A 45,765-nucleotide genomic window follows, 5' to 3' on the forward strand; every position below is an offset into this window, starting at 1 on the left:
TCGCTCGACTTGCATGTATTAGGCACGCCGCCAGCGTTCGTCCTGAGCCAGGATCAAACTCTCCATAAAAGAAAATTTGATAAAGCTCAAATTTTTAGCTGGCATCAATTTTGATGTCCAAAATTTTGTTTCTTACAATAGAAGAAACGTTTTCATTAACGTTTTGTTGTTCAGTTTTCAAGGTTCATTTCCACTATCGTTTTACAGACAGGAATTAAATTGTACAAAATAGTGAAATTCTTGTCAACAACTATTTTATAACAACCAACACCATATCTATGCGACAGGAATTTTATTATATCGCTATAACTTTTATATAGTCAAACATTTTTTGAAAATTTATCAAAATATATAAGTTGTTTGCGACAGCTATATAATAATAGCACTATGTATAGTAAGACGTCAACAATAAATATAAATTATTCTTTATTTTAGTTATTACCTCCTATCTACCGTTGAATAAGTGATTAAACCACTTTAAAAAGGTCTTCAATTTTTTCATATACTTAAAGATTTCCTCGAACAATAAGACAGGGTTTCTTCGCTGTCTTTTCTACCGACTAAAATATGCAATAACAATGATTGGAACCAAATCAATAACGCGCAACGGCACACTGTAATATGAACGAGATTTACATTGTTCACGTCCTTTTAAAAGTAAAAAAATGCACAGGTACTATAACCTGCGCACTTAAATACTTATCTTTTAACTATCTACTTACTATCTCTTGCTCGTTTAGTGGATTGTAAAAAACCAAGCTCTTCTCTATATTTAGCTACAGTTCTTCTTGCAATTTGGATTCCTTCTAATAATAATAGGTTTGAAATTTTTTGATCGGAATACGGCTTTTTCACATTTTCATTTTCAATAATTGCCTTAATTTTGTCTTTAATAGTTATGATCGATTCAACCGATCCAGATTCTGTTTTTACCCCGCGCATAAATAACGCTTTTAATGGAAAAACGCCTAGTGGGGTCTGTATATATTTATCACTAATCGCTCTACTAATGGTGGATTCATGTAATTCAACAATTTCTGCCACATCTTTTAACCGTAGTGGTTGCAACGCTTTTTTCCCTGATTGCAAAAATGGTTTCTGCTTTTCCAAAATAACTTTTGTTACTTTATAGAGGGTTTCATGTCGTTGTTCAATCCCTTTCATCAATAATAATGCGTCTGATAGTTTAGTCTTTAAATAGTCATTTGTTTCTGGATTAGCGTTAGCCCGTAACAATTCTTCATATTCCTTATTAATAGAGATCTTTGGTAAATACCGATCATTTATTTGAATAATATACTCTCCATTAAATTCTTCAACAATCAAATCTGGAACAATATACTCTGTCTTTTCATCCTCTGTTTGAATAAGAGGATGAGGATTAAGTGTTTGAATATAGCTAAGTACACTTAACACTTCCTCCTCTGAAGTGTTAAATAGTTGTGCTAGAAAATCAAACCGTTGATCTGCCAAATCTTCTAAATGATTTTGAACTAAAGAGATTGATAGTTTCGGGGCATCTTCTTTTCTTTTTAGTTGTAACACTAGACATTCTAGAAGACTGCGAGCACCAATTCCAGCAGGATCAAAGCTTTGAAAAATTTCTAGTAAATTTTCACATTGCGAAATGGGCAAATTAAAATAGTCCGCGACTTCCTCCACGTCACAATCTAAATACCCGTCACCATTTAGACTACGAATATAGTAAAGAATCACTTCTTTTTCTACTCGTTCTAAATGCTTTTGCATTGCCAGTTGCTCCATTAAGAAAAGTTCTATTGATTCTTCCTTACTCGCAACCTGCGTAAGTGGATCAAAGGATTCGTCCTCTGCGTTAGTGTATGAGTATAATTCCCCTTGATGTAAGCGTGCCATTTCAATCAAGATCTCTCTGTCATGCTGTTCATTAATTTCGATCAGAGAGTTTGCATTTGCTTCATCTCGAATATAGTTTTCTAGTTCTTGCATCGAGAATTTTAGAATACCCAACGCCTGTTTGAGTTGAGGTGCTAATGCCAGCTTAGTCTCCATTTTTTGTTGCAAATGCATCGATAAATCCACAAATACACCTCCTACCATTTAGAAAAATATATTGTTGCAAGTGTAAATTAGCAGCTTCAAAATTCACGCTTCGGTAGCTAAATTTTGATTCTAACAAAATCTATTTAACATAAATATCAAGACGTTTCATTCGATACTGCAAGCTTTGACGACTGATTCCTAAGGCAGCAGCTGTATTGGTAATATGATTTTTATGCAATTGCAAGTAATGTTCAATTAATTTCTTCTCAAAATGCGTTAACTGGTCAGATAAATTTGTCTGGTTGTCTATAGTTGAAACAACTGCAAAATCTGGCGTCACCACAGTCTGATTCACATCAATTTTTTTCCGATACTGATAGGGTAAATGGTAAAACTCAATAATTTGTTCGTAATTGATTAAGTTCATCGATGCTTCAATAACATGTTCTAGCTCACGAATATTTCCTGGCCAGCTCTGGGTTTCAAAAAATTCCTTCACTTCATCAGAAACGCCTTTTACATTTAATTTAAATAATTGGTTATACTTTTGAATAAATTCATCTACCAATAACGGAATATCCCCCACCCGTTCCCTTAATGGCGGAATAAACAAAGTAACAACTGCTAAACGGTAATATAAGTCTTTTCGTAAACGATTGTTTGCCACCGCATCGATTGGGTCTTCGTTCACTGTAGCAATAACACGAACATCAATGGCTATTTCTTGTGTCCCACCAATTCTACGTACTTTACGTTCTTGAAGAACCCGTAATAATTTTGCTTGAAGTGCAATATTTAAAGAGTTTAATTCATCTAATAATAACGTTCCACCTTGTGCCTGTTCAAATAATCCCGGGCTATCGATTGCACCAGTAAACGCACCTTTTGTTGTTCCAAACAATATCCCTTCAATTAATGAATCTGGTAATGCCGCGCAGTTTTGGGTAATGAATGGGGCATTTGCTCTCTCACTTTCGGCATGAATACTTTGTGCAAATAGCTCTTTACCTGTTCCGGTTTCACCAATAATTAACACACTCGAATTCGTTCGAGTTGCCCTTTTCGCCAAGCTTATGACCTCTCGAATTTCATTACTGTTACCAATAATATGTTCAAATGTGAAATCTGTTTTAGTTTGAGTTCTTTTTTGACGCATTAGGCGTTCCATCTTCGTAACGTCCGTTGACAACTCAACAGCAGCATAAATTTTATTATCTAGTACTAGCGGGAAGGTATGATTAACCGTTGTAATTTCTACACCTTTATTATTAAAGTATGTTTGTTTTACATTAACAATTTCTTCACCATGTTCTAGTGACTTTAATAAAGTACTACTTTGATTTTCTTGAAACTTAAATACTTCCCGAACATCTTTATGTAGGACATCTTCTTTATCCATCGCTTCCATGTCCCGCATTTTATTATTATAAATGATGGTTTTCCCTTCGCGATCAACTGCGTGAATACCAACGCCAACACGTTCTACGATTTCTTCATATAATTTCTTCATAATTGATTGCTGTTTGTGACTCAAATATCATCACCTCTATCGCTATCATACCGCAAAATTTTTTGGCGAAACAGTGGGAATTAAAAAATTTTTGCGCAAATTTATTTTGCGTTATATGTACAATCATTCATTTAACCACGTTTAAAAGTTGGCATATAAATTGCTTATATAATAGTGAGTAAGAAAGTTGCTCTACATTAGGTGAAGTGAAACTATATTGTGAGAAGACTTGCGTCATACACTGTAAAAGTAAGTCGCTTATGAATGGAATATTAAGGAGGAATTTACTATGACTAAGACTAATACAAAAACAGCTAAGGTAATTGAAAAAACAGAAACTTTTGGTGCACATAACTATCATCCACTACCAATCGTAGTTGAACGTGGTGAAGGTGTTTGGGTTTATGATCCAGAAGGTAACAAATATATGGATATGCTTTCTGCGTATTCTGCACTTAATCAAGGTCACCGTCATCCAAAAATTATTCAAGCTTTAAAAGATCAAGCAGATAAAGTTACTTTAACTTCTCGTGCATTCCACAATGACCAACTTGGTCCATGGTATGAAAAATTAACACAAATGACAGGCAAAAATATGGTACTACCTATGAATACTGGTGCCGAAGCTGTTGAATCTGCAATTAAAGTGGCACGTCGTTGGGCATACGAAGTAAAAGGCGTTGAGGATAATAAAGCCGAAATCATTGGCTGTAATGGAAATTTCCACGGACGTACAATGGGTGCTGTTTCTTTATCTTCTGAAAAAGAGTATCAACGTGGATTTGGACCAATTTTACCTGGTTTCAAACTAATTCCATACGGTGATGCACAAGCGTTAAGAGAAGCAATTACGCCTAATACTGCTGCGTTCATCGTAGAACCAATTCAAGGTGAAGCTGGAATTGTTATTCCGGAAGAAGGATTCTTAAAAGCAGCTGAACAAATTTGTAAAGAAAACAACGTTCTATTCATTACTGATGAAATTCAAACTGGTTTAGCACGTACTGGAAAAATGTTTGCTCATCAATGGGAGAATGTAACACCTGATGTGATCATCCTTGGTAAAGCACTTGGCGGTGGCGTATTCCCAATTTCTGCAGTAGTAGCTAACAACGATATCCTTGGTGTCTTAAACCCAGGTTCTCACGGTTCTACTTTCGGTGGTAACCCACTTGCTTGTGCTGTTTCATTAGCTTCACTTGAAGTGTTAGAAGATGAAAACCTAACTGAACGTTCACTTGAATTAGGTGAATACTTCCAAGAGCAATTACGTTCAATTAACCACCCATCCATTAAAGAAGTTCGTGGTAGAGGTCTATTCATCGGTGTTGAATTAAATGAACCAGCTCGTAAGTATTGTGAACAATTAATGGGATTAGGCCTATTATGTAAAGAAACACATGACTTTGTTATTCGTTTTGCTCCTCCATTAATTATCTCTAAGGAAGAGCTTGATTGGGCATTAGAAAAAATCAAATCTGTTTTTGAAGCTTAATTAATCTTAAGACACGTTGAATTTAAAGCTTATTTAAACCTATTTATATAATTTTGAGGTTATTCAGTTTGCCATTACTCCCTCTTGGCAAATTGAATAGCCCTTTTTTTACCTTTATAGCGTGGGCAGTGTGAGTGCTAGGGGTTACGAAGTAAGTTTATTTGCTTTATGAGCACTGTAATCTGTTTTTTGAATCCCTCCCCATTACGAGCATTTACTAAGGTAGTATCCTACTAGATAAGAATCACTTCTCTCCGTGGATTTTTCTGTTCTGAAAAAGTTATAGTTAACATATAATACTTGTCAAAGGAGTTAGACAATGATTCAAACTATTTTTGTAACAGGATATAAACCACATGAATTAGGTATTTTCAATAATAGTCACCCCGGAATCCCTATCATTAAAAAGGCATTAGAAAACGAATTCCGCACACTTTTAGATGATGGACTTGAGTGGATCGTTATAAGCGGGCAATTAGGGGTTGAAACATGGGCAGCTGAAGTGGTTATAGAGATGAAGCGTGAATATCCTAATTTAAAGTATTCAATTATTACCCCCTTCCTTGATCAAGAAAAAAATTGGAATGAACAAAAGCAACAGACCTATTATCTTATTAAATCTCAAGCAGACTTTGTGACAAGTGTTACTAAGCGCCCTTACGAAGCACCTTGGCAGTTTATCGAGAAAGATAAATTTATTATCCAAAATACCGACGCTATATTACTCGTATATGATGAAGAAAACGAGGGCTCCCCTAAATACGTACTACGCACAGCCGAAAAATACGCTGATCAACATAATTATGAAATTATGAAAATTAACGCTTATGATTTACAAGTTGTCGCAGAAGAGATGCAAAGAGACACTTGGGAATAATAAGCAAATACTCTTTGCAGTTACTGTACCTGTCGTAATTTCTTTGGTAAAAATAGCAAAGCTATAAAAAATTTTTAAAAAATATTTACAAAATATTTACTAAATTTTCTGACTTTTAACAATTCATTTGTTATAATATATCAAATGGTCATTGTACCTAACACTAACATAAGGAGATGATGTTTATGAGCAACTTGAAAATGGTAGTGGAGTCAACACCAATTAACGTTTCACACGATACGTACAGAAGAGAATGTCGCTATACACGAGGTCTTCATATTCCTCTACAGGACTTCCAAAGCATTCTAGAAAATATGTGTCCGGAAATAAAATTGTACTTTGATTTTCATAACCCCGGAAAACAAATTCAACAAGGAACATACCTAAATGGTCACTCAGGTTTAGCCAAATCAATTAAGAACTACTATGAACAACTTAAAAACGACTTAGACCGTTTTTATAATGGACAAGATTTTTACGTAAAAATCATTTAATAACTAGAGGTGAAACCTAAGGTGAATACCGTAAAAAAACACCGCTTGTTGGTAAGCAAAGTCTATTTTGCTTAACGCACAAGCGGTGTTTAATAATTCTCTTATTTTTTTTGAATTGTAATTGTCCACGCCGCTTCGTCTGTTTGTTCGAACTCTGTTACAGTATGACCAGCTTCTGCAGCCCAACGCGGAATTGATTCTGTCCCTTGTGTACAGTCAAATTCAACAACTAATTCGTCTCCTGAATTTAATTCTTCTATTGCCTGTTGCGCTTCAATTAACGGAAATGGACAAACCATTCCTAATACTTCTAATTTCTTTTGCATTTTAAAATCCTCCCAGATCTATTAAGCAGTTGTTACTTCTTGTTTTAGTTTCGCAGCTTTTGCCTTTTGTCGTGGTCGAACAAAAACAAAATAAGATGCTGTCCATGTACCTAAGATCATAAACACTAGCCCTATCCAACCTTGCCAAGTCATCATTGCAGTCATTACCAAGCCATTTCCGATTGAACAGCCTCCTGCAAGTGTCGCGCCAAATCCCATCAAATTACCACCAATAAAACTATTAATTCCAGTTTTCACATCCGGCATTCTGAAACGAAACTCTTTGCTTGCTTTTGCTGCGATCAATGAGCCACTAAAAATACCAACTACTAAAAATACACCCCAGTTTAAGAATCTTTGATCGCCTGTTGTTAAATACTGAAGGATATTAGCTGATGGCGTTGTAATTCCTAATCCAAAAACTCGACCAGTTGCAGCACTTAATGGCCATGCGATTAACGCAATTATTCCAATTAAAGTTGCCGTTACAAATGGATGCCAACGCTTTTCGAATAATAGATGTGATAAACCTGTACGCTTAGCTTTTAATTTAGGAATAGCTACTTTCGGTTTTGTTAATTGTTTATAAATGATAAATAGTACAACAGCAACAAAAGGAATTATAATAAACCAGTGATTAATTCCAAATGTTTCTGCTATTGAATTTGTTGGCAATACAGAACTTGTTTGCATTTGTTGGTTTAATGGTCCAAATACACCTGTACGCATCATTGTGCTCATTAACATATACCCAGCTAATGCAATCCAACTACCAATTAAACCCTCTCCTGCACGATACCAAGTGCCCGTTGCACAACCCCCTGCTAAAATGATTCCAATACCAAAAATAAAAGAACCAACAATTACTGACAGAATAGGTAATGCACCAGCAGAATACTCAAATACACCTAAGTCTATAAGTAAAAACACACCGACACTTTGAACTGCAATCGCTATTAGTAACGCATAAAACATACGGTTATCCTTCGCTAAATACATATCACGGAAGCCACCAGTTAAACAGAAACGACCTCTTTGCATGACAAAGCCTAATAACGCTCCACAAAGTAATCCCGTTATGATCATATATATCAAAATTTTCACTTCCTTTTTAAATTCTTATAAAAAACAGTAAGAACATAATACCTTGTATTCCACTAGGAATGCAATGGTTATTTTTTCATATTTTATTAATACGTTGATATATTGTAATAATCCATTTTCTTTACACTTTAAAAGATTGACTTTATTCAATTTTAATAATGACTAAAATCAGCTTTTACGAATAAACAAAGGCAATGGCATACTATAATTTTTACTGGTGGGTATAATTAGCCTATACAGACACAAAGGAGTTGTAGAGATGGACTACCGAATTGAAAAAGATACACTGGGAGAAGTTCGTGTTCCTTCCGATAAAATCTGGGGTGCGCAAACTCAGCGAAGTAAAGAAAATTTCAAAATAGGGCATGAAACAATGCCGATGGAAGTAATTCGTGGATTAACAATACTAAAAAAGGCTGCAGCAATTACGAATAAAAAACTCAATAAATTATCACCCGAAAAAGCAGATGTGATTGTGGCCGCAGCAGATGAAATTCTTGCTGGTAAGTGGGATGAACACTTCCCTCTAGTCGTGTGGCAAACAGGAAGTGGTACGCAAACAAATATGAACGTGAACGAAGTCATTGCTCATCGTGCCAACCAGCTTTTAGAACAACAAAATTCATCTGAACGAGTTCATCCAAATGATGATGTAAACAAGTCCCAAAGCTCAAATGACACATTCCCTACAGCCTTACATATTGCTGCAGTTGAAATGGTCGAGAATTATTTAATACCGAGACTTCACCAATTAAAAGCAACTTTAGAAGATAAGTCGAATCAGTTTAAAGATATTATTAAAATTGGCCGTACACATTTACAAGACGCCACGCCCCTAACACTTGGTCAAGAAATTAGCGGTTGGCACTACATGCTTGTAAAATCCGAAAAAATGATTGCAGTCACAACTCAGTTTCTAAAAGATCTTGCAATTGGAGGAACTGCAGTAGGTACCGGCATAAATGCACACCCTAAATTTGGAGACATGGTAGCTGAGGAAATTAGTACGATTACAGGAAAATCATTTGCTTCATCTGAAAATAAATTTCACGCTTTAACTAGTCATGATGAAATCGTTACAGCACACGGCTCTCTAAAAGCACTAGCAGCCGACTTAATGAAAATCGCTAATGACGTACGCTGGTTAGCAAGTGGTCCTCGAAGTGGAATTGGTGAAATTACGATTCCGGAAAATGAACCGGGAAGTTCAATCATGCCGGGAAAAGTGAACCCAACCCAAAGTGAAGCCATGACAATGGTAGTCACGCAGGTAGTTGGAAACGATGCGACAATTGCTTTTGCAGCAAGCCAAGGAAACTTCGAACTGAACGTCTTTAAACCAGTAATTATCTATAACTTCCTTCAATCAGCTCGTCTTCTTGGTGATGCAATGAAATCATTCAATGATCACTGTGCTATCGGTATTGAGCCAAATACTGAAGTACTTGAACAAAACTTAAAAAATTCATTGATGCTCGTAACCGCATTAAACCCACATATTGGTTATGAAAATGCTGCGAAGATAGCAAAAAAGGCCCATAAAGAAGGAACAACTTTGAAAGAGGCTGCTATCGCTACAGGATTACTTACAGAAGAACAGTTTGACCAATATGTTGATCCAAAAACAATGATTTATCCAAATGCAGAGTAGGTATCTTCAGGACTACATTAGAAACACTGAACTACACACTTAAAATGTCCGTTTCTAAAACGGGCATTTTTTTGTGAATTTTAAAGGCATTGTATAATGAATACAAATAAAGAAAGGAACGATTAGCTTGAATGTACCCATTTTAAGTATAGGTGAACTTTTAATTGATTTTTTCTGCAACGAAGTCAATACCAATTTGAAAGATGGTCAATCCTTTACGAAAAAAGCAGGGGGAGCACCTGCAAATGTCTGTGCTACCATCTCTCGACTTGGCGGATCTGCATATTTTAGCGGAAAAGTAGGAGCTGATCCATTTGGAGACTTTCTAGAAACTACATTAAAAGATGTAGGCGTAAATACAAAGTTTCTAGTGAAAGACCCAACTCATGCGACCACTCTTGCATTTGTTTCATTAACGGAAGATGGTCAAAGAGATTTTGTATTTAACCGAGGTGCTGATGCTTATTTAGCAATTGACGAATTCCCTCTAGAAACCCTAGATACTATAAAGATCGTTCACTTCGGTTCAGCTACCGCCTTATTACCAGGTGCTTTCCAACATACATATTTTGAAGTACTAAAAGTAGCAAAGCAAAAAAATTGTTTTATTTCCTTCGATCCAAATTTCCGTTCTGATTTATGGAAAGGAAAAGAAAGAGACTTCGTAGAGCTTACATTACAATGCATTGCTTATTGTGACTTTCTTAAAGTTAGTGAAGAGGAATTAATGTTATTAACAAACGAATCAGATTTGAATAAGGCAATTACACAGCTTCATTTAGTAGGTGCTAAGTTCATAGCGGTTACTTTAGGTAAAAACGGGACGTATTTCTCTAATAGAGAACATACATTTTTAATAGAAAGCATTTCAATTAAAGCTATTGATTCAACCGGTGCTGGGGATGCTTTTGTCGGTGCTGCCTTATTTCAATTAAGTTCACTGCCAGATCCACATATTGCAACCTTATCGCAATGGAAAGACATTATTCAATTCAGCAATAAAGTAGGTGCCATAGTTTGCGAAAAAATGGGCGCCATCGAATCTTTACCAACGTTGGACGAAGTGTTGAAGCGTTAAAGTGAAAAGACCCATATAGGCTTCGCAACGAACAAATTATTATGGCTTAACTAATATGAATTGGGGTTTTGAACAATGAACTCCATCCAAAATGCACTTAAGGAAATTAGCATGGAAAAGGAAAAAAGTGTTTCTAAACCCACGCCTTGAGTTTTAGAAACACTTTTTATGCTTTGAGTATTGTAAGTAAGAATTCACTGAATTTAATATATTAAAAGCGGGACGAGGTACCTGTCCCTCATGTCCCTAAGATTCTGCGCTAACTGCTTGTGTCTTGTGGACCGGTTCTTCTTGTTTCTTTCCAATCATATTAAATACGATGTTTAACACGATAGCTGTTACAGAACCACATACAATTCCATTGGACGTTAAAATTGATAGACTAGGTGGTAATACAGCAAAGATATTTGGCACAAATGCAACACCAGCACCAAGTCCAACTGAAATTGCTGCAATCATTGCGTTTTCTGGTGAAAGTGAAATTTGTGGTGCTAACATTGTAATTCCTTGCGTTACAACCATACCGAACATGGCTAACATCGCTCCACCAAGTACAGCAGTTGGGATGATTGTTGTTAGAGCCGCTACTTTTGGTAGGAACCCAAGCGCTACCAACATGCCACCAGTAATAAAGATTACTTTACGTTCCTTCACACCTGTCATTTTTAATAGTCCAACGTTTTGAGAGAACGTCGTATAAGGGAATGCATTGAAAATCCCACCGATAATCGAAGCTAGCCCCTCAGAACGATACCCACGGGCTAAATCCTTTGAATCTATTTTTTGTTTTGTAATATCACTTAATGCAAAGTAAACACCTGAAGACTCAACTAATGAAACCATAGCCACAAGAGTCATTGTAATAATTGCACCGAGGTCAAAGGTTGGTGTTCCGAAGTAGAACGGTTGCACCATATGGAACCAAGAGGCATCAGCAACTGGTTTGAAATCCACCTTACCAAGGAATGCAGCAACCACAGTGCTAATGACTAACCCTAATAAAATCGAAATTGAACGGGTAAATCCTGTTGTAAAACGATAGATTAATAGAATAATGATTAACGTAATCATGGCCAATGTTATGTTAGTAGATGAACCGAAATCGGGAGCACCTTGACCACCACCCATGTTGTTGATAGCAACAGGGATTAATGAAATACCGATAATCGTTACTACCGATCCGGTTACAACTGGTGGGAAGAACTTCACTAATTTCCCGAACACACCTGAGATTAAAATGACAATTATACCTGAAGCAATAACTGCTCCGTAAATGGCACCGATCCCTTTCTCAGAACCAATTGCGATAATTGGAAATACCGCTGTAAATGTACATCCTAATACTACTGGTAAACCGACCCCAAACATTTTTCCTCGCATTACTTGTAACAGTGTTGCAACACCACACATCATAATGTCAATGGCAACTAAATACGTCATTTCTGTAGAATTAAACCCAAGTTCTCCACCTATGATTAACGGTACTAGTATGGCACCTGCATACATAGCAAGTAAATGTTGAATTCCTAGCGTTGTCGCTTTTGCATTGTTCATTTGAACAAAATCCTCCTTAAAGTTAAAAGAAATGAACCAAATGCGCCTTGGCGTATTTGCTGCGCTGTGCTTTCTTCAAAACATTAAATAAAATTGTATTAGTCAAAAAATTCTACTTTCCCGTCAGCTAATGACTTAATATTTGCAAGTGACTCAATACGCAACCCTTGTTCACGTAATGCCTTACCGCCCATTTGGAAGCCTTTTTCAATCACAATTCCAACACCCACTACATGTGCTCCGGCTTGTTCAGCAATATCAAGTAACCCCTTTACTGCTTCACCATTTGCTAGGAAATCATCGATAATTAATACATTGTCATCTGCCTTAAGATAGTCTTTCGAAACTGAAATATCATTTGTTTCATTTTTCGTAAATGAATAAACTTGAGATGTATATAAGTTATCTGATAAAGTAAGTGACTTTTTCTTACGGGCAAATACTACCGGTGCACCAATTGTTAACCCTAAAAATGTTGCTGGGGCAATACCCGAAGACTCGATTGTTAATACTTTTGTAATGACTTGATCTGCAAAACGATTAGCGAATTCCTCCCCAACTTCTTTCATTAGAAGCGGATCAATTTGGTGGTTTAAAAACGAGTCTACTTTAAGTACGGTATCTGATAAAACTCTTCCTTCTTTTGTGATTTTATCTTTCAACAATTCCATGATGAAAGTCTCCTTTTCTATTGGTCTATAAAAGTTGTCAAATCAAAAAAACTCGGAAAACTTGTCTCTCTATGAGAGAGCAAGCCTTCCGAGTGATTACTCAAAGGTTATAGAATAATGGCTACGGTTAATAAAAGATGCATTCGCCATCACTCACTGCTCCTCATAGTCGACTTATTTACGGTAAGTCGGTAGAAACTTGCGAGCCATATTCTCGCGATTATATGAGTTTCAATTGTAAAGATTTTGTTAAGAATGAACCCATTATAAACACGGATTATGTCGAATGCAACACCTATTGAATAAAAAAACGATTCTAATTATTCGGAAATTACCTATCATTCACATTATTTTTAGTAAAATTGTTCGTATTTAAAGCTTTTTCCGCAAAATTTACACAAAATAATTACCATAAATTTCGCTTATTATTTTTTTCAAATGACCAAATGATGCACCTTCTTTTCCAAAATACATCATATTTCGGCAAGCAAGAACTTTTACATTTTTCCCTTCTCTTAATGGTAATGTTGCAAAAATCCCGCCTTCTTCAATCTGTTGTAATGTTTCCTTGGAGGAATTTGTATCAATTAACACACGTTCAAAATTTTCTCGGAACATTTTAAGTGCACTAGTTCCATTTAAAATAATCACATCTGGTAAAAATTCATTTAATACTTCCTCAAATATTTCTGTCCCCTTTACATACAATGGATCTTTATCTTTTTTCAATTGCTTTAATTGTTGTAATTCCTCTGCTTGATAACAATTTACATATGTAAAAGCAACTTCCTGGTTCAATTGTTCCTTCATCCACACGGAAAAGTTAAGCCAACCTTTTTGCTCTCTTGTTAATTGACCACTTAATATTTCGAACAACTGGATATCCACTAAAGAATCAGCAAACATTTTTATATCCTCTAATTCAATTTGGGGAATTGGTTCTGGATTTGATCCCACTAAAAAGATTTTTGCTCTGTAAGGATTTCCATTCGATTGAAAGGGGCGATATGCCACATTCCCAGTGTGCTCATTAATAATCCAGTCTTGCATCTTTTTATAAAAACCAGCTGAAACCGTCATATTCTCAACATCCTTTACCTTTAAATCTATCCAATCAATTTATCCCTTTTTTCGACAAATGACCTATAATTGCTATCAATTATCATTATTCTATCTCCACTGTATTCATGTACGTTTTCAATAAAATTTTAGTTTAAATTAACTTTTAATAGTGTAACTTCTCCCTTTATTCGTTTCCATCTTTTATAAGAAAAAAACGGCAAAATCCAAACAATTGAATTTCGCCGTTTTCGCTTACTTATGATTTAAATCGCATTCATTTAAAGGTACGACTTTTGTTTTATGCTTAATTTTATAACCAAACCATAAAATTAAAAATAGTGGTATTCCAATGTAAGATACTAAAATTCCATACCAATCAATATTGCCACCTACAAATGCTGTATAATTTTGACCAAGTATAACAATTATACAAACAATGAGCGCAAATAATGGACCAAATGGGAAAAATCTTGCCCGATAAGGTAACACGCTTAAATCCTTCCCTTGTGCAATAAAGGCTTTGCGGAAACGATAATGACTAATAGCGATACCTACCCAAGCGATAAACCCAGATAAACCTGAAGCATTTAACAACCACATGTAAACAACACCATCTCCGAAGAAGGATGATAAAAATGCTAAACATCCAACTGCCAATGTTGCAATCAATGCATATACAGGAATACCACGTGAATTTAACTTCGCAAAAATCTTTGGTGCTTTTCCGTCTACAGCTAATTGCCATAACATACGAGAAGAAGCATATAAGCCTGAATTCCCTGCAGATAGCATGGCGGTTAAAATAATGGCGTTCATAACAGAAGCCGCAACAGCAATTCCTAATTTATCGAATACTAGTGTAAATGGTGAAACTGCAATATCTTCCGATAAAAGTCTTGGATCTGTATAAGGTATTAATAATCCAATTGCAAAAATGGCCAAAATATAAAATAGTAGAATACGCCAAAATACTGAGCGAACTGCCTTAGGAATGCTTTTACCAGGATCTTTTGTCTCCCCAGCTGTCACACCTAATAGCTCCGTACCCTGGAAAGAGAAACCTGCAGCTAAAAAGATACCAAAAATAGCTAAGAATCCCCCATTGAAAGGTGCTTCCCCAGCAAAGAAGTTCTCAAATCCAACTGGGTCATTTCCACCTAAAATACCGAAAATCATTAAGAATGAAACGATAATAAAAACGATGACTGTTGCCACTTTAATCATAGCAAACCAATATTCACTTTCCCCATACGCCCTAACCGAAAGAATATTGAAGGTTAATACGACGATAATAAATAAAATTGTCCACAAAGCAGATGAACTATCTGGGAACCAATATTTCATAATTAATGATACAGCTGAAATTTCCGCGGCAATAGTAATTGCCCAGTTATACCAATAGTTCCACCCCATCGCAAATCCAAATGCAGGGTCTACAAATTTTGTTGCATACGTACTGAATGATCCAGAAGTAGGCATGTATGCTGCCATTTCACCTAAGCTTGTCATTAAGAAATACACCATGACACCGATTAGTGCATACGCAAGTAGCGCCCCACCTGGCCCTGCCTGTGCAATAGAAGCTCCACTTGCTAAAAATAATCCTGTCCCAATTGTTCCACCAAGGGAGATCATTGCTATATGTCGGCTCTGTAATCCACGTTGTAACTGTTGTTTTGACTCTTGTTGTCGCTTACTCATTTAGAAATCTCCTTTATCGTACTCACAGTATTGCCTTATTAATGAAAAAACCATCACAAAATTGTTGTGATGGCATAACTCAATTTATCTTGGTAAGTGTTTACAAATCTGATACAAAAAAAGATATTACCACATACTAAAATTGAAAGATAGCTCAACACAGCCTAAACCTGTGACAGTTCTGTTCCTTTCGAAAACAGCCCCAGCATTAACCTAGAGAGTTACGTTAACACTTCGGCAATTATTCCTTTCAAGCTGTTTCTTCGATTCTCTCAATCTCCACTGCTTTACTCTTAATAATCGCGACCTCTACCCCATTACTATGAGGTATTTATTATTCTTAAATATTTAATCGTTATCGAGTTTAGCATAGTAAAAAATCGATTACAACTTATTAGGAGATTTCAGTTTATTTTGATAAATCCGCTCAATATGCTACAGTCATGAAAAGGATTTACTCTCAATTATTGGAGGAAACTTATGAATGAAAAACAAACGATCCATCCACAAAGAAAACTGCTATTTTCTATCACAACACTCTTGTTTGTATTCGCTATTATTTTTTTAGCCACTACATTACGTACTCCTTTAACAGCAGTTGGTCCAATTATTCCTTATATACGTGAAGGGCTCGGCATTTCTAATGTTTTAGCAGGATTCTTAACAACAATACCACTTCTTGCTTTTGCTGTTGTTTCTCCCTTTGCCCCTAGGATTGCAAGGAAATTTGGAATGGAGCTAACGCTATTTTATTCAGTTATTTTATTAACACTCGGAATTGTTGTTCGTTCTATAGGAAATACTGTACTGTTAATTTTTGGTACTATTTTAATTGGCGTAGCAATTTCTTTTGGTAACGTCTTAATCCCAAGCTTTTTTAAACTAAGGTATCCATATCAAGTTGGATTGTTAATGGGAATATACACAGTTGCGATGAACGTCTCTGCTGGCCTTGCAATTGGGGTAAGCCAGCCAATAGCTGAAAATACACCTTTTGGATGGCAAGGGGCCCTTGGATTCCCAATTATTTTGACCATCATTACTTTATTTGTCTGGCTCCCACTCATAAAGGGTGAAAAGGTTGATTTAAGTACCATGACAAACACCTCTTCAAAAGAGGGAACAAAACTTTGGAAGTCTCCCCTAGCATGGGCAATTGCAGCAACGATGGGCTTTCAGTCTCTTTTATTTTATTGTACAGTAGCCTGGGTTCCATCTATTTTAATGGATCAAGGACTATCACCTGAAGGCGCGGGTTGGATGACTTCCATTATGCAATATGCACAGATTCCTATGACGTTTTTAATCCCTATTATTGCTGAAAAATTTACTTCTCAGAGACCTATTGTACTGTTTTTTACATTCTTTTATGTTGTAGGGTTCATCGGAATGTTATTTGAATGGACGAATCTTGCCTTCCTTTGGATGATTTGTTTAGGATTTGCAGGAGGGGCTTCATTCGGGCTTTGTATGATGTTGTTCACTTTAAGAACAAAAACAGCATATGAAGCAGCTGAAATTTCTGGGTTTGCTCAATCAGTTGGCTATTTACTCGCAGCAATCGGACCTGTTTTATTTGGTTACTTATTCGACGTAACTAACAGTTGGGATGTCCCGAATATTTTATTTATCATTGTTGCTATTATTTTATTTATTGCTGGGTTTATTAGTTCTAAACAACAATATATAGAATGAAGCAAACATATGTACCCTTTTATGTTACAATAGCTTTGACTATGTAAGGTAAAGGGGTTAAACAGTTTGCCTAAACGCAAAAACAAGAAAAAGAAACGAATTAGTATTTTTCCGCTTCTTATCATTATTTTGATTGGTGCGATTGGTTTTTACTATACACATACAATTGAAGGTGCCATTACATCCATTGTTGGATTTTTCATCCTATATATTGCGTTTACAATTTGGAGAAAAACACGAGGATTTAGAAGATTAAGAAAAGCTGGTATTAAAGAAATAGACCAAATGACCGGTGAAGAATTCGAGCAATATTTAGGCATGCTTTTTAAAAAACGTGGGTTTAAAGTTTCTTTTACAAAAGCATCTGGGGATTACGGTGCAGATTTAATATTAAAAGATCGAGAAGATATTATTGCAGTACAAGCAAAACGCTATTCAGGAACGGTAGGAGTTAAAGCAGTACAAGAAATCATTGGTGCTTTAAAAATGTATGAAGCTACAGAAGCCTGGGTTGTAACGAATAGCTATTTCACAAAACAGGCTGAAAAATTAGCCGAAACAAATGAAGTGTATTTAATAGACCGAGACGAATTAATCGAAATAATATTAGGGAAAAGCTAAATGGGTTGAAAAATTGCACCCACTTATAAATTGGGGCAATTTGAAGTACAAAAATAAATTAAATATTAAAAAGCATGGTAAAATGCCATGCTTTTTTTCGTTAATATAAAGTTATACACGGAAAAGCTTCCTTTTCTAGGGGAAATATAGGCATTTTCAATTTAAAAGAAATTTTCCCGTTTATGCTTAGACAGGGTAAAACAAACATAGTAATTCTTATTGGTTTGCCTTAGTAGGGCCTTTTTTGATTAAAGTAATTTGGCTTCTTAATAATATTGGCGATTGGTTTATGATAAATTTGTGTTGTCGCAGGCGATAAAGGCGGTATTAACCACGTCCAGTTCCCCGTCACTTCACGTTCCTTTTCTTGCTCCTTTTGCTCAAATAGTTTAAATTGCTGTGCAGCCGTATGATGATCAACAATGCTTACCCCGTCTTCTTTATATGAATGTAATACCGCAATATTTAATTCAACTAGTGCACGGTCCTTCCATAAGGTTGCATTTAGGTCCATTTCAATTCCTAAACCTTTTGCAATTTCGGGTAGCATATTATAGCGATCTGTATCTGCTAAATTCCGCGCACCAATTTCTGTCCCCATATACCACCCATTAAAAGGTGCAGCTTGGAAATCAACCCCTCCGATACTCAATCTCATATTCGAAATAATTGGAACTGCATACCATTTTAAGTTTAATTTATCTATACTCTTATATTGAGGATGTCGAATCTTCACTTCCAAAACATAGCTATTTGGTATCTCAAAAAATTTTGGTTTACGATCGCCTACTTGAATCACTAAAGGTAAAACATCAAAGTTTGTCCCTTCCCCAAACCACCCCAACTCTTCGCATACTTTTGTAAACGTTACTGAATTCGGATCCCCAACAATCCCTTCATTTGTTACATAGCCTGCATATCGAATTAATTGCTCATTCCAAATCCGAACCTTTCCAGGCTTAAAAATTGTAATCGTCGGTCGGATTTTCCCACCATTTGTTGCGTATAAAATATGGCGTAATAGGGCTTCAAAGATTTGGACTTCATCTTCTAACTGCCGTTCATCGATGACATGTAAAGACTGCCAGAAGAGTCTACCAATACAGCGATTACTATTTCGCCATGCAACTCTCGCTCCAAACTCTAGTTCTTCTGTTGTTGGCCAATATTCATTTAAGTCTTTCACTTCTCTCATGCGCTCCAAATACCATTCGTTTGTTAGTTCATTTTCATCTTTGTATTGGGTAAGAAAATGCTCTGTTTCTTGTATGTTCATATTGTGCCGATGCCTCCTCCAATACCTTCATTTTAAATTTCTATTTTTCACAAACCAACTCGAACCTTATCATTTAAAAGATGTATTTTGCATATATGACATAAATTATTCAAAAACATGGAGATGGTTATTTGTCCAAAAAAAATAAGGAATGCCTCTTCAATTGAGACATTCCTTTTATTATTCCTCTTTACTTTTAAAGTGGAAATAGTATCGGAATCACAATCATCATAACGACCAACATAATGATTTGCAAAGGAACCCCCACTTTTACAAAGTCCATAAACTTATATCCACCTGCTGTCATAACAAGGGAGTTTGTTGGTGAAGCAATGGGCGTGGCAAAGGCCATTCCAGCTGCAGTTGCTACTGTAATCATATATGTGATGGGATTAGCATCCATAACCAATGCTGCATTCATAGCAACAGGTGCGAAAAGAACTGCGGTGGCCGTATTACTAACAAATTGACCAAACATAACAGTGATCAAATAAACACCTATTAACACACCATACGGTCCATATTGACCAAGAAGATTAATAATACTGTCAGATAAAATGGTCATCCCGCCAGTTTTTTGAAGAGCGGTTGCCATAGGAAGCATTGCGGCAATCAAAATAATACTCTCAAAGTTTATTTTTCCATATGCATCGTCCATATTTCGTAAACAGCCTGTTACAATCATTAATACTGCACCAATCATGACGGAAATCACTGCATCAAACACTTCAAATACCATTAGGCCAACCATTAATAATAAAATAATCCCGGCAATTGGAGCTTTTCCTGATGCTATGACCTGCCCTGCATTTTCTAGCGGTTGTCCAACAACTACTACATCATGTGTTTGTCTCGATAGTAATTCTATTTCATCCCATGTACCTTGAACTAATATCGCGTCACCAAATCTTAGCTTCTTGGACGCCATATTTTGCAAAATGTATTCGCCTCTTTGATTGATTCCTAATATATTTAAATTGTATATTTCACGGAACCCTGTTTTGCTTACGGTCTCTCCAATCAATCTAGATTGTGGTGTTAATAGAACCTCAGCTACGCCGATTTGCTTAGAAATCAACTCCTCAATACCATCTTTATCATCATATCTAATTTCTAGATTGTATTGCTTAGCAAAACGAATGACATCTTCTTGATTCCCTTGGATATATAATTCATCATGGGGGTGAATGATACTATTTGGACCTGCCATTTCCTGATATGTTATGGGTAAAAGCTTTCTACCTTCTCCTTGATTACGGTGAATCTTCATAATGTAAATTTGATAGGTTGCAGGTAATTTTAATTCCGCTAAACGTCGATCAATAATGTTAGACGTTTCAGGAACGTAAACGTTGAAAAGTTTATCATTCAAACGATACTCTTTTATAATCCGTTTCGGTGATAAGTTATACCCTCGGTTAGAACTAACTTGATTTTGTTCATTAGGAGACAATTTATTTCGAATCAGAACTAAGTAAAGTATTGCAGTAATTGAACCAATGATTCCGATTGGTGTTATATCGAAGAATCCTAATTTTTCGAATCCATTGTCAACAAGCGTTTGACTTACGATTAGATTAGGAGGCGATGCGATAAGTGTCATAATTCCAGACATACTCGCTATATAAGACAATGGCATTAAAAACTTAGAAGCACTCACTTTCATACTCATTGCAATACTAATGACAATCGGTAACATTAGCGCTACAGTACCTGTATTACTCAAAAATGACCCGACTATAACTACAACCACTAATAATAAGATAAAAAGCCTTAATTCATTGTCACTAGACCACTTTAATAATAACTTCCCTGCCATTCCAGCCAAACCTGTCCGTAATAAACCTGCACCTATAACGAATAGTGCTTTGCAATCATGATGACAACAGAATTCGAAAATCCTGCTAATGCCTCTGATGGAGTTAAGACTTTAAATACAACGAGGGTTAACAGGGATAGTAAAGCGACTAAATCTGCACGAACACGATTTGTAATAAACAATAATATGGTTATACCTAAAATGATAAAAGTAATGGTAAGTTGCATAGTTGTTCTCCTCTACTTTTTTTACCAAACACAAGATTAACCTGTAAAATATTACCTTCCATTTTTTCAATTACATACGCTATTTTCAATTAAGGATGTATTTAAACTCCATTCTATTATCCACAATCATTCTACAATTATCTACAAAGTTCCCTTTAAAAAATGAGAAAAACTATAATTCTATTCGACAAAACATTGTTGTATTCGAGTTCTTTCTCTATTCGATGAATCATAAACTATGATGTGTGATTTTTTTCACTTACAAGTTTTAGAAAAAATGATACACTTAAACTATAAATATAAATTACTTAAAAAGAATTATTATAATTTAGTAGAAATTATGATTTGAGTTTGCTATACTATTTTCGAAGAGATAACCAATATAGGAGGTACATAAATGTCTAATAAAAATAATCAACGTTTAACGACAACTGCAGGTGCGCCGGTTGTAAGTCATGATGATGTTTTAACAGCTGGTCGTCGCGGCCCTATTCTTTTACAAGACGTATTCTTAATTGAAAAATTAGCTAATTTCTCACGTGAAGTGATTCCAGAACGTCGTATGCACGCTAAAGGTTCAGGTGCATTTGGTACTTTCACTGTCACTCACGACATTACAAAATATACAAAAGCAAAAATCTTCTCTGAAGTTGGAAAGAAAACTGAAATGTTTGCACGTTTCTCAACTGTAGCTGGTGAACGTGGTGCAGCTGACGCAGAACGCGATATTCGCGGTTTCGCACTTAAGTTCTACACTGAAGAAGGTAATTGGGATTTAGTCGGAAACAATACACCTGTATTCTTCTTCCGTGATCCATTACACTTCCCTGACTTAAATCACGTTGTAAAACGTGATCCTAAAACAAACATGCATAACGCAAATAGTAACTGGGACTTCTGGACTCTACTACCTGAGGCATTGCACCAAGTAACAATCGTTATGTCTGACCGTGGTATTCCAGATGGTTACCGTCATATGCACGGATTTGGTTCTCACACTTATTCAATGATCAATGCTGACAATGAGCGCGTATATGTGAAATTCCACTTCCGTTCAGAACAAGGTATCAAAAACTTAACGGATGCTGAAGCTGCAAAAGTAATTGGTCAAGATCGTGAATCTTCACAACGTGACCTATTTGATTCAATCGAAAAAGGTGATTTCCCTAAATGGAAAATGTACATCCAAGTGATGACAGAAGAACAAGCTCGCAATCACAAAGATAACCCATTCGATTTAACAAAAGTTTGGTATAAATCTGAATACCCACTAATTCCTGTTGGTGAATTCGAATTAAACCGCAACCCAGAAAACTACCATGCAGATGTTGAACAATCATCATTTGCCCCATCTAACGTAGTACCTGGTATTGGTTTCTCACCTGACCGTATGTTACAAGCGCGTCTATTCTCTTATGCAGATGCTGCTCGTTACCGTTTAGGTGTTAATAGCCACCAAATTCCAGTTAACGCACCAAAATGCCCAGCAATGGTTTATCACCGTGATGGCGCAATGCGTACTGATGGAAATAACGGTAGTGCAATTTCTTACTATCCAAACAGCTATGGCGCTTTACAAGCACAACCACAATATAAAGAACCTGCTTTAGCTCTTGATGGACCTGCAGATATTTATGATTTCAAAGAAGACGATAACAACTACTTCGAGCAACCAGGTAAATTATTCAACTTAATGACTGCTGAAGAGCAACAACGTCTATTTGATAACACTGCTGCAAACTTACAAGGCGTAGAAGAATTCATCCAACGCCGCCACATCTTACACTGCTACTTAGCTGATCCAGCATATGGTGAAGGTGTTGCAAAAGCTTTAGGTCTAACTTTAGATGGTATGGACCTTTCAAACCCTTACTTAGCAAAAGTAAACCAATAAACTTCCAATATCATTGATATCCAAAACAAACAAAACAAAACCTTATCTTAAACAATGTTTAAGATAAGGTTTTTCATTTACTGCTATTTAACTTTTTAGTTTAAGCACCAAATAATACTGTAGATAAATAAATAACGAACGTAACCGTTAAGCAACTCATAACCGTAGAGAATAATACAGTCTGTGCTGCGATGTTCGAGTCAATGTCATACTCAAGCGCTAAACTTGAACTATTTCGAGAAGTTGGGAAAGAGCTTGCTATTAGTAAAGATTGAGCAATTACCCCATCAAGACCTAAAATATAAATTACTAATAAAGCAATGCTAGGTCCTACTAGTAATCTCGTTATACAACTCACTATAATTGTTTTGTTTAACATCGTTCTTATTTCAATTTGAGATAATTGTGCTCCCAGTGTGATTAATGCAACTGCAACAAAACCTTCTGCAATATAATCAATCGGAATTCTAAAGGAATCTGGAATCGGTAGATTAAACACATTTAAGATTATTCCTAAAATTAATGCATAAAGAATTGGCAATTTTAAAAAATCCTTAAAAATTTCTTTCCCCGACTTTGTAGTCGATATCAAGTTATACAAACCATATGTATAGGTTGTTATATTCTGGAAAATTACTAGAATTACTTGAATTGCGACCCCTATCGGTTGCATTGCAAAAACCATTTGAGCTACCGGAATACCATAATTCCCTGAATTAATAAGAACAACGCTATTCTTAAAAACTGCAGATTCTGTCGATGTTAACCCAAGAATTTTTGAAATAAAATGACTTATAAACATTTGGCTACCAATAAAAATAATAATAAATAAAGCTACCCTTCCTAACACCTCAAGCTGAATGGTCGTTTCATAAATATTTACGAATACGGCTGCTGGCATGAAACAATAGTTAATCAGATAGGATAAGGCTTTTAAATTAAAGTTAAATTTTTTCTGTAAGATGCCACCTACTACGAGTAATACTAAAATCGGTGCTACAATCTGAAAAAAAATCATTGATAAATAGTTCATTACTTATCTCCCATTCCAACCATTTGACTGACAATTAAAGAATATAATTGTAAAAAATTTCTTTATTACACATAATCTCATATTAAAATGCTAATTTCCATAGTTTATTCCACTGTCTATTATTCTATAATTAAATTTAAAATTTGGAGTCCCTATCTCCTACCGCGCACTTCAACGATAAGAAGAGGTATGTTAAATGATATCTACATAAGCAAATCGATTTTAATTTTATGAATTTTTCACCAATTACAACAAATATCCTACTAGATTTGGTATATTCTTCATAAGTGATTCTCATTTGAGGAGGGTTATTTGTGATTCAACTTGATCAGCAGTTATTGATTAAAACTAGAGGACAAATTGGAGATGTACTTGAGACAGCAATTTCTGAAATTAATATTGAATATCATGAAAATAACAGCATTTTCGGTGAGCTATTACCTTTATCCTCCATCTTATTTAATAGAGGTAAGGCCGCATCAATTATAATGTCCACTGTAAAAAAATATTGGGGAAATGTAGACCTATTTTTGCAGGCAGTGCTACAAGACACAACCATTGACCTCGAAACTGCAAATGATCGACTTCACACTTTCCTTTCATCAAAGCACGGAGAACAATCAATATTCGACTTTTTACTTGTACATAAATCGTTAAGCTTTGACCATATTATCTATCTTGTTTTTGGCAAAGAAATAAATATTCCAAATTCAGTTGGTGGGTTAACAAGGATTTATTTAACGAGGATTGGTGGAAAATTTCTATTACATATCATTTATAATCAGCATTCTGAGTTTTGGTACATGCTGTTTGCAAAAAAGATTTACTCGATCTTTATGCAAGTAACATTAAATGAAATCCACCATGCTACTGACCTAATGAAGCAATTTAAAAAAACAATTAATTCACACTATACTTTAAATCAAACTGTCGTTGTAATGAATGAGCTTATTGAAAAGATTGACTATGAGAATCCACGCTCATTCCGTTTAAAAGAACTCCATTTATTGAATGTAATTGCGCATTACAATGGTGGGAAACGGCATCACCGCAAAATTAAAAAATTAATATCGGACATATTTGATGCTTGGGGAAATGGTAGGTGTGCATTAACTGAGAAGGAATTAGTATTACTCAAGTACATTTTAGCGGTTGAAGCTGCTAACCAGAATGAGAATAAAAAAGTCATAGAATATGGCAACTTCCTAATTGGTGAAAACCATTTGAATAACCACGCGATTGAACTACTGCTAGAATATAGCGATGTTTTACCTAATATTAAACCAGAACCTACTACACTCGTAAAATGCTATCATAAAAATTATTTAGAACAAATTTTTTATATTATGATCAACGCTCTTGTGCAGAACGAACAATTCACTACCGTTATTCGGTTACTAAAGGATCATGAAATTGCATCATGTTCAACCATCTATCAGCACTTAAATACCGAAAACGACGAAAATACATTACACCTTATTGAAGCAACCGTTCAAAAGGATATCGCATTTATTGTAGACAAGACCCCCCACCATGTCATGAAATCTATAGAAGTTTGGTTACAATATTATCGCTTACCTGAGAGCCATTATTACGAAATCGCAATGGATACCTCGAGCCATGTTTGCAACATATTAATGGCACTATTTGCAACAGAGCAATTTGAGCTTTTCGAAAAATTAATGGAAGTATACCAAAAATATTTAAAAGTAGATGATCATTTTAATAAATTAAGAGAATTTGTATCTGATTTCGTCAAATAATTTTAAGCATATGATGGATTGCCGAAACCGGAATTGGAGCAGGTTGTTCATCTCCATTTCAATAAATTACAAATAGAGCAGACTCAAAAGCAGTGACCACTTTTGAGTCTGTTTAACTTTCTTTACCTAAATTCATTTCAACTCCTTAAAGAAAGGAATTGTGCGTAACCGAATCTTATTGTAAAACTCCTTTTTTTCTTAACGTAGAGATTTGTTCGGTAGTTAGTCCACACTCTAGTAGAATTTCATCCGTATGTTCCCCTAATTTTGCTCCAACGAACTTATACGTTGGTTCAACTTCACTAAATTTGATTGGTGCACCTATTTGTTTTTGTGTTGTTCCATCATTTAAAGGAATTTCAATTAGCATATTTCTCGCCTTTATTTGCGGGTGTGCACAAGCTTCCTCAATGGTAAGCACTGGTTCAACACAACCATGAAAATCTTCATTAAATATTTCTAACCATTCATCAAAGTTTTTTGATAAGAATGCATCACTGACTGCTTCTTTAAAACGCTTTTGTGTGTAAGAAGAATCATTAAAGGTACTTTGGATAAGCTCAGGTATATCTAAAGCTTCACAAAGTATCTTTCGAAACTGAGGTTCTAAACTGCCTACCGAAAAGTATCTACCATCTTTTGTTTGATAGTAATCATAAAAAGTTCCGCCATTTAGAATCTCTTCCTCTGGTTTTGGCAAGTGTCCGCTCCCTAAAAATGCTGCACCATATAATGCATTCATTGAAAACACTGCGTCCGTCATAGAAATATCAATATACTTGCCTTCTCCAGTTTTTTCTCGGTACAATGCCGCAGCCAGCACCCCTACTGCTGCATGCATAGACCCTCCTGCTATATCTGCAATTTGTATACCCATTGCTACAGGTTTTTTCCCCCTTAACCGTGAATGTTCAAGTACACCCGCCACAGAAAGATAGTTATTATCATGACCCGGTCGATTCCTATAGGGACCATTTTGTCCATAGCCAGTAATCGAACAATAAATTAATTTCGGATTCACCTCTTTTAGAGAATCATAGTCTAGTCCTAATTGTTTCATCACACCCGGCCGAAATGCTTCAATTACAATGTCATATTCTTTGATTAGCATTTTAATAATCTCTACAGCTTCCGGCTCTTTCAAATTTAAACTTATAGATCGTTTTGAGCGATTTACGTACTGATGAACATAAGATTCTTGGCCATCATTATATGGTGGCATAATCCGCATTAAATCCACTTTTCGGGTAGACTCTACATGTATAATTTCCGCACCATAATCTGCAAACATCTTTGTAGCTAGTGACCCAGGAAGAACTGATGAAAAATCGAGAATTTTTAGCCCCTTTAAAACCGACATTTTCCCATCCCCTTTGTTTAACAAACACTAAAATTATCTAATACCCAAACACTAGCTGTAATAATACAAATTTCAATAATTGTTATCATTACTAAGTGAGGTGGATATATATCTAATTACATTATATTAAAAATAATCTGAAAATTTTATAAAAATAATAAAATTCTATTAAATAATATAAAAATATAAATCTATTTTTTATTAATTCGTAAATATTTGATTAAGAATTTGTAAAACTTCACCATTCTCCACATAAATAAAGTATTATTGGGTCGAGCTTCATTGATTGCTATTATTAAATGGCCTTATCCCAATCTTGGAGATATGCAAATGGACGCTCCCTTTTATACGTGAAATAACCCAACATCCATGAGAAGGGACGTTGGGTTATTTGTACTATACATATGTTGGAAAATTCAATTCATATACTGCTCTTGGCCGACCTTGCTGATACGTCATTTCTTCTCCCACAATTTTGGCAAATCCTGTATCTACTAGCTTTTTCAAAATTCGCTCCGTTGTTCTTCTACTTACTTGTAAAAATACTTCTAAATCGTGAGCTGTAAACTCAGTTGAATTATGTGTACGACTAAATTGAATAACCCTAGACACGTTTGCAGGACTTAAAGTCGTTTGTTTTGCAATTTCTGCTAGTTTTGGTTCACTTGCTTGTAATTGTACCTGACGCACAGAATGAGGATATGGCCCAAGTAATTTCTTTTCATCCGTGATGATATAAGCTGTGTTTACTTTTGCAAATTGAAGAGCATCTTTCGCATTATGCGTTGCATCTTGAATATCTATACCAAATCCAAAAGCGACTTTGAATGGTTTTGAAGATATGTTTATCCATTCTTTTTCGGTTAAATAATCAAAGATATTTAATACATCACCTTGTGTAGAGTAAATCATATACAAATGAGGAGCTATTTCAATCAGTTCCGATTTAAAGAAATTTGCAAAGTTCAATAAATCACTTTCTGTTGGAAGATTATTTGCTCTAAATTGAATATACCCTACAGCAATTTTTGCAAGTTGACTTTTAGCAAACTCCGCTTTATTTTTCGTTTCGAGGATTCCCTTAATAATGGAACTACGCGGATCAATCATTCGAATAACAGGAATATTTAGTTGCTGCAACTTTTCAAATACTAATTGCATACTCGTTACAGCTAGTGAAGTTTGATTACTTTCGTAAAGATTATGGTGGAAATTAATAATAGCCTTTACATCGGAAGTTTCATCAATTTGATAGATCTTCGGTAAAAATATGAAACCTATATCTCCGAGTACACTATTAATAATTTGAGGCTCAATTAAATCAATTGAAATCTTTTGAATGGGAATCTCATGTTTCTTCGTAATGGATAATAATGTCGTTGCAATGGATGTTTCATCTTGTTGTAAGTAGTGTGATGGGATTGGTAAACACTCTACTTCTTTTTTAGCAAATAAATATGATAAAGAACCTGAGAAAAATACAGCGTCGCATGGTTTTATGGTTCTAATTATTTCTGCTGAATCTTGGGGAATCCTATATAAGTAATAATCAAGTCTGATAGAAGGTAACTCTTTTTCGATTTGTTTTAATCGATCTGCAAAGTCCGATGAGCAAATCACTGCAATATGAATAGACATTTCTGTTCACCTCTTTAAAAACGCCAATAACGTCAAGCATACCTCTATTCATAGGAATCGTAAAGTACAATTGAAGGAAAATTAATAAGGAACATAGTAAATTTACAAAAAACTAGTTATAAATTTCCGAACTTAGGTAAATAGTCTAGAAATAAAAAGTAGCACTATATATGAGCAAAGTGCTACTTGATTGTAAACCTATATTATAGTTCTTCAAATTCCTCTTTGGTTAATTGTTCTCGACAAAATGTTAAAATCATTTCTTCTTCATCGTCTTCTAAAGCAAAATCTAAATATTTATTTTCTGTTTTATCTGTGATGAAATAGTTTAGAATACTAAAATCATTTCCATTTTGTCCGATTAATACTCGTATTTCGATCCCGGCTTCTGAAAATAGTTCATCTTCTTCATCCACTTCAACATCTAATAAAAACTCAAAACGTTTTCCTTCTATGATGTTCGTTGGGTCTTTAATTTCTTCTAGTGAGTATTGTGTTATTTCCATTTTTTAACTCCTCTAATCCTGTAGATTAAAACCATTCATTCAAATTAAATTAATAATTTTTTACCAAAAGCGTATTGTCCCGTACATTAAATTGAGACAGCAAAAAATACGTTAAACCATTTGATTAACTATTTATTATATTAATCGAAAAAAATACTTGGTCAATTAAAAAGGTCTTATCTTTAGGTAAATGGGACGTTTCAGTTTAACTAGTATGATTCGTGACACCTTTTATTAAATATGACAAAATAAATATAATTCATACATAAAGGGGTCGTTAATTGTTATGAGAGAATTATTTTATTACCAAGATTCAATGATTAAAGATTTTACTGCTAAAGTTGTTCGAACAGGTGTGGAATTAGATGGACGTCCCTATGTGGTACTTTCAAACACAGCTTTTTATCCGACAGGTGGTGGACAGCCACACGATACAGGCTATATCAATGAGTTGAAAGTTATTGATGTAGAAAAGGTAGATGAGGAAATTCGGCACTATATTGAAGGTGAACTGTCTTCGCTTACTGAGGAAGTACGTGGTGTATTGGACTGGGCACGCCGTTTTGACCATATGCAACAACATACAGGCCAGCATATATTAACAGCTGCCTTTGTAGAACTGTTTGATTTTGCTACAGTCAGTTTCCATTTGGGAAGTGATTTAGTAACGATTGATTTAAATACAGAACATGTAACGGACGAGCAACTTACACTTGCTGAAAATCGCGCGAATGAAATTATTTTAGAAAACCTGCCTATTGAAACAAAGTGGGTAACGAAAGAAGAACTCTCTCATTATCACCTTCGAAAAGATGTTGCAGTAGATGAGGATATTCGCCTAGTGATTATTCCTGAATTTGATTACAATGGATGTGGTGGTACACACCCATATTCAACTGGTCTAGTAAGTAGCATAAAAATTATGGGAACAGAAAAAATGAAAAAGAATATTCGAGTTTCCTTTGTATGCGGCAAACGTGTTCTTAATCAATTAGCCATGCGAAAAAGAGTTCTTTCAGACGTTGCTCGCCAGTTAAGTGTGCCTGAAGAAAGCGCACATGAAGCATTAACGAAAGTTTTACACTCAGCAAAAGCCAATGAAAAGGCACTTAGCGAAGCGCATGATGCATTACTAGAATATGAGGCAAAGGAGTTACTTAATAATAACCAACATCCACATGTCGCTATTACGTTCCAAAATCGCACGGTGCAAACCTTACAAAAGCTTGCTCGCTTCATTGTTTCCCAAAACAACGAGGCTATGGCATTACTTGTTTCAGAAAATGAAGACAAACTACAATTCGTTGCGGCCCGCGGATCAAATGTAGCTCGAAGTATGAAGGATGTTTCAGGAGCGATCCTCCCACTTATTAACGGTAAGGGGGGTGGGAATGATTCCTTTGTACAAGGGGGCGGAGAGAAATCTTTGCCTGCAATTGAAGTGCTTCAACTTATGAAAAACACCATATAAAAAATAGCGAGCTTGCTAGTCACAAGCTCGCATTTATTTTGCCTGAAGTTCTACGACAACTAATTCTGGTAAATTGAATAGTCGGAATGGTACCGTACTATTTCCTAGACCCCGACTAACATTCATTGTTGTGTGCTCATTTTCATAGAGTCCTGCAGTATACTTCGGGAAAAAACCCTGACCTGGTGCCACTAATCCACCTAATCCAGGAATACGAAATTGCCCACCATGTGCATGCCCTGAAAAAACAAAATCAATCCCATACATAACATAGGAATCGAATTGTTCTGGTCGATGCGCTAATAACAGGATCAATGAATCTTTCGGTATATCTTCCATTGATGTATCTAACATATCTTGAGTTTCAAGTCCGTTTAAAGGATCTTCAATACCTACTATATAGAGCCTCTCCCCATTACGTTCAATATGTGTCGCATGGTTTGGCAATATATGTACACCTATTTCTGTCATTGCTTCGTATATTTTTTCCACTTCATTTGTTGCCACTTCATGGTTACCAATTACATAATAAACATCAGCTATTTCAACAAATTGGCGAACCGCTGTTAAGCTTTGATTCAAATCATATCTGTTACTATCAATTACATCTCCAGTAATAAAAATTACATCAGGATTTGTAGAACGAATCTTTCCCACTAATTTTTGCTGGTCCTCACCAAACATCGCATCGTGTAAGTCGGATACTTGCGTGATTCGAAAACCATCAAATTCGTCTGGAATCTCTTCTGATTTATAAGTTTGATTGGTTGTAACAATCCAATAATTATTTATATATAGAAACAAACAAATTCCTATAATAAAAACACAAAATTTTAAAAGCTTTTTCAAAACTACTCGCTCAATTCTTTAATGTATTAATGGAAAATTATTAATCGAAATTAATAATTTGTACGTTTATCTTCCACCTAAAGAAGTTGGTCCTTCTTCCGAATAAAGATAAAACTTCCCCCATCAATCATATTCATATGCTTCCCTACATTCAAGTATAAGAAGTACTAATGTTGTAATTTTATTGCTTGTTTGAATGAGGTTATTATAAAAAATTATCCACAGCTCTTCATTGTTATCCCGATTTTTTCACTTTCTCCACAGCTTTATCCTCAGTCAGTCTATTTGTCCACATAACGAAAATAAAAAAACCTAAGAATATCATTAATAATAAAAAATGTTATCCACAAAACATAAAAACACCCACTTTTGCGGAAAAAGTGAGTGCTTTGAAATTGTGGATAATTGTTTAAGCTATGTCCTTTAAAACTATTTTCCATTCTCATCTGCGTTTAAACGATCGGATGATTTTCTATCAACCTTATCTACTGGGACATCAACTTGTAGCTCTTCTCCATCCATTCGTTCGTCTTCTGTTAAAATTGAAGTATGAACGTCTTTGTCAACGAGGGGCTGCATTTCTACTTTGCCCCCAGCAAACGCAAGGTGGTCTATTTGGTTACTTTCTCCAAACAAAACAGGCTTTAATTCATCCTCCCCAGAGCCTTCCGCTAAGGGTACTCTTGAACGATATGCCGCGCGAGTAACTAAATGTCCGGAAACCGGTGCGGTAATAAAGACAAAGATAATCCCTAAAATTATTCTGATACTAATATAACCATCATGGAACCAAAAATAAACGAATGCTCCTAGTAAGCAAACTAGTACCGACAATGTTGCACTTTTTGTGGCAGCATGGGATCTTGTATAAACATCAGGCAAGCGAATCATGCCAAATGCACTAATAACACTAATTACTGAACCGAATAGTATTAATATAACGGCAATCCATTCAACGATTTCCTTTACGTTCAACAATGACACCCCTCTCGATATATTTCGAGATAGCAATTGTACTGATAAACGCTAATATCCCCAAAATTAATATTGCCTCTAAAAATGCCTTAGTTTTCAGCACAATAGACACAATCGCAATGGCAGAAATTAAGTTTACTCCGATTGTATCCAGTGCAATTGCACGATCTGGCATCGAAGGACCTATAATTACACGATATAACTGTAGTCCAATGGCAACCATAAAAAGAGTAAGGGCTATAAGTAATACAGCTTCTTTCATTTATCGTGTCACCTCCAGAATCGCCTTTTCAAATTTCCCAATCGACTGAATAACTGCCTCTTTTGACTCTTCAATATCCATTGCATGAATATAAAATACATCGCCTTCCTCTGAAACTTCCATTACAACTGATCCAGGGGTAAGCGTTAAAAGTAAAGCTAGTGCGGTTACTTCCCACTCCCCAGTTAAATTCGTGCGATACGTAAAAATTCCAGGCGTAATTTTTAAATTAGGTGTTAAAATTTGCTTCATTACAGAAAAACTAGACGTAACTAGCTCTTTTATAAACAATTGAATAAGGTAAATGATTTTCATTACCCTTCGCAGATAAAACTGCGTTCCAAAAAACCTATACATCACATATAGAATTCCAATCCCAACAAAGAATCCTGTTAAAAACGTTGTAAATTGTGGTATTGGTTCATCCACTAATAAAAGCCATAATAGGGCAATAAATAAATTAAGTAAAAACTGGCCAAACATTATTGTCCCCCCTTTAATATCGCTTCTATATAAATAGAGGGATTCATTAAGGTACGAGTCGCATTGTCAATATAACCCGACATGGATTCTGCTCCAACCCCAATAAATACTATAATAATGGCAAGTAAGACAAACGAAGAAAGAGCGCCTTTAGGAATTTTTTTCTCATCTTCTAAACTAATAATGGTTTCCCCGAAGAACGAAGCTAGGAAAATTCGAAGCAATGAATAGAGTACGATTATACTTGATGCAAAACCAATTCCTAACAAGATAAAGTTTTCACCTTCAATAGCTCCAATACCAATCAGTACTTTTCCGACAAACCCACTAAATGGGGGAATTCCAGTAAGTGCTAACATAACAAGAAAGTAAATCCATCCAAAAAGTGGATAATTTCTAATTAACCCACTCATTTTCTTAACAACTGTTTCTCCGGTTAAATAGACCATCATTCCAACAATTAAAAATAATAATGCCTTAGCAATGATGTCATGTATTAAATAATAAATAGCACCTGAAATTGCCTCCTCTGTCCCTACAGCTAAGCCAATTAAAATAAACCCGACTCCAATAATGACGTTATAAGTAGCAATTGTATAAATATCTCGTCCAGATAACGCCCCCATACAGCCTGCAATCAGTGTAACGCCTGCCATAATTCCTATTAGAGTATGCGTCACCTCTGGATTTAAGGGAAACATTAGTGTAAACGTTCGAAACAGTGCATAGATTCCTACCTTTGTTAGTAATGCAGCGAATAATGCTTGTACTGCTGTTGGTGGTACACTATATGAACCTGGCAACCAGAAGAATAAGAGTAATCCAGCTTTTAAGCTAAATACAACTAAAAATAAGATTGCCACCGTTGTAAGCATCGGATCTTGCCCTACCTCTGCAACTCGCTCCGCAATGTGAGCCATGTTAAGCGTCTTTACAGTACCGTAAAGATAGGCTAATGCGACAAGAAACATCCAAGAAGCCACAACGTTTATAACGACATACTTTAAAGACTCTCTTAATTGCACCTTTTCTCCACCAAGTGCCACCAATACATAGGATGCTAGTAACATAACCTCAAAACAGACAAACAGATTAAAGATATCTCCTGTTAAAAAAGAGCCATTTACCCCAGCAATCAAAAATAGAACAAACGGATAAAAAAACATCTTTTCATGGTGTTCTCCAATAGTAGAAAATGCATATAGCAAGCAAATTGCCGTAACTATACTCGCCGTTAATACGAGTAATAATGAAAAGGAATCGGCAACAAACAAAATTCCAAATGGCGGTAACCATCCACTAAAGTCAATCTTTATAATCCCTTCAGTCTGTACGACCTCCAACAACACAAACGAAATAATGCTTATAAAAACCATCGTTAGAAAACTAATAACTCGCTGGAGCATAATATGTTCACGTAAAAATACAAGAATTACTGCCGTAATAATTGGGATAATTAACGGCAAAACGATAATATTACTCATCTGACATTCCCCTCAATTCCTGAAAATCATCAGAACCATTTGTTACGTAAGTTCTGTATGCTAAAACAAGGAGAAATGCCGTAACCGCAAAACTAATAACAATGGCAGTTAAAATGAGTGCCTGTGGAAGAGCATCCGTAAATGGCCCTCCCGAATGACTTAACAATGGGACATCTCCTTTTTTTAATCCCCCAACTGTCAAAATTAATAGGTGAACAGCGTGGGATAAAATAGCCGTACCAACAATGACACGGATGATATTTCGAGAAAGGACCAAATAAGTTCCAACTGAAACTAAAATCCCGACTAACACAATCATCAATGATTCCATCTCTACTCATCCTCACTTATGCTTAAAATAATCGTTACTAGGGTCCCCACAACTGTTAGAGCAACACCTGCTTCAAAGATTGTTACAGTTGACAGATGTTTTTCACCTAATATCGGCAATGTAAAGTAACCATCAGTTTGAGTTAAAAAAGGAGCTTCAAAATAAAGTGAGCCAATCGCTGTACCTGTTGCGAGAAGCACTCCGAATGCCGCAACCTTTTTAAAATCAAATGGCATTTTTCTGTGAATGGTTTCAATGTCGTACGTTAAGTAAAGAAGGACAATCCCAGAGCCAAGTACCAACCCACCTATAAAGCCTCCACCTGGTGCGTTATGTCCAGAAAAAAACAAGTACACACCAAGTGTTAATATAATAAAGACAACCCCTTTAACTACAGTTTTAAGAATGACGTCATTTATTTTCAATATCTGTTCCCTCCTTTTTCGCCTTTAGCTTAATCAGTGTATAAACACCTAAGCCAGCTATAAAGAGAACAACAACCTCAAGCATTGTATCGAACGCACGGAAATCTCCTAAAATTGTATTAACTATGTTTTTCCCGCCGGCTAAATTATAGGAATCTTCAAAGTAAGAAGAAATGGTATCAAACTTTTCATAGTTCATAACTGCTAATCCAACAATTGTAACTGTTGCTCCAACTAAAATGGAGATGACTCCGTTTGAAATTTTTACCCCTCTTGTAGAAGGTTCTGGTTTTAAGTCTGGCAAAAATTTAAAGCAAATTAAAAATAGCGCTGTTGTTACTGACTCGACGACAAGCTGCGTTAACGCTAAATCTGGTGCTCGGAAAATGACAAAGAAAAACGCAACCGAGTATCCAAGAACTCCGTTTAAAATAACAGTAGTTATTCTTGATTTCGCAAACAAAATAGAAATCGCAGCAACAACCATAATAAATACTAAAATCAATTCGAAGCCTTCAATTTTTGCATCAATAGCTGGGTTAAAAGTTATTCCTTCTGTAAACAGGAAATACCCTGCTACCACTGCTACAAAAAATACATAAATGTAAATAAAGTAATGGGTTAAATCCCCATTCATATAACGTCGAGTTACTAATCTTGAAAAGTTTTCACTAAAGCTGATTGTACTTTCATACATGGCATTTAAGGTAAAACGTTGTGGTATCAATAAGTAAATTCGCTTCCATCTTGGAAGTAAATGATATAGAATAACTCCTACAACTACTACCCCCATCGTCATATACAATTCTGGATTAAAACCATGCCATGCATAAATAGATGGAGTTAACTCCTTAACGGAAGGAAATGTTGGGTAAATACTCCCCATAGCAGGTTGTAATATATATTTCCCTAAAATATTTGGGAAGAAGAAAATCAAAACTACTAAACTAATTAGAATAAATGGAGGAATAAGCATTCCAACAGGAGCTTCATGTGGTTGTTTCTCTAATAAATCTGGTTTTAACTTTCCAAAGAAGGTTTTTCCAACAATAATTAAACAGTAAACAAAAGTAAAAATACTTGCGACCCAAGCAACAATGGGAATGATGACTCCTACGCTTTGTAATGAGAAGATATCTAATTCAGTGATCTTAAGTACTGCAGCAAAAAACATTTCCTTACTTAGAAAACCATTAAATGGGGGTAATCCTGCCATTGAGAAACTACCAATTAAAGCAATGGTAAATGTAAAAGGCATAAACGACATGAGCCCACCTAGTCGACGAATATCTCGTGTTCCTAGTTCATGGTCAACAATTCCAACCATCATAAATAGGGCGCCTTTAAATGTCGAGTGGTTCATTAAATGGAAAAGTGCTGCAAAGGATGCTTGCGTATAAAGAACTGTTTTGTCGGAATAACCCAAATGCACCGCAACTGATCCTAATCCAAGTAAACTCATAATTAAACCAAGTTGACTAACTGTGGAGAATGCTAATATTGCCTTTAAATCTACTTGTCGTATGGCATTAAATGATCCCCAGAACAAAGTAATAAGCCCCACTCCGGTAACTGTCCAAAACCAAATCATCTCTCCACCAAAAATAGGTGTAAATCGTGCAACAAGATAAATTCCGGCCTTTACCATCGTAGCTGAATGTAAATAAGCACTCACTGGTGTTGGTGCTTCCATTGCATCAGGAAGCCAGATATGGAATGGAAATTGTGCAGATTTTGTAAATGCCCCTAATAAGACTAAAAATAGAGCCGGTATAAACAGTGACTGCCCACTGATCATACTTATATTTGCAATGATTTCACGAATGCTAAATGTCCCAGACATGACATATAACATCAAAAACCCTACCAACATGGATACCCCACCCGAAACGGTGATGGTCATTGATTTTCTTGCACCTGCTCTAGAAGCCTTTCTATGATGCCAAAACGCTATTAAGAGAAACGAAGAAACACTTGTTAACTCCCAAAAAACATATAGAACCATTAGATGATCAGATAATACAACACCTAACATTGCGCCCATAAAGAGCAATAAATAACAGTAAAAATGATGCAATGCTTCCTTTTGAGATAAATAAAATATGGAATACAAAATGACTAAGCTTCCTACTCCTGTTATGAGGAGACTGAACATTAAGCTAAGACCATCTAAATATGTAGTGAAATTTATATTTAACGAGGGGATCCACTCGTACGTATTTGAAAACGTGTGACCGTTCGCAACACGAGGGATATATGTAGTTAACGTAAGGAATAAGATAATAGGAATAAAAAGAACAATCCAGCCGACCCAGTTCCTTTTTATTTTCCTATAAAAAATTGCTATACACGCCGCCATAAAAAACGGTGCTAAAATAATCGCAAGGTCAATTGTCACAAACTAAAACCTCCTATTTTTTTTTACTTTTTCATCTCCTAAGTTAGAGGAAATAACTTCGTACTTGACGGAAGCCAATCCTCGGGTCATAATATGTTGTCAAATGGGCTCATTAATATGTGTTATATTAAGAGTAATAACTCTTTATAAATGGAAAATTACAAATAAATTTCTAATGTACAATAATTAATACATAATTAAGTATACAATAGAATTATACTCAACGCACTCATTTAGCATATGACTTTGCTATTTTGTGCAGAAATTTGCTATTTGTTTAAAAATAAAAGTACTTAAGTACGAATTTAAGGAGCTTAACTAGTTATGAAACGTCTAAAAACCCACATGGATGAAAGTATCTTGGTGTGTGTATACTACGGACTTAACGGAGAGCGTCTTATTAGAAGAGGCCATAAACTTGCAACTTTACTAGATTGTCCATTATATATTCTTACTGTAGATTCAAAGCCTCTTGATTCTTTCGATGCTGAAAAGTCAGGTTATATAGATAGATGGAGTGCATTAGTTGAGGAATTGGGTGTAGAGGAATTCATAATTCGTGACAATGAAAAACGTCCAATCCAAAAGGTAATCCAAGAAGTTGCTCGTGACTATAATGTAACTCAAATTATTGTTGGCCAAAGTGCTCAAAGCAGATGGGAAGAGATTACAAAGGGCTCCTTTATAAACGTTTTACTAAAAGAGATTCCTTTTGTTGATTTTCATATTGTTGCTGTTAAACGCCCTACAGATGACGAAACCTATGGCAAATACGAAAAAGGCGTTAGAGCATATGTAATTAATGATTTTGAAAATTATAAGATTGTTTTTACATGTCCCAACACTCCATCATTAGAGGGAATATTCTTTAAAGAAATAGGAACAGATTTTGATAATGGTATTTTTAAATTTACTTATTCCAATAAAATGCGTGAAGTAACAATCAAAGAAGGAATCGTGGTAGATTCTTACTTGATTCCAGAAGAGTGTAAGCCCGGTTCAAGATAAACTATGGGCCCATCTATAACTAACCTTAAAGGTCTTCTATCTTGCGGTAAAAATGCATGCATGTAACGCTACACTATCAAAAGGCATAATTGACTAAAACAGAAACATCCATTTCATGATGTTTCTGTTTATTTTTTTGCTATTTGCATATTCAAACCATCTTTCGTTCAAGCTAAATGAAGGGAACGAAAGGAGTAATAACTATGGAAGGGTTTCAAGACATTAACTTTTTTGAAATGATTCTCCGTTCCACCATTTCATTTTTTACCATACTTGTATTAGCTAGAATCATTGGGAAAAAGCAATTGAGCCAGCTTACCTTTTTCCATTACATAACTGGAATAACTATCGGTTCAATTGCTGCTGAAGTTTCAACCCAAGAGAGAACCCTTTTTTGGGACGGCTTTACTTCTCTAATATGGTGGGCCTTTTTAACGTTATTAGTCAGTTATATTTCACTAAAGTCTACAAAAGCAAGAGTCTTATTCGATGACCGTCCAACAATCTTAATTCAAAACGGAACCATTATTAAAAATGGGATGAAAAAGGCTAGACTACACACTGATGAATTATCGATGCTACTAAGAGAACAAGGTATATTCTCCTTTTCTGAAGTGTTACATGCCGTTTTCGAAACAAACGGAGAATTAAGTGTTGTAAAGATGCCAGCGAAAGATCAGGCAACCAAAGCGGATGTAAAAGCAGATGTTTCAATTCCGCCATATATGCCTACTGAAATCATATCCGATGGGGTTATTAATAAAAAGAACCTTGTGGAATTAGACTTAACTGAAGAATGGTTATTGAATAAGTTAAAGAAGAAAAACGTCAAAAATATTGAAGATGTTTATTTCGCTCAAATATTAGAAAATGGTTCTCTTTATATTAGTTTAAACAATGGAAATGGCAAGAATCAAAATTGAGTTTCCTTTATTGCCATGTAAAAAGCCGTTTTAAGGATTTTACCCTTAAAACAGCTTTTTTTATTTATATAATTTAGTTAAGGCTTCTTTCATGTTTGTTCTAACATTTGCTGTTGGTCGTATTGCCTTTATCATAAGTTCAGCATCTTCTAAATTTTTTGCATGTCCTAATTCCATTAATGTAGCAACGGCCATTACACTTGCACGACCATTACCACTTCCGCAATGAATATAGACGTTTTCCCCTTGCTGATAGGCTTCTACAACTTTCTTTACACCCGTTTGAATTGACTCTGCAATCTTTTTACTTTCATCAGCAATTGGTGTGTGGATATAATTATAAGGTGTTGCTTCATCCCTGCCTTTTACTCGTACATCGACAACAACATCAATAGGTTCATTAACTACAACAACCTCAGTGTCTTCTGCTCCACCAATGAAAATTCGTCCTTTAACTAATTCATTATACTTTTGGTCCATTCATACCACCCTAATAAAATTAATATTTATAGTAAATCTTTAATTTCATCATAATGCGGAAGAGCCGTTAATGCACCTGGTTTTGTTGCCGCAAATGCCCCAAGTTTGTTTGCAAAGCTTACACATCGTACAATCTCCTCTTTAGAAGAAGGTAGACCATAGTAATGAACAAAACGCAATATACCTGCCATAAACGCATCACCAGCTCCAGTTGTATCCACCGGCTCTACTTTAATCGTTGGTATATGAATAGTTTCCCCATTTAAGATTGCGTAAGCTCCATTTGCACCTACTGTAACTAAAATTATTGGTAGTCCATACTGATTTAATGCTTGAATGCCATCTTCTAAATTATTTGTTTCCGTTAAGAATAGTAGTTCCTCATCTGTTAGTTTTAAGATATGTACATCTTTGAAAAAGGAGATAATTGTGTCACGACAAACTTTAGGACTACTCCATCGTAATGGACGAATATTTGCATCCATTGCCATGATAACTTCATTTTCCTTCACTAGTTCAACCGCTCTTCTAGTTGTTTCTAAAGCTATAGGATGAAACATTGTATTTGAGCAGACGTTAAATATAGAGGCTCTTTTAAATGCTTCTTCATTCAATTGTTGTGGCTCAACTTGTAAGTCAGGTGTTTCATCTTCGTAATCACAAAAAATTCGCTCGCAAGCCTCAGTTAAATGAACATGAACCCCACTTACACGCTTTTCTGGTACAAACACCGAGTAATCTAAATTTACGCCCTCTTTTTTTAACTCCAATCGAACAAATTCTGATGTTTCGTCCTCACCTGTGATCGTTATGAGTGCAGAAGGCGCCCCGATACGACTAATTCCTGCGGCAACATTAATCGTTGCACCCCCTAAAAATTTGGTGAATGATGTATTCGTCATATCATTCGCTATATAATCAACAAAAGCATCGCCATAAACTAATACAAACTCTTTTTCTAACTTAGTCATTAGATGTCTAACCTCCGTATGTAATCCTTTGTATAGATTAACATATAAATTACTTTCCAATAAAGTTTTATTACTATATAGATAGTGTTAAATTATCTAAATCTGAACTTTTTGTTATACTTTTATTGAAAGGATGAAGGATATGGAAATTAAAATTAGACAAGCTGTAAAAAGTGATGCAAAAGTAGTTGCTCCTCTTATTTATGACGCAATTGGTGAAATTGCCTATCGTTTAACAGGGGAAAATACTGAAGACAAAGCAATTGAACAACTGGAAGGGTTATTTAAAAGAACAGATAACCGTCACTCTTATGAAAATACATTTGTTGCAGTAAATGATGAAACAAATCAAATTTTAGGCATGATTGTTTTATATAGTGGTAAAGACGGAGAAAGCTTAGATGCATCCCTGCAGCAATGGCTCGAAAGCAAAAACGCTCCAATAAGTAAAATTGACCTTGAAGCCCACCCCGATGAGTACTATATTGACACAATTTGCGTTCACGAAAGCTCTCGTGGCTTAGGGCTAGGGACAAAACTTTTACAATTTGCTGAGCAAGAAGCATTACGAAAAGGATTCACGAAACTCTCGCTTAATGTAGAAAGCGTAAAGGGCAGCGCACGAAGATTATATGAAAGAGTGGGCTTTAATGTGACAGAACCCTGGTCAATCATTGGTGAAACATTCGATCATATGGTTAAAACAATAAAATAAATGAAATGAAATGTAGGTCAGGCATCTTGAAATCAAATCTTCTTTACCAATTACTTATTATCATAGCATCAAGTTGCTATGGGATCTTATCAACCATAGTAAAAGTAGCAATGGGAAATGGCTTTACTTCAGCTGAAGCCGTTTCTAGCCAATACATCGTAGGATTCATACTTATCCTACTTTTATTTATTACAACACAAAGGAACTTTCCGCGAATTTCCAAATCTGGTTATCTTATAATCTTTGTATCTGGTATCTTTACTGGCACAACCGGTGTTATTTATGGAATGTCATTAGAATATTTACCCGCCTCTTTAGCGGTCGTTATGCTATTTCAATTTACATGGATTGGAATGTTCATTGATTGTGCTCTAAATAGAAGGCTGCCTAATCAAACGGAGTCCCTTTCTTTAGCTTTTTTATTTGTAGGTACGATTCTAGCAGCCGGTATTCTAGATGTAGACTTAACTAATATAGCCTGGCAGGGGTGGGCATTGGGCTTTGCTTCTGCAGTTAGCTTCGCCATATTTATACAGGTGAACTCGCACAAAGTTGAAGGAGTCTCTACAATCGCTCGCACATTTTACATGTCATTTATTGCCCTAATTTTATCCAGCTTATTTTTAGCACCTGAGATCATTTGGAACGGAAAATTACTGAACGAAGGTTTATGGAAATTCGGACTTGTCCTTGGCGCTTTCGGGACGATAGTGCCAATTTTATTATTCTCAATGGCAGCTCCAAAGGTCGGCGGTGGGCTAACATCTATATTAAGTGCTATGGAACTTCCAGTAGCCATTATAGCCTCTGTCATTGTATTACATGAAAAGCTGACGATTTTGCAGTGTTTAGGAATCGTATTAGTTTTGATTGGTATGAGTTTGCCAACAGTAATAGCCCAAAGAAAAGCCAAAGTTAAACATTAACTATATAAAGATGGTGAAGTACGTAACCTTTTATAAATTAGGCAGTACTATAGGATAAATAAGAAATATTTTTAAAATGAATTTGGGACTTACTCTGGAGGCGAACTAATCGATGTTTCAGGATTACAAAAGCCGAATAAATGAGATTGAGGGAAATCAGTTTCCTTCTAATAGTTACCGCCAAATGGTTCTCCAGCCAGCATACGATGAAGCTAAAAAACACTTTTTAACATCAATGGTGCAAATACATATTGCCCATCTAAAGATGCTTGAAGAGCAAACACTTGTAACCAAAGAAGAGGCCAAGAGAATTGGTGAGGCAATTGCTAACTTAGATTTAGACTACTATAAAACACGTGATTATAATCCTCAATTTGAGGATTTGTTTTTCCGCATCGAAAATAAGTTAATTGAATTAGCTGGAGATGTGGCCGGTAACTTGCATATCGGCCGCAGTCGAAATGATATGGGTATTGCTATTTACCGTATGACAATACGTAAAAAGCTACTTTCCCTAATGAAGGCATTAATTTTATTAAGGTCATCCTTAATTGTATTTGCGGAAGAACATGTAGAAACAATTATGATTGGCTATACCCATACACAACAAGCTCAACCCACAACCTTTGCCCATTACTTAAAGGCTGTTATTGATCAACTTTCTCGTGACTTTAAACGTATGCAAGCTGCCTACAATACAGTGAACAGTAGTAGTATGGGGGCAGCTGCCTTAACAACAACAAGCTTTAATATTAGCCGTGAGCGAATGGCTGAACTTCTAGCGTTTGATGCAATTATTGAAAATGCTTGGGATGCTGTGGCCGGGGCAGACTATATTGCCGAAACAGCAAGTGTTGTTCAACTTTCAGCGTTAAATCTTGGCCGCACGTCACAGGATTTTTTACAGTGGGCAACGCAAGAATTTAATGCCTTTAGCCTAGCTAGCCCATATGTTCAAGTAAGTTCGATTATGCCACAAAAACGCAATCCTGTTTCAATTGAACATACACGCTCATTATTGTCTTCAGTGATTGGTGATGCTTCAACTGTACTACAAATGATTCATAACACACCATTTGGAGATATTGTAGATACCGAAGATGACATGCAACCATACTTATGGCGTGCAATGGAGAAATTGAGAGGAATCTATCAATTGTTTGGTAGCGTCGTTGTTACCATGGAAGTAAATAAAGAAAAGTTGTTAAAACGGGCAGAAAACAGTTTTGCTAATGTAACGGAACTAGCGGACTCCCTTGTTCGGTCAGAAGGTATTTCATTTCGTCAAGCGCACCGAATCGTTAGTAGCTGTATAAAAGAACTTCTTCAAGCTAAAAAGGAATCTTTAGAGAGTTTAACTTGGGAACTGGCTAATGAAAAAGCGCTAGAAGTCACGGGGAAGGCGCTAAAAATTTCAAAAAAAGACTTCGATAATTCGTTAAAGCCAGAATTCTTCGTTAATGTACGAAAACTTTTAGGTGGCCCTGCACCTGACACAATGAGAAACTCACTTATTCAGGCTCAGTCCATTACCCCCTTGCTCGAAAATTGGGTGAAAGAAAAAGAAAATCAAATTCTGAAGTGTGAAGAACAATTACAGCAATATCTTGAAGGTTGGAAAAAGAAATGACAGAACGCATCATTTTAGCAATTGACGGAGGTGCAACGAAAACCTCGCTCTTATTACGTACGGTAAGTGGTAACGTAATTTTTGAAAAAACGTCAAGTGGCTCTAACTACCAAACAATCGGAGCAGAGAAAGTAGTCTCAGTTCTTACAAACTTATTACTTAAAGCTTATCAAGCTACAAATTACTCCAAAATAGACTGTGCTGTTTTTGCAATGGCAGGAATTGATACAGAACGGGATTTAACCACTGTCAAACAAATCATAGAAACCGCTTGTTCTAATGTTCCCTTTACAATAAATAATTTAATTGTTGAAAATGATGTTTTGGCAACCTTAATTGGTTTAACGAAAGGTTCTCCCGGTGCACTTCTGATTTCTGGAACAGGTTCTATTGCTTTTGCTACAGATGGTAGAGAAACATTTACACGCACAGGTGGATGGGGACACCGCGCAAGCGATGAAGGAAGTGGGTACTTTATTGGCCGGGAAATTTTACAAACCATTTTTCGTACGGCAGATGGTAGAAATACAAAGCCGACAATATTGACAGAGCTTGTTTTAAAAAAACTTGAAATTAAATCAGTAGAACAATTAAATTCTTGGCTCTACCAAGAACAATATACAAACGCACAAACTGCTAGCATAAGCTCTGTTCTTCCAGAAGCTATTGTATTAGAGGATGAACTGGCTATTAATATAGCTCAAAATGCTGCAAAGGAACTTTCCCTTTTAGCATTAACAACTGTTAGGAAATTGGAGATTGGAAACACCCCATTCACTATGTATTTAAATGGTGGAGTCTTAAAACATAACCCATTTATTTTAGCAGAATTTGAACAATACACGGTAAATGTCCTCCCAAATATCTCATTTACTTTATGTAATGAAAATCCGATTACTTATATAACAGATCGAGCTCTCTATGCCTTGAAAACATAAAAAATCCGCCTATTTATAGGCGGATTCAGACTGTAGACAAACTCGAAATTTCGAGTTTGCCTACAGTCTTTTTTCTTTTAAAATAAAAGTAATAGTTTTTGAAATAGAGTTAGTTGATC

Annotated in this window: 40 protein-coding genes, 1 rRNA gene, 1 pseudogene and 2 riboswitches; of the genes and pseudogenes, 16 read left to right on the forward strand and 26 right to left on the reverse strand. The window is 35.6% G+C overall.

Annotation, left to right across the window (positions count from 1 at the left end; all coding sequences use genetic code 11):
* The 3 genes from JOD29_RS17545 to JOD29_RS17555 all read right to left on the reverse strand — a co-directional run.
* A 16S ribosomal RNA gene (locus tag JOD29_RS17545) occupies window positions 1-69 on the reverse strand; the annotation flags it as partial.
* A 645-nt stretch (window positions 70-714) separates the two neighbouring features.
* The gene (gene rpoN, locus JOD29_RS17550) at window positions 715-2,061 is read right to left on the reverse strand and encodes an RNA polymerase factor sigma-54 (protein ID WP_158610608.1); all 1,347 of its coding nucleotides are present in this window, start codon (window positions 2,059-2,061) and stop codon (window positions 715-717) included.
* Window positions 2,062-2,161: 100 nt separating this feature from the next.
* Complete coding sequence (locus tag JOD29_RS17555) at window positions 2,162-3,532, reverse strand: sigma-54 interaction domain-containing protein (protein WP_124766750.1); 1,371 nt, start codon at window positions 3,530-3,532, stop codon at window positions 2,162-2,164.
* 289 nt (window positions 3,533-3,821) lie between these two features.
* Here JOD29_RS17555 and JOD29_RS17560 point away from each other — a divergent pair, with 289 nt between their 5' ends.
* The 3 genes from JOD29_RS17560 to JOD29_RS17570 all read left to right on the forward strand — a co-directional run bounded on the left by JOD29_RS17560 (window position 3,822) and on the right by JOD29_RS17570 (window position 6,398).
* Window positions 3,822-5,027, forward strand: a complete 1,206-nt coding sequence (locus tag JOD29_RS17560) for an ornithine--oxo-acid transaminase (protein ID WP_124766747.1) — start codon at window positions 3,822-3,824, stop codon at window positions 5,025-5,027.
* Between the two features lie 319 nt (window positions 5,028-5,346).
* On the forward strand, window positions 5,347-5,904 hold the full coding sequence (locus tag JOD29_RS17565; protein WP_124766746.1) for an SLOG family protein: 558 nt from the start codon (window positions 5,347-5,349) through the stop codon (window positions 5,902-5,904).
* Between the two features lie 185 nt (window positions 5,905-6,089).
* Window positions 6,090-6,398: a hypothetical protein gene (locus JOD29_RS17570; protein WP_124766745.1), complete on the forward strand. Its 309-nt coding sequence runs from the start codon at window positions 6,090-6,092 to the stop codon at window positions 6,396-6,398.
* A gap of 101 nt (window positions 6,399-6,499) precedes the next feature.
* Here the strand turns inward: JOD29_RS17570 and JOD29_RS17575 are convergent, their stop codons facing one another.
* Window positions 6,500-6,724 carry a sulfurtransferase TusA family protein gene (locus JOD29_RS17575; protein ID WP_124766744.1) on the reverse strand — a complete coding sequence of 75 codons (225 nt, stop codon included), beginning with the start codon at window positions 6,722-6,724 and terminating at the stop codon, window positions 6,500-6,502.
* A 21-nt stretch (window positions 6,725-6,745) separates the two neighbouring features.
* Entirely contained in the window at window positions 6,746-7,810 is a 1,065-nt protein-coding gene (locus tag JOD29_RS17580) for a YeeE/YedE family protein (protein ID WP_275579665.1), read from the reverse strand.
* Between the two features lie 277 nt (window positions 7,811-8,087).
* Here JOD29_RS17580 and fumC point away from each other — a divergent pair, with 277 nt between their 5' ends.
* Together fumC and JOD29_RS17590 are read left to right on the forward strand one after the other, a co-directional pair.
* Complete coding sequence (fumC, locus tag JOD29_RS17585; RefSeq protein ID WP_124766742.1) at window positions 8,088-9,479, forward strand: class II fumarate hydratase; 1,392 nt, start codon at window positions 8,088-8,090, stop codon at window positions 9,477-9,479.
* Window positions 9,480-9,606: 127 nt separating this feature from the next.
* Window positions 9,607-10,557, forward strand: coding sequence for a carbohydrate kinase family protein (locus tag JOD29_RS17590; protein ID WP_124766741.1), 951 nt, complete (start codon window positions 9,607-9,609; stop codon window positions 10,555-10,557).
* Window positions 10,558-10,803: 246 nt separating this feature from the next.
* Here JOD29_RS17590 and JOD29_RS17595 read toward each other — a convergent pair whose 3' ends face one another.
* The 4 genes from JOD29_RS17595 to JOD29_RS17610 all read right to left on the reverse strand — a co-directional run bounded on the left by JOD29_RS17595 (window position 10,804) and on the right by JOD29_RS17610 (window position 15,545).
* Window positions 10,804-12,111 carry a nucleobase:cation symporter-2 family protein gene (locus JOD29_RS17595; protein WP_124766740.1) on the reverse strand — a complete coding sequence of 436 codons (1,308 nt, stop codon included), beginning with the start codon at window positions 12,109-12,111 and terminating at the stop codon, window positions 10,804-10,806.
* A gap of 98 nt (window positions 12,112-12,209) precedes the next feature.
* Entirely contained in the window at window positions 12,210-12,782 is a 573-nt protein-coding gene (locus JOD29_RS17600) for a xanthine phosphoribosyltransferase (RefSeq protein ID WP_124766739.1), read from the reverse strand.
* Between the two features lie 146 nt (window positions 12,783-12,928).
* Window positions 12,929-13,030: riboswitch (purine riboswitch) on the reverse strand.
* 145 nt (window positions 13,031-13,175) lie between these two features.
* Window positions 13,176-13,862 (reverse strand): hypothetical protein, encoded by a 687-nt coding sequence (locus JOD29_RS17605; protein WP_124766738.1) that lies wholly within the window; start codon window positions 13,860-13,862, stop codon window positions 13,176-13,178.
* A 234-nt stretch (window positions 13,863-14,096) separates the two neighbouring features.
* Window positions 14,097-15,545 carry an amino acid permease gene (locus JOD29_RS17610; protein WP_124766737.1) on the reverse strand — a complete coding sequence of 483 codons (1,449 nt, stop codon included), beginning with the start codon at window positions 15,543-15,545 and terminating at the stop codon, window positions 14,097-14,099.
* Window positions 15,546-15,687: 142 nt separating this feature from the next.
* Window positions 15,688-15,865, reverse strand: a riboswitch (Lysine riboswitch).
* A 160-nt stretch (window positions 15,866-16,025) separates the two neighbouring features.
* Here JOD29_RS17610 and JOD29_RS17615 point away from each other — a divergent pair.
* Together JOD29_RS17615 and JOD29_RS17620 are read left to right on the forward strand one after the other, a co-directional pair.
* Complete coding sequence (locus JOD29_RS17615) at window positions 16,026-17,240, forward strand: CynX/NimT family MFS transporter (protein ID WP_124766736.1); 1,215 nt, start codon at window positions 16,026-16,028, stop codon at window positions 17,238-17,240.
* A 66-nt stretch (window positions 17,241-17,306) separates the two neighbouring features.
* Window positions 17,307-17,861, forward strand: coding sequence for a restriction endonuclease (locus JOD29_RS17620; RefSeq protein ID WP_124766735.1), 555 nt, complete (start codon window positions 17,307-17,309; stop codon window positions 17,859-17,861).
* Between the two features lie 229 nt (window positions 17,862-18,090).
* On the opposite strand, the gene JOD29_RS17625 is transcribed toward JOD29_RS17620, so the two are convergent.
* The 3 genes from JOD29_RS17625 to JOD29_RS20500 form a co-directional block, all read right to left on the reverse strand.
* The gene (locus JOD29_RS17625; protein ID WP_124766734.1) at window positions 18,091-19,137 is read right to left on the reverse strand and encodes a nitric oxide synthase oxygenase; all 1,047 of its coding nucleotides are present in this window, start codon (window positions 19,135-19,137) and stop codon (window positions 18,091-18,093) included.
* A gap of 196 nt (window positions 19,138-19,333) precedes the next feature.
* Complete coding sequence (locus tag JOD29_RS17630) at window positions 19,334-20,956, reverse strand: SLC13 family permease (RefSeq protein ID WP_239585782.1); 1,623 nt, start codon at window positions 20,954-20,956, stop codon at window positions 19,334-19,336.
* 32 nt (window positions 20,957-20,988) lie between these two features.
* Entirely contained in the window at window positions 20,989-21,183 is a 195-nt protein-coding gene (locus JOD29_RS20500; RefSeq protein WP_239585783.1) for a hypothetical protein, read from the reverse strand.
* Between the two features lie 397 nt (window positions 21,184-21,580).
* Here JOD29_RS20500 and JOD29_RS17635 point away from each other — a divergent pair, with 397 nt between their 5' ends.
* Window positions 21,581-23,077 carry a catalase gene (locus tag JOD29_RS17635; protein ID WP_124766733.1) on the forward strand — a complete coding sequence of 499 codons (1,497 nt, stop codon included), beginning with the start codon at window positions 21,581-21,583 and terminating at the stop codon, window positions 23,075-23,077.
* Between the two features lie 100 nt (window positions 23,078-23,177).
* Here the strand turns inward: JOD29_RS17635 and JOD29_RS17640 are convergent, their stop codons facing one another.
* Complete coding sequence (locus JOD29_RS17640) at window positions 23,178-24,110, reverse strand: AEC family transporter (protein WP_124766732.1); 933 nt, start codon at window positions 24,108-24,110, stop codon at window positions 23,178-23,180.
* 314 nt (window positions 24,111-24,424) lie between these two features.
* Between JOD29_RS17640 and JOD29_RS17645 the strand changes: the two genes are divergently transcribed.
* A complete protein-coding gene (locus JOD29_RS17645; RefSeq protein WP_124766731.1) occupies window positions 24,425-25,873 on the forward strand; it encodes a hypothetical protein in 1,449 nt (482 codons plus the stop codon).
* A 175-nt stretch (window positions 25,874-26,048) separates the two neighbouring features.
* Here the strand turns inward: JOD29_RS17645 and JOD29_RS17650 are convergent, their stop codons facing one another.
* The 3 genes from JOD29_RS17650 to JOD29_RS17660 form a co-directional block, all read right to left on the reverse strand.
* Window positions 26,049-27,233, reverse strand: a complete 1,185-nt coding sequence (locus JOD29_RS17650; protein ID WP_124766730.1) for a CaiB/BaiF CoA transferase family protein — start codon at window positions 27,231-27,233, stop codon at window positions 26,049-26,051.
* Window positions 27,234-27,629: 396 nt separating this feature from the next.
* Entirely contained in the window at window positions 27,630-28,871 is a 1,242-nt protein-coding gene (locus JOD29_RS17655; RefSeq protein WP_124766729.1) for a hypothetical protein, read from the reverse strand.
* A 203-nt stretch (window positions 28,872-29,074) separates the two neighbouring features.
* Window positions 29,075-29,377, reverse strand: coding sequence for a DUF6509 family protein (locus JOD29_RS17660; RefSeq protein ID WP_124766728.1), 303 nt, complete (start codon window positions 29,375-29,377; stop codon window positions 29,075-29,077).
* Between the two features lie 286 nt (window positions 29,378-29,663).
* On the opposite strand from JOD29_RS17660, the gene JOD29_RS17665 reads away from it, so the two are divergent.
* Window positions 29,664-30,848 carry an alanyl-tRNA editing protein gene (locus JOD29_RS17665; protein WP_124766727.1) on the forward strand — a complete coding sequence of 395 codons (1,185 nt, stop codon included), beginning with the start codon at window positions 29,664-29,666 and terminating at the stop codon, window positions 30,846-30,848.
* A 33-nt stretch (window positions 30,849-30,881) separates the two neighbouring features.
* Here the strand turns inward: JOD29_RS17665 and JOD29_RS17670 are convergent, their stop codons facing one another.
* From JOD29_RS17670 to JOD29_RS17705, 8 genes and pseudogenes are all read right to left on the reverse strand, one after another.
* Window positions 30,882-31,697: a metallophosphoesterase gene (locus JOD29_RS17670; protein WP_124766726.1), complete on the reverse strand. Its 816-nt coding sequence runs from the start codon at window positions 31,695-31,697 to the stop codon at window positions 30,882-30,884.
* Window positions 31,698-32,312: 615 nt separating this feature from the next.
* Window positions 32,313-32,672, reverse strand: a pseudogene (locus JOD29_RS17675) (Na+/H+ antiporter subunit G); the annotation flags it as partial.
* The gene (locus JOD29_RS17680; RefSeq protein WP_124766725.1) at window positions 32,650-32,934 is read right to left on the reverse strand and encodes a Na(+)/H(+) antiporter subunit F1; all 285 of its coding nucleotides are present in this window, start codon (window positions 32,932-32,934) and stop codon (window positions 32,650-32,652) included. The gene JOD29_RS17680 and the pseudogene JOD29_RS17675, both read right to left, overlap by 23 nt.
* Window positions 32,935-33,417 carry a Na+/H+ antiporter subunit E gene (locus JOD29_RS17685; protein ID WP_124766724.1) on the reverse strand — a complete coding sequence of 161 codons (483 nt, stop codon included), beginning with the start codon at window positions 33,415-33,417 and terminating at the stop codon, window positions 32,935-32,937.
* Complete coding sequence (locus JOD29_RS17690) at window positions 33,417-34,901, reverse strand: Na+/H+ antiporter subunit D (RefSeq protein WP_124766723.1); 1,485 nt, start codon at window positions 34,899-34,901, stop codon at window positions 33,417-33,419. Before JOD29_RS17690 ends, JOD29_RS17685 begins: the two co-directional genes overlap by 1 nt.
* Entirely contained in the window at window positions 34,894-35,232 is a 339-nt protein-coding gene (locus JOD29_RS17695; RefSeq protein WP_124766722.1) for a Na(+)/H(+) antiporter subunit C, read from the reverse strand. The genes JOD29_RS17690 and JOD29_RS17695 overlap by 8 nt, the downstream gene beginning before the upstream one ends.
* A 2-nt stretch (window positions 35,233-35,234) precedes the next feature.
* Window positions 35,235-35,657, reverse strand: a complete 423-nt coding sequence (locus JOD29_RS17700) for a Na(+)/H(+) antiporter subunit B (protein WP_124766721.1) — start codon at window positions 35,655-35,657, stop codon at window positions 35,235-35,237.
* Window positions 35,644-38,055, reverse strand: a complete 2,412-nt coding sequence (locus tag JOD29_RS17705; RefSeq protein WP_124766720.1) for a Na+/H+ antiporter subunit A — start codon at window positions 38,053-38,055, stop codon at window positions 35,644-35,646. The genes JOD29_RS17700 and JOD29_RS17705 overlap by 14 nt, the downstream gene beginning before the upstream one ends.
* A 324-nt stretch (window positions 38,056-38,379) precedes the next feature.
* On the opposite strand from JOD29_RS17705, the gene JOD29_RS17710 reads away from it, so the two are divergent.
* Both JOD29_RS17710 and JOD29_RS17715 read left to right on the forward strand, forming a co-directional pair.
* Window positions 38,380-39,063, forward strand: coding sequence for an adenine nucleotide alpha hydrolase family protein (locus JOD29_RS17710; protein ID WP_124766719.1), 684 nt, complete (start codon window positions 38,380-38,382; stop codon window positions 39,061-39,063).
* A 203-nt stretch (window positions 39,064-39,266) separates the two neighbouring features.
* The gene (locus JOD29_RS17715; RefSeq protein WP_192894263.1) at window positions 39,267-39,986 is read left to right on the forward strand and encodes a DUF421 domain-containing protein; all 720 of its coding nucleotides are present in this window, start codon (window positions 39,267-39,269) and stop codon (window positions 39,984-39,986) included.
* Between the two features lie 60 nt (window positions 39,987-40,046).
* Here the strand turns inward: JOD29_RS17715 and JOD29_RS17720 are convergent, their stop codons facing one another.
* Together JOD29_RS17720 and JOD29_RS17725 are read right to left on the reverse strand one after the other, a co-directional pair.
* Window positions 40,047-40,466, reverse strand: coding sequence for a protein-tyrosine phosphatase family protein (locus JOD29_RS17720; protein ID WP_124766718.1), 420 nt, complete (start codon window positions 40,464-40,466; stop codon window positions 40,047-40,049).
* A 26-nt stretch (window positions 40,467-40,492) separates the two neighbouring features.
* Window positions 40,493-41,437, reverse strand: a complete 945-nt coding sequence (locus JOD29_RS17725; protein ID WP_124766717.1) for a carbohydrate kinase family protein — start codon at window positions 41,435-41,437, stop codon at window positions 40,493-40,495.
* A 142-nt stretch (window positions 41,438-41,579) separates the two neighbouring features.
* Here JOD29_RS17725 and JOD29_RS17730 point away from each other — a divergent pair, with 142 nt between their 5' ends.
* The 4 genes from JOD29_RS17730 to JOD29_RS17745 all read left to right on the forward strand — a co-directional run bounded on the left by JOD29_RS17730 (window position 41,580) and on the right by JOD29_RS17745 (window position 45,646).
* Entirely contained in the window at window positions 41,580-42,152 is a 573-nt protein-coding gene (locus JOD29_RS17730) for a GNAT family N-acetyltransferase (RefSeq protein ID WP_124766716.1), read from the forward strand.
* 26 nt (window positions 42,153-42,178) lie between these two features.
* Entirely contained in the window at window positions 42,179-43,078 is a 900-nt protein-coding gene (locus JOD29_RS17735) for an EamA family transporter (protein WP_124766715.1), read from the forward strand.
* A 112-nt stretch (window positions 43,079-43,190) separates the two neighbouring features.
* Window positions 43,191-44,708 carry an argininosuccinate lyase gene (argH, locus tag JOD29_RS17740; RefSeq protein WP_124766714.1) on the forward strand — a complete coding sequence of 506 codons (1,518 nt, stop codon included), beginning with the start codon at window positions 43,191-43,193 and terminating at the stop codon, window positions 44,706-44,708.
* A complete protein-coding gene (locus JOD29_RS17745; RefSeq protein ID WP_124766713.1) occupies window positions 44,705-45,646 on the forward strand; it encodes an N-acetylglucosamine kinase in 942 nt (313 codons plus the stop codon). The genes argH and JOD29_RS17745 overlap by 4 nt, the downstream gene beginning before the upstream one ends.
* The last annotated feature ends 119 nt before the right edge of the window (window positions 45,647-45,765 follow it).

This window comes from Lysinibacillus composti (genome assembly GCF_016908465.1).
Classification (GTDB): Bacteria; Bacillota; Bacilli; order Bacillales_A; family Planococcaceae; genus Ureibacillus; species Ureibacillus composti_A.

Coding starts and splice junctions, on each gene's coding strand:
- JOD29_RS17555 (WP_124766750.1), bottom strand. CDS start 3,532: ATGAAGAAATTATATGAAGAAATCGTAGAACGTGTTGGCGTTGGTATT.
- JOD29_RS17560 (WP_124766747.1), top strand. CDS start 3,822: ATGACTAAGACTAATACAAAAACAGCTAAGGTAATTGAAAAAACAGAA.
- JOD29_RS17565 (WP_124766746.1), top strand. CDS start 5,347: ATGATTCAAACTATTTTTGTAACAGGATATAAACCACATGAATTAGGT.
- JOD29_RS17570 (WP_124766745.1), top strand. CDS start 6,090: ATGAGCAACTTGAAAATGGTAGTGGAGTCAACACCAATTAACGTTTCA.
- JOD29_RS17575 (WP_124766744.1), bottom strand. CDS start 6,724: ATGCAAAAGAAATTAGAAGTATTAGGAATGGTTTGTCCATTTCCGTTA.
- JOD29_RS17580 (WP_275579665.1), bottom strand. CDS start 7,810: ATGATCATAACGGGATTACTTTGTGGAGCGTTATTAGGCTTTGTCATG.
- fumC (WP_124766742.1), top strand. CDS start 8,088: ATGGACTACCGAATTGAAAAAGATACACTGGGAGAAGTTCGTGTTCCT.
- JOD29_RS17595 (WP_124766740.1), bottom strand. CDS start 12,111: ATGAACAATGCAAAAGCGACAACGCTAGGAATTCAACATTTACTTGCT.
- JOD29_RS17600 (WP_124766739.1), bottom strand. CDS start 12,782: ATGGAATTGTTGAAAGATAAAATCACAAAAGAAGGAAGAGTTTTATCA.
- JOD29_RS17605 (WP_124766738.1), bottom strand. CDS start 13,862: ATGACGGTTTCAGCTGGTTTTTATAAAAAGATGCAAGACTGGATTATT.
- JOD29_RS17610 (WP_124766737.1), bottom strand. CDS start 15,545: ATGAGTAAGCGACAACAAGAGTCAAAACAACAGTTACAACGTGGATTA.
- JOD29_RS17615 (WP_124766736.1), top strand. CDS start 16,026: ATGAATGAAAAACAAACGATCCATCCACAAAGAAAACTGCTATTTTCT.
- JOD29_RS17625 (WP_124766734.1), bottom strand. CDS start 19,137: ATGAACATACAAGAAACAGAGCATTTTCTTACCCAATACAAAGATGAA.
- JOD29_RS17630 (WP_239585782.1), bottom strand. CDS start 20,956: ATGGCAGGGAAGTTATTATTAAAGTGGTCTAGTGACAATGAATTAAGG.
- JOD29_RS20500 (WP_239585783.1), bottom strand. CDS start 21,183: ATGCAACTTACCATTACTTTTATCATTTTAGGTATAACCATATTATTG.
- JOD29_RS17635 (WP_124766733.1), top strand. CDS start 21,581: ATGTCTAATAAAAATAATCAACGTTTAACGACAACTGCAGGTGCGCCG.
- JOD29_RS17640 (WP_124766732.1), bottom strand. CDS start 24,110: ATGAACTATTTATCAATGATTTTTTTTCAGATTGTAGCACCGATTTTA.
- JOD29_RS17650 (WP_124766730.1), bottom strand. CDS start 27,233: ATGTCGGTTTTAAAGGGGCTAAAAATTCTCGATTTTTCATCAGTTCTT.
- JOD29_RS17655 (WP_124766729.1), bottom strand. CDS start 28,871: ATGTCTATTCATATTGCAGTGATTTGCTCATCGGACTTTGCAGATCGA.
- JOD29_RS17660 (WP_124766728.1), bottom strand. CDS start 29,377: ATGGAAATAACACAATACTCACTAGAAGAAATTAAAGACCCAACGAAC.
- JOD29_RS17665 (WP_124766727.1), top strand. CDS start 29,664: ATGAGAGAATTATTTTATTACCAAGATTCAATGATTAAAGATTTTACT.
- JOD29_RS17680 (WP_124766725.1), bottom strand. CDS start 32,934: ATGAAAGAAGCTGTATTACTTATAGCCCTTACTCTTTTTATGGTTGCC.
- JOD29_RS17685 (WP_124766724.1), bottom strand. CDS start 33,417: ATGTTTGGCCAGTTTTTACTTAATTTATTTATTGCCCTATTATGGCTT.
- JOD29_RS17690 (WP_124766723.1), bottom strand. CDS start 34,901: ATGAGTAATATTATCGTTTTGCCGTTAATTATCCCAATTATTACGGCA.
- JOD29_RS17695 (WP_124766722.1), bottom strand. CDS start 35,232: ATGGAATCATTGATGATTGTGTTAGTCGGGATTTTAGTTTCAGTTGGA.
- JOD29_RS17710 (WP_124766719.1), top strand. CDS start 38,380: ATGAAACGTCTAAAAACCCACATGGATGAAAGTATCTTGGTGTGTGTA.
- JOD29_RS17715 (WP_192894263.1), top strand. CDS start 39,267: ATGGAAGGGTTTCAAGACATTAACTTTTTTGAAATGATTCTCCGTTCC.
- JOD29_RS17720 (WP_124766718.1), bottom strand. CDS start 40,466: ATGGACCAAAAGTATAATGAATTAGTTAAAGGACGAATTTTCATTGGT.
- JOD29_RS17725 (WP_124766717.1), bottom strand. CDS start 41,437: ATGACTAAGTTAGAAAAAGAGTTTGTATTAGTTTATGGCGATGCTTTT.
- JOD29_RS17730 (WP_124766716.1), top strand. CDS start 41,580: ATGGAAATTAAAATTAGACAAGCTGTAAAAAGTGATGCAAAAGTAGTT.
- argH (WP_124766714.1), top strand. CDS start 43,191: ATGTTTCAGGATTACAAAAGCCGAATAAATGAGATTGAGGGAAATCAG.
- JOD29_RS17745 (WP_124766713.1), top strand. CDS start 44,705: ATGACAGAACGCATCATTTTAGCAATTGACGGAGGTGCAACGAAAACC.